32 protein-coding genes (2 of these 32 cut by a window edge) are annotated in these 57,671 nt (G+C 68.0%); 15 read left to right on the top strand and 17 right to left on the bottom strand.

What is annotated here, in order from left to right; genetic code table 11:
- The 5 genes from IE302_RS29250 to IE302_RS29270 all read right to left on the bottom strand — a co-directional run.
- A protein-coding gene (locus IE302_RS29250; RefSeq protein ID WP_191257644.1) for a 3-methyl-L-tyrosine peroxygenase-related protein crosses the window boundary here: on the bottom strand, positions 1-399 show its 5' portion. It extends 531 nt beyond the left edge of the window; only the first 399 of its 930 coding nucleotides appear in the window; it begins with the start codon at positions 397-399; its stop codon lies off the left edge, out of view.
- Between the two features lie 119 nt (positions 400-518).
- On the bottom strand, positions 519-1,982 hold the full coding sequence (locus IE302_RS29255; RefSeq protein ID WP_191257645.1) for a multicopper oxidase domain-containing protein: 1,464 nt from the start codon (positions 1,980-1,982) through the stop codon (positions 519-521).
- Positions 1,983-1,988: 6 nt separating this feature from the next.
- Positions 1,989-2,528 (bottom strand): hypothetical protein, encoded by a 540-nt coding sequence (locus IE302_RS29260; RefSeq protein WP_191257646.1) that lies wholly within the window; start codon positions 2,526-2,528, stop codon positions 1,989-1,991.
- Between the two features lie 18 nt (positions 2,529-2,546).
- Positions 2,547-3,473 (bottom strand): nuclear transport factor 2 family protein, encoded by a 927-nt coding sequence (locus tag IE302_RS29265; RefSeq protein WP_191257647.1) that lies wholly within the window; start codon positions 3,471-3,473, stop codon positions 2,547-2,549.
- 314 nt (positions 3,474-3,787) lie between these two features.
- Positions 3,788-4,477 (bottom strand): response regulator, encoded by a 690-nt coding sequence (locus tag IE302_RS29270; RefSeq protein ID WP_191257648.1) that lies wholly within the window; start codon positions 4,475-4,477, stop codon positions 3,788-3,790.
- 372 nt (positions 4,478-4,849) lie between these two features.
- On the opposite strand from IE302_RS29270, the gene IE302_RS29275 reads away from it, so the two are divergent.
- From IE302_RS29275 to IE302_RS29285, 3 genes are read left to right on the top strand one after another with little or no spacing between them, the layout of a single operon-like run.
- Positions 4,850-5,677 carry a helix-turn-helix domain-containing protein gene (locus IE302_RS29275; RefSeq protein ID WP_191257649.1) on the top strand — a complete coding sequence of 276 codons (828 nt, stop codon included), beginning with the start codon at positions 4,850-4,852 and terminating at the stop codon, positions 5,675-5,677.
- Positions 5,674-6,699, top strand: coding sequence for an alcohol dehydrogenase catalytic domain-containing protein (locus IE302_RS29280; protein WP_191257650.1), 1,026 nt, complete (start codon positions 5,674-5,676; stop codon positions 6,697-6,699). Before IE302_RS29275 ends, IE302_RS29280 begins: the two co-directional genes overlap by 4 nt.
- A 32-nt stretch (positions 6,700-6,731) precedes the next feature.
- Positions 6,732-7,622, top strand: a complete 891-nt coding sequence (locus IE302_RS29285; protein WP_191257651.1) for an SDR family NAD(P)-dependent oxidoreductase — start codon at positions 6,732-6,734, stop codon at positions 7,620-7,622.
- Here the strand turns inward: IE302_RS29285 and IE302_RS29290 are convergent.
- Positions 7,599-9,017, bottom strand: a complete 1,419-nt coding sequence (locus IE302_RS29290) for a helix-turn-helix transcriptional regulator (protein WP_191257652.1) — start codon at positions 9,015-9,017, stop codon at positions 7,599-7,601. The genes IE302_RS29285 and IE302_RS29290 overlap by 24 nt on opposite strands.
- 206 nt (positions 9,018-9,223) lie before the next feature.
- Positions 9,224-10,426, bottom strand: coding sequence for a glycoside hydrolase family 64 protein (locus IE302_RS29295; RefSeq protein ID WP_191257653.1), 1,203 nt, complete (start codon positions 10,424-10,426; stop codon positions 9,224-9,226).
- Between the two features lie 350 nt (positions 10,427-10,776).
- Here IE302_RS29295 and IE302_RS29300 point away from each other — a divergent pair, with 350 nt between their 5' ends.
- Positions 10,777-11,715, top strand: a complete 939-nt coding sequence (locus IE302_RS29300; protein WP_229908018.1) for an ABC transporter substrate-binding protein — start codon at positions 10,777-10,779, stop codon at positions 11,713-11,715.
- Between the two features lie 23 nt (positions 11,716-11,738).
- On the opposite strand, the gene IE302_RS29305 is transcribed toward IE302_RS29300, so the two are convergent.
- The 8 genes from IE302_RS29305 to IE302_RS29340 form a co-directional block, all read right to left on the bottom strand.
- Positions 11,739-13,121: an aldehyde dehydrogenase family protein gene (locus IE302_RS29305; protein ID WP_191257655.1), complete on the bottom strand. Its 1,383-nt coding sequence runs from the start codon at positions 13,119-13,121 to the stop codon at positions 11,739-11,741.
- The gene (locus tag IE302_RS29310) at positions 13,121-14,218 is read right to left on the bottom strand and encodes a phenylacetate--CoA ligase family protein (protein ID WP_191257656.1); all 1,098 of its coding nucleotides are present in this window, start codon (positions 14,216-14,218) and stop codon (positions 13,121-13,123) included. The genes IE302_RS29305 and IE302_RS29310 overlap by 1 nt, the downstream gene beginning before the upstream one ends.
- Before the next feature lie 26 nt (positions 14,219-14,244).
- Positions 14,245-15,444 carry a pyridoxal phosphate-dependent aminotransferase gene (locus IE302_RS29315; RefSeq protein WP_191257657.1) on the bottom strand — a complete coding sequence of 400 codons (1,200 nt, stop codon included), beginning with the start codon at positions 15,442-15,444 and terminating at the stop codon, positions 14,245-14,247.
- A 239-nt stretch (positions 15,445-15,683) separates the two neighbouring features.
- Positions 15,684-16,973: a nucleotide disphospho-sugar-binding domain-containing protein gene (locus IE302_RS29320; RefSeq protein ID WP_191257658.1), complete on the bottom strand. Its 1,290-nt coding sequence runs from the start codon at positions 16,971-16,973 to the stop codon at positions 15,684-15,686.
- Between the two features lie 98 nt (positions 16,974-17,071).
- Positions 17,072-18,280 carry an FAD-dependent monooxygenase gene (locus tag IE302_RS29325; RefSeq protein WP_191257800.1) on the bottom strand — a complete coding sequence of 403 codons (1,209 nt, stop codon included), beginning with the start codon at positions 18,278-18,280 and terminating at the stop codon, positions 17,072-17,074.
- A gap of 38 nt (positions 18,281-18,318) precedes the next feature.
- On the bottom strand, positions 18,319-19,260 hold the full coding sequence (locus tag IE302_RS29330; protein ID WP_191257659.1) for an LLM class F420-dependent oxidoreductase: 942 nt from the start codon (positions 19,258-19,260) through the stop codon (positions 18,319-18,321).
- Positions 19,257-26,306: a type I polyketide synthase gene (locus IE302_RS29335; RefSeq protein ID WP_229907986.1), complete on the bottom strand. Its 7,050-nt coding sequence runs from the start codon at positions 26,304-26,306 to the stop codon at positions 19,257-19,259. The genes IE302_RS29330 and IE302_RS29335 overlap by 4 nt, the downstream gene beginning before the upstream one ends.
- 72 nt (positions 26,307-26,378) lie before the next feature.
- Complete coding sequence (locus IE302_RS29340; RefSeq protein ID WP_191257660.1) at positions 26,379-27,965, bottom strand: DHA2 family efflux MFS transporter permease subunit; 1,587 nt, start codon at positions 27,963-27,965, stop codon at positions 26,379-26,381.
- Positions 27,966-28,297: 332 nt separating this feature from the next.
- Between IE302_RS29340 and gdhA the strand changes: the two genes are divergently transcribed.
- Positions 28,298-29,656 (top strand): NADP-specific glutamate dehydrogenase, encoded by a 1,359-nt coding sequence (gene gdhA, locus IE302_RS29345; RefSeq protein ID WP_191257661.1) that lies wholly within the window; start codon positions 28,298-28,300, stop codon positions 29,654-29,656.
- Between the two features lie 19 nt (positions 29,657-29,675).
- On the opposite strand, the gene mycP is transcribed toward gdhA, so the two are convergent.
- A complete protein-coding gene (gene mycP / locus IE302_RS29350; RefSeq protein ID WP_191257662.1) occupies positions 29,676-30,911 on the bottom strand; it encodes a type VII secretion-associated serine protease mycosin in 1,236 nt (411 codons plus the stop codon).
- 54 nt (positions 30,912-30,965) lie between these two features.
- On the bottom strand, positions 30,966-34,943 hold the full coding sequence (gene eccCa, locus IE302_RS29355) for a type VII secretion protein EccCa (protein WP_191257663.1): 3,978 nt from the start codon (positions 34,941-34,943) through the stop codon (positions 30,966-30,968).
- Between the two features lie 132 nt (positions 34,944-35,075).
- Between eccCa and eccD the strand changes: the two genes are divergently transcribed.
- The 10 genes from eccD to IE302_RS29405 all read left to right on the top strand — a co-directional run.
- Positions 35,076-36,470 carry a type VII secretion integral membrane protein EccD gene (gene eccD, locus IE302_RS29360; protein WP_191257664.1) on the top strand — a complete coding sequence of 465 codons (1,395 nt, stop codon included), beginning with the start codon at positions 35,076-35,078 and terminating at the stop codon, positions 36,468-36,470.
- On the top strand, positions 36,470-37,891 hold the full coding sequence (gene eccB / locus IE302_RS29365; protein WP_191257665.1) for a type VII secretion protein EccB: 1,422 nt from the start codon (positions 36,470-36,472) through the stop codon (positions 37,889-37,891). Before eccD ends, eccB begins: the two co-directional genes overlap by 1 nt.
- Positions 37,892-38,149: 258 nt before the next feature.
- On the top strand, positions 38,150-38,479 hold the full coding sequence (locus IE302_RS29370; RefSeq protein ID WP_191257666.1) for a hypothetical protein: 330 nt from the start codon (positions 38,150-38,152) through the stop codon (positions 38,477-38,479).
- Positions 38,480-38,524: 45 nt separating this feature from the next.
- Positions 38,525-38,818, top strand: coding sequence for a WXG100 family type VII secretion target (locus IE302_RS29375; protein ID WP_191257667.1), 294 nt, complete (start codon positions 38,525-38,527; stop codon positions 38,816-38,818).
- 86 nt (positions 38,819-38,904) lie between these two features.
- Positions 38,905-39,351, top strand: coding sequence for a hypothetical protein (locus tag IE302_RS29380; protein WP_191257668.1), 447 nt, complete (start codon positions 38,905-38,907; stop codon positions 39,349-39,351).
- An 89-nt stretch (positions 39,352-39,440) separates the two neighbouring features.
- Positions 39,441-42,011 (top strand): large repetitive protein, encoded by a 2,571-nt coding sequence (locus IE302_RS29385; RefSeq protein WP_229907989.1) that lies wholly within the window; start codon positions 39,441-39,443, stop codon positions 42,009-42,011.
- A gap of 3 nt (positions 42,012-42,014) precedes the next feature.
- Positions 42,015-43,643: a WXG100 family type VII secretion target gene (locus IE302_RS29390; protein ID WP_191257669.1), complete on the top strand. Its 1,629-nt coding sequence runs from the start codon at positions 42,015-42,017 to the stop codon at positions 43,641-43,643.
- A 1-nt stretch (position 43,644) separates the two neighbouring features.
- Complete coding sequence (locus IE302_RS29395; protein ID WP_191257670.1) at positions 43,645-44,112, top strand: YbaB/EbfC family nucleoid-associated protein; 468 nt, start codon at positions 43,645-43,647, stop codon at positions 44,110-44,112.
- A complete protein-coding gene (locus tag IE302_RS29400; protein WP_191257671.1) occupies positions 44,105-44,446 on the top strand; it encodes a WXG100 family type VII secretion target in 342 nt (113 codons plus the stop codon). Before IE302_RS29395 ends, IE302_RS29400 begins: the two co-directional genes overlap by 8 nt.
- A gap of 62 nt (positions 44,447-44,508) precedes the next feature.
- Positions 44,509-57,671 carry part of the coding region annotated (locus tag IE302_RS29405) for a protein-glutamine glutaminase family protein (RefSeq protein ID WP_229907990.1) on the top strand (this coding region is incomplete at its 3' end). The annotated region continues 11,036 nt past the right edge of the window, so 13,163 of the 24,199 annotated nt are shown.

Genomic DNA, 57,671 nt, shown 5'->3' on the forward strand with positions numbered 1-57,671 from the left:
GACCTTCGGGGTGCAGCTTCCCGCGTACAGCAGCAACGCCGAGTAGGTGTCGAAGAGTTCGGCGATGCGCCGGTCTTCCCGGGACCGGGCGATCTCTGTCGTCACCGCTCGGGACAGGCTTTCGTGGAGCAGCCGCCATGCGCAGAAGGACAGATGGTGCCCGAGCATCCAGCGTCCCCAGGCGGTGGCTTCCTCTTCGGCGACGGCCGGTGTCCCGGACCACGACCCCGCGATGGACGCGTCCTCTGTGTCGCTTCGGGAGATTTCCCCGCAGCCAGGGCAGTCGGCGAAGGAGGTTTCCGGCATCGGCAGGTGCAGCCAGGCCGGTTCGAGGCCAGTGCGAGCGGGCACGGGGGGCGCCGGAAACCGGAACGACAAGAAGGATGAGTTGTCGCTCATGTGATTTCCTTTCAGGGGGAGGGAATCTCCTGCCGCTTGCGCGCGCTCGTCGTGATCAAGATCTTCGGATCCAGAAGTCACCGGGGGCAAGCGGTTGTTCCGGGTCACGGAACCTGGTTTCACCGGACTACCTCGAACTGGCCCATCATCGAATGTGACGAGTGGTCCATGAAGTGGCAGTGGAAGGGATATCGCCCGGTATAGCCGTCGAAGGTGGCCTGAATACGTACCACGTCCCCGGGGTTCGTACGGACCGTGTCCTTCGGGTACGCGTCGTAGGACGGCTCCGGATGCCCGTTGCGGTCCAGGATCTGGAACTGCACCAGATGCAGATGCATCGCGTGCGGGATCCCCAGCGCGCCGTCACCGTTGACGATCTCCCAGATCTCGGTGGCACCGTGCTCGATCGTCGCATCGACCCGTTCGGGGTCGAAACCCCTGCCGTTGATGTGGAACTCATGGGTGTTCGGGTCCGCGCTGAGCACGAACCGGCGGTGCTTCGACGGGGTTCGTCGCGGTGGAGCCTCGATCGGCCAGTCGCGGATACCCAGCCCGCGCAGGAAACCCTCGGCGGACGACGCGCGCGCGACGATGCCCGATGGGCCGCCTCCGCCGACGCGGAACTGCATGATCGGTCGTTTCAGGTCGTCGGCGGCGATGGAGTTCTCAAGTACCACTTGGCTTCCCGGCCGGACGGAACGGAAATCGACCACCACCTCGGCGCGTTCGGAGGGCCACAGGTCGATTTCCCTCCGCATCGCCGGAACGGGGAGGAAACCGCCATCGGACGCGATCTGCAGGAACGAAGCTCCCTCGGTGAGGGTGAAGCGGAAAGGTTCGAGATTGGAACAGTTGACCAGCCTGAGCCGGTACACCCGCCGCTCGACGTCCAGATAGGGCTGTGGGCGCCCGTTCACCAGAATCGTCGGCCGGTTCAGGTAGTCGTCATACCGGTAGACGAGCCGCCCGTCACCGCCGAACTTCGCGTCTCTGATCAGCAACGGGATGTCGTACCGTCCACTCGGGAGCGGGAGACGGCGGCCGACCGGGTCGGAGAGCAGATACGCGCCCGCCAGTCCGCGGTAGACCTGTTCGCTTTCGGCGTGGTGTGTGTGGTCGTGGTACCAGAGGGTCGCGGCGGCCTGGTGGTTCGGGTACCGGTACACCCTGGAAGTGCCGGGCGCGATGGGATCGAGTGGATGGCCGTCGCTGGACGCGGGGACGTTCGCGCCGTGCAGGTGCACCGTCGCGGGCTTGCCCATCCTGTTGGTATGCCTGATGACGGTTTCCCGGCCGCGCGTGGCGCGGATGGTCGGACCGGGGAAGCTCCCGTTGTAGGTGAGGAGCCGGGTCCGCGTGCCCGGGAGGATCTCGTGCTCTGTCTCGGAGATCTCGACTTCATAGAAGTCCGTGGTCGAAGTCCGGTGTACGGGCATCAGGTCCGGGGGAAGAGACAAGGGCATCGAGAACGGAGCCGGCATCGGTGGGTCGTCGGACAGGGCGGACGCCAGCCGCCCGGCGGGGAAGAGCATGGCCGCGCCGGCGGCCGAACCGAGTTTGAGTACATCCCGGCGGTTGAGCATGGGGGATCACCTTCCCGAGTGCGACCGGGCCCGCAGGGCGGAAGCCGCGGCGAAGAGGAGAGCGAGCAAGAACGAGTACTGCGACACCGTGATCGCCGCGGCGAGGGTATTGCCGAAGGAGATCGCGTTGCCCACGGTCAGGCTCGCGATCGGCACGGTGGACACCGCGGCGAACACCGAGCAGGACGCGGCGAAGAGCACCGAGGTCGTCGTCCGGCCGGCCGGTACCCGGCGGCGGGCGAGCGCGGCGGAGGCCGCGACACCGCCGAAGGTCGCGTGCACGGCGAGCAGCGCGATCCCGGCGAGATTCGGGGCCTGTTCCCTGAGCACCGCTGGTGGCGGAGCGAGGGTGCCCAGGGCGCCACCGTGATGCCCCGCCCCGGACGGGTTCATGATGGCGGGCGGTTTCCCGGTGTCGAGGACCAGTGACCAGTCCCGGATCGACCAGGCGATCACCGCCGCGATGGCCACGGCGAGCAGGGCCAGCGACGACGTATGCCACCGGAATGAAGGTGTGGCAGGGCGGTTCACCGTGTTCGTGATCATGATCGAAGTCCTCCGCGCCTATCCGGCCGGAAGGGTTTCGAGGGCCACCCAGTGCTCCAACAGCCTCCCGTCGCGGACGCGGAACAAGTCGGCGGAGAGCACTTCGGGATCAGCGAACAGGTTCTTCAGGTGGGCGTACACCAGGACCAGGTCTCCCTCCGCGACGACGAATTTCACGTCGGCCCGGTAATCGGGCTGCGCTGCGTATACGGCGTCCATGAATTCGACGAGTGCCGCGGATCCGTTCGGAACGCCGGGGAAGTGCTGGTAGTAGGTGTTGTCGCCGATGTACCGGTCGATGCCCTGCCGTCGCAGTGCGGCGTCGGGCTCGTTGATCACCTCGGCGAAGAGGCCACCGGCGGCCAGCTTGCTGTCCGCGTCGGTGGACAACGGCAATGGGCGTGACACCTGTGGTGCGCTGAGGGTGGAGAACATGTCGTTGCCGATGGCCGACGCCGCGGGAACTTCCTGGCTCACTTCCCACTGCTCGGCGATGCGCCCGTCATCGAGGCGGAAGACGTTCATGACCGCGATTCCCGCGTCGCCTCGTTCGCGTACCAGGTTGCCGTGCACCACAACGAGGTTTCCTTCGGCGAAAAGACGTTTGATGTCATAGCGGAGCTCCGGGTGCTTCGCCCGAAGTGCGGCCTGATGACGGAGGAGGGCTTCACGGCCGTTCGCCAGACCGGGTTTGTGCTGGACGAGATCGACGTGCAGCGCTCGGCCCGCGGCGGTGAGGTCTCCGCGGTTCACCGCGTGAAAGAACCTCTTCACGAGGGTCTTGTTCGTGGTTTCCCTGGCCTGGACGGCAACCACGGTGGGGGAGTACTGCTCAGACGGCGCCGTGCCCCACGCCACAGGGTGTGTACTCACCAGGGTCGCCGCGACGACGCCGATGACGATCAGCAGTCGCCGCGAACGGCGCATCGCGATGGTGACGGACATGGTGAACCTCGCCTTCGAATCGGAACCGAGATGCGGCCGCTTCGTGTGTGCCGGGAGTCGAATGCCGTCCGGCGGGCCGGTCTCTCCTGTCACCGACGGCGACAGGATGGGCAAAGGCTAGGTGTCCTCAACGAATTCTCAAGACTTCTGTTCCAGGGGGCGGAAAACCTGGCCGAAAGTCGACCCTCGCCGCCGTGAAAGCTGCCTGGATGGTGATGGTGCCCGGGAGGGCGCAGATGTCACGATGAGGGTGCACGGGAATTCCGCCGGACGAGGGCAGGGTGATTCCCAATGCGGGAAAGGAACGGAACCGGTCAGGAGGCCACGGGCATGCGCACCGGGACGAGAACATCCCGGGCCACCGGCGCAGGGAAGGCCGCCGAGTCGTGGGCGATGATGGCGGCTTGGACGCGGTTGGCGCAGCCGAGTTTGGTGAGGATGTGGCTGACGTGTCCTTTGACCGCGCCTTCGCTGACAAAGAGAAGGCGGGCGATTTCGGCGTTGCCGAGTCCGTGGACGAGGTGAGCCAGCACTTCGCGTTCCCGTGCGGTGAGCCGGTCGATCTGCTCACGCGCGGCGCGTGTGCGGCCGCGATCGACCCGCAGGAAGCTGTCGATCACGCACCGGGTGATCGCGGGGGAAAGGAACGCGCTGCCTGAGGCGACCGCGGAAACCGCGTCGATCAGTTTCCGGCTGGAGAATTCTTTTTTCAGGAACCCGCTCGCACCGGAATCGAACGAACGATAGATATCGTCTTCGGTCGCCACGGAGGTCAGGATGACGACCTTCGTCGTGGGCAGTTCACGGTTGAGCCGACGGGTGGTCTCGATCCCGTCCCATTCGGTTGTCGGCATATCCGTGATGAGGACATCGGGGCGGTATCGCCGTGCCAGTTCCACCGCACGACGACCGCTTTCGGTATCGGCTACGACGTCGACGGTCCCGGACGCGCGCAGAATGCTGCAGATCCCCGCGCGGGCCAGTTCGTCGGCGTCCGCCACCACAACACTGATCATGGGACTCACTTTCCGAAGCGAGTGGTCGCTGGGTCGGGTGGACCACGTCGATGAGGTGAACCTGCCCGGACCATATGTTTCCGGTCGTGTGGGCGACCAGGGGCGTCAGGGCACAGACGTTCGCCGAATCTCCCCGAGATCGGCTTCTGGTCGGAAGGTATCCCCCTGGCCTCCGTGAGGTAGCCGAACGGCCAGGTCGGCCGGCGTTCGTTCTGGCGGATCGGCCATCGAATGCCGTGCCGGAATTGTGCAGAATTCCCTCAGGGCCGACGGAGGGGATCCAGGAGGAGCCGGTCCTGGGAAACCTGTTTCGCGACCAGGTTTCGATTCGGTGTTCCGGGCTTCGAAAGGTATGTGGTGATGACGAAGCAGGTGTCTGGTGGTCTGGGGAATGTGATACCGGCGGGGTTCGAGCGGAGGCGTGGGGAACAGTCGATTCCGGAGGCGCGCTGCGCCGCGAGCAAGGTTTTGGTGGTGCTCGGCATTCTCGATGCGAGCAGGAAGCCGCTCACGCTCACCGAAGTGAGCAGCCGCAGCGGATTCCCCAAACCCACCGTGCACCGGTTGTTGTCGGTGTTGCGCACCTATGAGCTATCGGCCCGTACCGAGGACAACAGGCACGTCGCCACCCGCAACGCCTCGATGTTCGGAGCGGGATCCGAGGGACTGGGCGCCGGGACCGATTCGGTTCTGGCGTTGCTGCGGGCCGAGTCGACGCCGTACCTGGTCGACCTTCACAACCTGACCGGCGCGACGGCGATGATCAGCGCTCTCGTCGACGGCGGGGTGCAGATGGTGAACCAGATCCATGGGCACCGGGGGGTGCGGGTGAGCGGCCCGCTCGCGGTGGTCGAAACCGCACTCGGCGCCCAGACCGATCGCTACCGTTCCAGCACGTCGATCGTCGTCGCGCGGGAACTGTTCGAGTTCCGGCGCTTCGGCGTCGCGCAGCGGGTCGATCACGCCGGCAGGCTCGCCAGTGTGGCCGCGCCGATCTACCACAACGGCGTTCCCTTCCCGGTGCCGATCGCCCTGTCGGTCAGCTTCCGGCCGGGCGAGTGCGCGCTCGAACGCGTTCCGGACCTGGTACGGCGCAGCGCCCATTCTTTCGCCTGCGCGGTTCGGCGCGCGCTGGCCATGTCCGCTGTCGCCGGGGCGCGCGGGAGTGAAAGCGAGGCCTCGCGATGAAAGCGGCGATCCTGCGTTCCCCCGGCTCACTGGCCGTGACAGAGGTGCCGGACCCCGGTATCGAGCATCCGTCCGACGCTGTCGTGCGGGTGGTGGCCGCGGGTATCTGCGGTACCGACCTGCGGGGCTATCAGGGCAGGCCCGGCCCGGTCGAAGGGCCGCGATGCGGGCACGAGTTCGTCGGTGTGGTCACCGAGACCGGGGCGGAGGTGCGCACTGTTCGGCCAGGGCAGCTGGTCGTGGCGCCGTTCATGTTCTCGGACGGGGACTGTGTCCGCTGTGTCCGCGGCAATCAGCCCTCTTGCGCGCGGGGCGGAATGTGGGGCATCGACGCGGGTGGAGGCCAGGCCGAAGCAGTCCGCGTTCCCTTCGCCGACGGCACGCTGATCCGGGTGCCGATGGACGAGCGGGACGAACGGATTCCGGCCGTGCTGGCGCTCGCGGATGTGATGGCCACCGGGCACCATGCCCTGCACGCGAGCGGCCGGGCCGCGCCCGCGACGGTCGCCGTGGTGGGCGACGGGGCGGTCGGGCTGTGCGCGGTCCTCGCAGCGCGGAGGGCCGGTGCCGAGCGGATCTTCCTGTTCGGGCACCACGAGCCGCGGCTGGCGGTCGGCCGGGGGTTCGGCGCCACGGACATTGTCAGCGCTCCTGCTACCGCGGGGCACGCCGAGGTTCTCGAGGCCACCGGCGGCGCCGGTGTCGATCTCGTGGTCGAAGCGGTCGGCGCGCAGAGCGCCATGGACACCGCGGTGGCGGTGTGCGCCGATGGAGGGGCGATAAGCCTGGTCGGTGGGCCATACAGCACCGTCGACGCGCTGGCCTGTCATTTGCGGAACGTGAGTTTCACCGGGGGAGTCGCGCCGGCTCGGTCCTATCTGCCGGAACTGCTGGACGACGTCGTGGCCGGGCGCCTCGACCCGAGTCCGGTCTTCGACCTCGGCGTCCGGCTCGACGGGATCGGCGACGGCTATCGCGCGATGGCCGACCGGCAGGCGATCAAGGTGCTGGTCACGGTGTGAGACAGCGGTGGCTGTCAGGAAGGAGTGAGTCGATGATCGGGTATGGAACGCATCGAAGTCCGTGCTCTGCTCCGGAGCCGAGGGAGGCGCTTGACGAGGGTGCACCGCGGCCACGGGTACTCATCACCGGCGGTGGTCGCGGCCTCGGCAAGGTCTGCGCCGAGCGACTGGCGGCCGACGGCGCATCGGTGTTCGTCACCGGCAGGGATGAACAGATGCTGATCGAGACGGTCAAGGGCATCCGGCATGACGGAGGGGTCGCGGAATTTCTCGGGGTCGACCTGACCGCCGCCCACTCCGCAGCCGATCTCGTGACCTCGGTTACCGAAGCCTTCGGTGGGATCGATGTGCTCGTCAACAACGCCGGCAATGCGGGCCCGCACGGACCGCTGTGGAGTGTCGACGAGCGCGAATGGTGGCGGACCCTGGAAGTCAACCTCCGCGGTGCCTGCACCCTCACCAGTGCCGTCCTTCCGGGAATGATCGCTCAGGGCGGTGGGCGGGTCATCACGATGGTGAGCCGCGCCGGAGTGACCCGCTGGCCCTTCGCCAGCGCCTACGCCGTCTCCAAAGCCGCCCTCGTCTCCATGACCGCCAACCTCGAAGGCGAGTTACGTGGAACCGGCGTCAAAGTGTTCGCCTTCGACCCGGGCAAACTCGAGATCGGTATGACCGGAACCCATTTCGAGCGTGGGCACACCGGTAATCCTTGGGAAGACCACATCCACGACTGGCTGAGGGAAACGCGTGACCGCGGAGGATTCACACCCGTCGACACCGCCGTCCGGGCTTTCACGAACATGGTGAGCGGTTCGTCCGACCACTTCGCCGGCCGGTATGTGACCACTGAGGATCTGGTTCCGGGCGAGGTCTCCACAGGTGCGTTCGGCGCTCCCGGCTCACCACACGGGGATCATGAGTGACTGGAGCTCGTTCCGGCCGGAGATCCTCAGTTTACGGTAGGCGTTGGAGAGATGGAACTCGACGGTGCTGGTGCCGAGCCGGAGGTATGCCGCGATGGACTTGTTGCTCAGTCCGGACAACGCGAGGTTCAGGACCTTGAGTTCCTGGCCGGTGGGCTTTTCGTCGAGCTCGCTCTCCGCCCAACGCCGGATCGCTTTGTCGATCCTCTTCGTCCAGACATCACTCTTCATCCGTGACGCTGCGTTCCGTGCCGCCCAGAGTGCCGTCTTGCCTTCTTCCCGGCGGCCACTCAGGCACCATTTCGTCCCCAGTTCGTACTGGGCCCGCATGAGAGCGCCGAGGCTTCCGTTGTGCGACAGATGTTCGACCGCTTCCTCGAGGAGTTTGTCGGCGCGCTCGTCTTCGGAGACCAGCGCGACGGCCCGGAGCGCGGCTCCGATCGTCTGGGGAGTGCCCCAGCGTCGTGCGTGGAAGAGTTCTTCGTTCGCGAGTGAGAGCGCGAGACTGCGTCGATCGGTTGTCGCGGCACAAAGCGCGCCCTGTGATCGCCAAGGGATCACCGCCGGATTGGTGACGCCCCAGGGCGCGAGCTGTCGGCCGCAAAGTGTGAAGTCGTCGTAAGCCAGTTGAAGACGTCCCGTCGCCGCGCGCAGGGCACCGCGGGCCGCGAGCACCTCGGCACGGTCGTTGACGCCGTCGAGAGTCTGGCCGAATCCGCGGGAGAGCAGAAGGTCTTCGGCGCGGTCGAGGTCGCCGAGATCCACCAGGGCAGTGATCGCCCAGGCGACGGCGACTTCGGTGAACTGGTCGAAAAGTCCGCGTTTCAGGGCGCTGTCGAGCAGTTGCCACGCGGTGAGCGGATCTCCGCCGAGCGCTGCGACCCGTGCGCGGAGAACGGTGAGCGCCGAGATGTGCGGGGGCAGACCGGACCAGCCTGAGCGCGCCACGGCCTTGTCGAGATGCCGTTGTGCCTCGTCGAGTTCGCCGGCGTAGGCCAGTGCGAGCACGCAGTACCAGAAGGCTCCCAGATCGCGCCAGCCGTAGTTCTCCATCGCCCGGCGCGCCAGCTCGATGGCGGTCTGCGGTTCCCGGCCTCGATTGACCAGCAGCATCGCGTATGTCGCGGATAGCCGTTCGGGCGGCACCGGGCCCCAGTTGCCGCGCATCCGTTTGCGTTCAGGCCGGGGGCTGCCCGCGACGTAGATCAGTCCACCCAGATCCGGCCCGGAGATCTCGGGGGAGCCGACCGTGAGAACGTCGCGCAGGGCGACCAGTACGGTCTCGTCGGCCTCACTCCAGCGTCCGAGGCGAGCGAGCCGTTCACGCTCCGCCCGCGCGGCTTTCAGATTGGCGAGGACCTTCTTGACTTCTTCGGATTCCTCGGGCTCCGTCATGTCACCCCCTTTCGATACCTGTTCGATGAAGCCAAAGTGGACGTTCACCGTAGCCGTATCGTGCGGCAGCTCGAAACCTTCTATCGGGGAGAAGGAGCAATATCACCCCTCGTGGTGAATCTCGAGCGAGAAACAGGAAATGACGCCGCGGGGGCTTGAGAGTCCCGACGGCTCCCAAGCCCCCACAGTCCGTGAGTGAACCGTGATCAGAAGGCGGTCAAGGTGATCCGGGCACTGCGCGGGTTGCCATCGTGGACGAGTGACTCGAAGTGCCCGACGTCGTCGAAGGCGAAGCCATAGGCCTTGCCGTCGACCATCTGGTCGTGCACGGCCTTCGAGTAGTGGTCGGTCACTCGCTGCTGGTAGAACCGGCGGCCGTCGTAGGTCGGCTGAGTGTGCAGGTATCCCAGCGTCGACCGGTGCAGCGCCGCGCACAGCGTCCGGGCGATCGGCCCGACGACCTGGTCGTTCGGTGCTCCCAGTCGCCCGTCGCAGTTGAAGACGTCGCGTGTGGACGGTTTACCGAACGACGCCACCGTCTTGCCCGAGGCGTCGGTGAAGCGAAGGACGCCGTCACCACCGGTGCGTCCGGTGAACTTCTTGCCGGGATCGGCCTCGAACGGGACCACGGTCAGCGGACGCGACTTGTAGGTGTTCCACGCGTTCGTGAGGTAGCCATCGAGGTAGTTCGGCTTGAGCAGCCCGGTCTCGAGACCCTTGCCAGGAGCCAGCACGCGCAGCTTGGTGCCGTCACGGCGTTTCTGGACGAGCTTCGAGAAGCCCGGCTGCTTCTGCAAGGCGTTGAAGATGTTCTCGCGGCCGTTCGGCTTGAGGCGACCGGCCTCCTTGTTCTCGCCGGCGCCGTTGGTCAGCCCGACGGTGTGCGGGACGCTGAACATGTCGACCTGCGAGCTGTTGATGAACAGTCCCGCGTTGTCGTAGGTGAACTCGCTCCAGTCGAACAGGATGTCGCGGTTCGGGTCGCTCCCGGCCCACGGCGCCGGCTGCACCAGGCCGCCCGGAGCGAGGGAGAACTTCAGCTTCTGGCCGAACGACAGGTAGACGCGGCCCGAGAGCATCTTCGGGATCTTCACCGTGGTCGAGCTCCCGTTGCCGGGCCCTTTGATCGCGACGTCCGGCGCCAGGCCGGGCGGGTTGGCCCCGGGCGGCCACGCGCTGAAGACACCGCTGGAGTTGACGTATCCCAGCTTTCCGGTGTTCAGATCGGTGCCGAGGACGTAGAGGTACAACGCGTCGGAACGGTGTGAAGTGTTGCTGATGGTCAGCGGCAGCAGGTTCGGTCCCGCGGCGGTCGCGCTCGACGCGGAAACCGCGACGACGCCGGTGGCCAGCGACAGAACGGCCGTCACCGCGGTCAGAACGCGCCGGATCTTCTGGCGGATGTGCAAGCTTTCTCCTCGATCGATCCCGCCGTGGTGCTCGCGATGGTGCGCGGCGGGTGCGTGCGAATGACACTGGAGATCTCGCCCCGCCTCGACACTGTGGCGGAGGGATGGCAGCGGAAGCTACGGAACGCTTGACCCGTTTGTCCAACTACGTCGTCCGTCACCCGGCAAGTGGGGAATTCCGGTGCGACTTTGTGCCTGAAGGTCACTGGTTTCGGATCAGGCCGGTCGGTCGTGCGTACGGTCCGGTTGATCTGTGGTCCAAGAGAGGAGCTGAGTTGTCTCTACACGCCGCTAGTGGTGCCAGGGCGCGTGGCGGGACACGAGCACTCAGAATCACGCTGTGCGCGCTCTTGCTGACGACGCTCGGGGGCTGTGGTCTTCTCGGTGCCACCGAAGCGTCTTCCTTCTCGGACGGCACTCTGGAGAAGCCGCGGATCAAGGTGGCCTTGTTGCCGGCCTCCGATCTCGTGCCGCTGCGCCTGGCGCAGGAGACCGGTCTCTTCCGCGCCGAGGGGCTCGAAGTCGAGGCGGTCGAGGCCGCCAGCGGGCAGGCATCGATGACCCAGATGATCGGTGGAGACGTCGACATCGCCTTCTCCTCGTACATGCCGTTCTTCATCGCCCAGAGCAAACACGTCGCGGACATCCGCGTGGTCGCCGACAGTTCCTCGGCCAGCCCGAAGAGCAACGCCGTGGTGACCGTGCCGGCTTCTCCGGTCAAGACGATCCAGGACCTCGCCGGGAAGCGGATCGCGATCACCGACATGAACACCGCGTCGCATCTGCTCACCATGTCGGTGATGGCGGATCACGGAGTGGACACCAGTGGCGTCCAGTGGGTGACGCTTCCCTTCCCGAACATCGCCAAAGCGCTCGCCAACGGCCAGGTCGACGCCGCGTTCCTGACCGAACCGTTCCTGACCCAGGCCGCCCTGGTCGCGGGCGCGGTCCCGGTCGTCGACATTTCGACAGGTGCCACTCAGGACTTCCCGCTGACCGGCTTCGCCGCCCTCGGCAGGTTCGTCACCGAGAACCCGAAGACACTGGCGGCTTTCCAGCGCGCACTGAGCAAGGCCGTGCGCGACTCGGCCGACCGGTCCAAAGTGGAACCATTACTGGTACGGCACGCCAAGATCGACCCGGAGACCGCAGCGCTCACGAACCTGCCGACCTATGGCGCCAGGGTGGACGCCCGGCGGCTGCAGCGTGTGCCGGATCTACTGCTGCGGACGGGCGTCCTGAAGACCGCACTCGAAGCGGGACCGATGCTGGCACCTCAGGCCGGCTGAGCGGTTCTTCGGGCGAGGTTCTGCTACTGGCGGCGCGCGACGGTTTTCGAGCTCATGAGGAACTCGCTGAGGAAACCGTCGTGGGGAAGACCTGGGCGGAACCAGTCGGTCCGCCAGCCTCCGATGTGGACGTTCCCGATCGCCGGGTTCTCGACGAGCGCGTCGATCAGGTCCTCCCGTTCGGTCAGCGCGGTCACGACCAGAGAGCCGTGCAGCGAGGCGAGTCCGCCGGAAGGATCCCAAGGAGCGAACCACGCACACGGGAAGGGCATTTCGATCCCGGTCTGCCGCGATCCCGGCCCGGCGACGACGTGCAGCGCCGGGCGCAGGACAGCGCCGCCGTCTTCCAGCGGCGTGGCCGCCCCTTCGAAACCGGGGACCGCGCTCGCGCCCTTGGCCTTGGTTCTGAGGTAGGCCTCAAGGCGGCGAGCACCTTCCTCGGTGGCGACGGGCAAGGAAGCCTCTTCGTGTTCCGGCGGCAGAGCACGCAGAACGCCGAGTCGCTCGGCGACAGCCTCCGCGAGTTCGGTGGGCCGCCGCTCGGCATAGACGGCCGTGGTGTTGCGACAGGTCAGTCCGGCGTCGTCTGCGATCGAAGCGACGATCGCGTCGAGGTGGTCCTCCCACTGCACGTCGTCGGTGATGACGATCTTGGCCCGGCCCGGACCCTGCACGAGGACCTTCGGATTTGCCGCGTACTTCCGCGTGACCTCGTCGCCGCCGTACACGAGCGCGAAGTCGGCGAGGTCGATCAGGCGGTCCACTTGGGAATGCTCGGTGGGCAGGAGGACCAGCTGATCTCGCCCGATTCCGGCTTCGTGCAACGCGGCGACCAGACGATGAGGTGTGAACGGTTCCTGAGTGGATGGCCGCAGGACGACGCGGTACCCGACGGCGAGCGCCTCCAGCCAGAGACCGTGCACCGCCGGATGATTACCGGCCGCGATGACCGCCAACACGTCTCCCCGGCGGCCCCAGACCGCCCGGCCGTGGCCGATGCCGGGGTCGCGCCAGTCACAGGCAGCGCTTCCCGGCCGTCCCGCCAACGAAGACGTCTCGATGGTGGCGAGGACACGGGTGAGCGCCTGGGCGGCATCCGTCACGACCCGCAGCGGAATCCCGGAACCCCGGCTCACCAGGTTCCGGTAGCCGACGGGGTCAAGGCCGTTGACGACTCCTTCGGAGAAGATCGCCGCCGCTCGTTTGATCGCGGCCAGCCGCTCGGCGGCGGGCATGCCGTCGGCGGTGCGTACGGCCGCCACGGTCCGGCTCACATAGCCTGACGGCACCACGCTGAGTTCCGCGATCGGCCGCCCGGTCACGTCGTTCAACACGAGCGGCCGCAAGGTCCGGTAGGGCCCGGACACCCCGATCGCCGACAGGGAAAAGAGGTCGGCTGTGGTCATCAGTACACACCCTCGATGACGTCCTCGTCGTCGAAGGAGTCCAGCGGCTCGACATCGGCCACCGAATCGCCGACCTGGCCAGGCGGGGCCTCGATCCGCAGCGCGGTGTCCCGTTCCAGATTGTTCGGGAGGAACATCGCCTTGCCGACGTGATTCACCAGCACCTGCCCTCGCTCGCCGTACGCCACCTTCTCTCCGGTTCGCGGGTCCAGCACGGAGAACGTCAGGTGGTGGGTACCGCTGTCGAACACACAGGGGTCGGTGGCGCGCAGGCCGGGCCGTTCCTTGGCCGAGCCCAGGAACGTGGTGCTGCCGTACGAACCGACGATGACCTTGCCCGGGAACAACTCGGTCCGGTGGAAATGACGGTTCTCGGCGTTCATGTGCGTGCCGCCCCACAGGATGGTGGAGACCTTGGCTCTGATCAGTTCGACCAGTGCGGGGCGGCCGGCGATCCGGTCGAGCATCGGCGGTGACGCCAGCAACGTCCGGATGTCCTGGGTTTCCAGGACGTGGGCCGCCTGGTCGACCAGGTGGTCGGCGTAGGCGGCTGCGCCGGCCACATCCCCGGCGGCGATCAGCTTCTTCACCCAGCGCGGGTCCATGTCGATGGAGAACTTGTGCCCGCCCATCTCGGCGGCTTCACGCTCGGTGAGACCGCCGATCATGTGCGGGCCAGTGGGCAGCAGGGCCAGCCAGTTCCCGCCGGGGACGACCCCGTGCCGCAGGAAGGCGGTCTTGCCGATCGCCACTTCCCGATCGAGCCAATCACGGGTGAAGATGATGCGTTTGGCCGCGCCGGTCGTCCCTCCGCTTTCGTAGACACCCGCGATGTCCGGATCCGGGCCGTATCCGCGCGGGATGAGATCCTCGATCGGAACGGACCGCAGGTCACCGGAAAAGTCGGGAAACAGGCGCAGATCCTCGAACGACTTCACGTCGGCGAGCGGATCGAAGTCCAGTAGCTGAGCCCTCTCGAACCAGAACCGCGAAGCCGTCTCCGGGCTGAAATGCCACTGCATGGCGGCCCGGATGAACTCGTCCGGGGCCGGCACGGAGTCCAGCGGGTAGTTCAGAATCTCGGCAGCGTCGATCACGAAGACCGTCCTCTCCAAGGGCAGGGTCAGCCGACGAGTTCTTCCACCGCACGGCGGATCCGGTGCAGGCCCTCTTCCAGTTGCTCGTCGGGAAGCGCGTAGGTGATGCGCACGTGTCCTTCACCGCGGTCACCGAAGGCCGTGCCGGCCACCACGGCCACCGAATGGCGATCCATCAGATGGTCGGTGAACTCCTGCGCGGTGAGCCCGGTGCCACGGATGTCGGGGAAGACGTAGAACGAGCCGTCGGGTACGGGGCAGTTGATCGCCGGCAGGGCGTTCAGTGCGGCGACGACCTTGTCGCGTTTGGCCCGCAGTTCGGCCAGGATCCCCGCACGGTGATCCTGCGGACCGGTGAGCGCCGCGTGTGCGGCCAGTTGCACGAACGCGGGAACGTTGGTGACCGAGTTCTGCTGGAAGACGTCGAGTGCGGTGATCAGCCGCTCGTCGGCGACGCACCAGCCGATCCGGAATCCGGTCATGATGTAGGTCTTGCTGAAGGTGTCGATCACGATCGACTCGTTGGCCATCCCGTCCACCGCGGCGATCGTCTGGTGCGAGGCGGGCCCGTAGACCATGTGACTGAAGATCTCGTCCGAGATCACCTTGATGTCGTTCTCCAAGCAGAGGTCCGCGAGCTTGTCCAGGCCCTCGACCACCATGCCGTTGGGCCGTTGTGGACTGTTGATGATGAGCAGCTTCGTTCGGTCGTTGACGATCTCCCGCAGCCCGTCGAGGTCGAACTGGAAACCCGGTTCGATGAGCGGCGCGTGGCGGACCCGGCCGCCGGCGTAGGTGATCCAGAACTCGTCCGGCGGGTAGCCGGGATTCGGGAAGATCACTTCGTCGTCGCGGCCGACCAGGCTCAGCAGACTCTGGGTGAGCGCGTGTTTGGCGCCCATGGTGACCAGGACCTCGGATCGTTTCGTGGGACGTCCGCGCCGGGTCATCTCCTCGGCGATCGCGTCCCGTAACTCAGGCAGGCCCGGCCCCGGCACGTACCGGACATGGCCATCGTGCAGTGCCTTCTCGCAAGCCTCGAGGATGTGCGGCGCCGGGTTGAACTCGTCACCCTGGAAGTCGCCCTTCTCCAGGTGGATGATCTTCTGCCCCGTGTCGCGCTCCAACTGTTCGGCCCGCCGCATCGAAGCCCACTGCTTCGGCAGCACGAAATGGGAGGTACGGCTCGACAGCGCGGGGAAGGAATCGCGGATCGACAACGACATCGCTCGGTCACTCCACTCTTGAATAGGTGAAAAGCGAATCGGCGATGCCGGACCGTGTCGAAAGGAGCCCGTTCTGCCGAGTCATCTGCTGGGAAATTACTACCAAGCGTCCCGGTCGGTCACAATGTCGTGATGTCTAGTCAGTGCTTTCGGCAAAGCTATCTGCCCTTTCGGCCCACCTGGCTCTTTGAGGCTGCTACCAGCGACAACGGTGCTGAAAGCGGTCTGTGTTGTCGCGTCTAGTGCAAGCTTCGCTCGATCGAGAGGACAACGCTTCCCAGCGTGTCGTATGCGGCGTATTCGGCCTTCAGGCGGAGGGCGTTGTCTCGGAAATATCGGTCGCCGAGCACTTTTTTCACGGCTTTTTCCAGTGTCGACGAAGTAGGCGTGCCGGTGTGCAGATTGATTCCTGCGCCTGCCCAGTCGACCCGGGCCGCCACGTCGGGTTTGTCTTCCGTTTCCCCGCCCAATACGAGCGGGACGCCGTGCGCGAGCGCGGCGTGCACGCCACCGAGGCCGCCATTGCTCACCATGACGTCGGCGTGGGGAAGCACCGCGTGATAGGGCAGATACGGCGCCACCCGAGCGTTGCGAGGCACGACGAGGGAGCCGGGGACCGGTCTGCCGCCCAACGTCGCCACGACCAGGGCATCGGAGTCCGCGAGCGCTTCCAGGGTGGGTGAGACGAGTTCGCCGAAATCGCTGTTGTTGACGGTGCCCTGCGTCACGAACACCACCCGGCTTGCCTGTTCGACGTCGCCCCACCAGTCAGGAGGGGTGAAGGCCCGATCGGCGACCGGCGGGCGCCCGGCGAAGGAGATGTGTGCCGGCAGCCCGCGCCGCGGGTATTCGAGACCGGGTACACCCAGCAGAAGTGTGGTGTCGGCCAGGAGCGAGTGGGCGTCCCAGTAATAGGGCGCTTTCTTTTTCGCGCCGGTCACGGCCAGACAAGTCTCCAGGTGCCGTTGCACAGGAGCGAACCGGCGCTGGACCTCGCTGTTGAGCTCGTGGTTGCGCGCTCTCCCGGCGACGGAGTCGTCGGGAGGCAGTGTGACGGTGTAGGGGGCGGTGTCGTCACCGCTCAAGGTCAGCACCGAGACGCCGAGGCAGACCACCCCGGCGGGTCGCAGCCCCTCGGCGCCCAGCAGGACCGGCCAGAGGCCGTGGAAGAACCCTTCGTGCAGGACGACGGTTTCGGCGGGGTCCCCCTCGGCTAGGACCTCCTGCATCGCGGTGTGCTGCTGTGGGATCGGCGGGATCCACAGGTAGCGCGCTCCGCGATCACGCCGGTGAAGACTCGGATCGGGGTCGGTGAACTCGGGAAAGGTCTCCGGTATCCGGGTCCCGTCGAAGTCCGCGGTTCCTTTGAGCGGACGGAATCGGGCGCCGGTCGCTTCGACCTGACCGCGCAGGGCGGATCCGGTCAGGAACGTGAGGTCGTAACCCCGTTCGACCAGTCCCCGGCTGATCGGCAGGAGTGGAAGCAGATGTCCCAGCAGGGGGATCGAAGCCATGATCAGTCTCGTCACGTCCCTGACGATGACGCCCTGCCACAAGGGATCCCTACCTGACGAGTCTTCCGGACATCAGGTCTGCACTGTTCTCCCTGGCAACAGTGCAGAAGCCTTCATCGCGTCACCGCCGTGCCTTCGGTTTTCGTCGCGGCACCGACGATGTCGGCGTTCTTGTATTTCGCGATCTCGTCGAGCCGCACCAGCCGCGCGGCGAGCCGCCTGCCGAGGCGGTAGCGGCGCAACCAGGGCAGAGCCCGGCGGAACATCAACTGCATCCGGTTGTCCACCACGAAAATCCGGCGATCGGCGGACGCGCCGTCGAGGTAGTGCTCGACGTAGGGCCGCAAAGCCTGCTCCCACGCGGAAAGCGCGGCTCCGACGTCGTCAGGATGCCGTTCGAGCATCGTGCCGAGCAGTTCGGCCCCGGTGAGGCCGGTCGAGACACCCATCCCGGCGTAAAGGGTGACACACCAGGCGGCGTCTCCGACGAGGACCACCCGTCCTCGGTGCCAGGTGTCCATCCTGACCTGCTCGGCCGAGTCGAACAGCAACTCGTCGGTGGTTTCCAGCCCGTCGAGGACGTCGCCGAGCGTGGTGCCCAACGGGCGGTTCGCGAACACCGAGCGAAGCCGTTCGACGGGAGACTCGCGGAATTCCGCGGCGACGTCCTCCGTGCGATAGGTCAGCAGGATCGTCGGGTCGTGGTCGCGGTAGGCGAAGACCCACATCGACCGGTCCGGTTCCAGCAGCGTCACCGCCTGTCCGGGCCGGAGTCCGGCTGGGGTGCCGCGGAACTGGTAGGCGGCGATCATGTATCCGAGGTGACGCAGGTACTGCCCGGACGGGCCGAAGGCCAGTCGCCGGACCGTCGAGTGCAGGCCGTCCGCCCCCACCACAAGTTCGAACCGTTCGGTGGTCGACGTTCCCGCCCCGGTGTCCAGCAGGGTGACGTCGACCCCGTCTGTGTCCTGCTCGATCAGGGTGGGCACCACGGAGAAGCGGAGCTCGACGTCGTCCGGCAAGATCGAGAACGCGGCGTCCTCGATGTCTCCCCGAAGCATCGTCCACGGCTTGCCTGGCAGTTCGGAGAACGACATGCCAGGCCGTCCGGTGCCGTCGCGCTCGATGTCGAGCTTCGGGACGGTGGTGCTCCTGTCGTGCACGGCGTCGAGCAGGCCCAGACGTGCCGCAGCCGCCTTGCCCGCTCCGAAGAGGACGATGAAGTACCCACCGGTGCGGCGCGCCGGCGCACGTTCGACGAGCACCGGACGCCAGCCCGCCCGGCGCAGTCGGGTCGCCGTGGCGAGTCCGCTCACACCCATCCCGACCACAAGGACCCGCCCGCGTTCGGCGCCCACGGCTAGACGACGAACGATCGGGCGAAGTCCGCGACCTGCCGTGTGCTGGTCGGATCCTCGAAGTAGAGGATCAACTCCTGTACCCCGGCTTCCTCGAAGGCGGCGATGCGCCGCTTGACCGTGTCCAGCGTGCCGACCAGCCCGTAGGAGCCCAGGTCACCCGGGAAGACGAAGTTCGACGCGGCCGGGATCAGCGCCCTGGCTTCCGCGGCGCTGTCCCGGATGATGCAGGGCGTCGTGACCGTGCGTTTGATCGTTTCGTAGTCACGGCCGACGTCCTGACAGTGGGCTCGCAGTACGTCGAACTTGTGTTTCGCGACTTCGGGGGAGTCCATGATGTTGCAGGCGTCGCCGTACTGGGCCACGAGACGCAACGTCATCTTCTCGCCGCCTCCGGCGACCATCAGCGGGATATGCGGCCGCTGAACCCCTTTCGGCTCGTTGACCGCGTCCTGGATCCCGTAATACCGGCCCTCGAAAGTCGCGTGCTCCTCGGTCCAGAGAGCCAGGATCACCTGGATCGCCTCTTCGAGTTTGCGCAGACGGCCGGCGGCGGTGCCGTACTCGTAGCCGTACTGCCGGTGGTCGGTCTCCAGCCAACCCGCGCCGATCCCGAAATCCAGCCTGCCTCCGGAGATGACGTCCAGTGTGGACGCCATCTTCGCCTGCAAGGCCGGGTTCCGGTAACTGTTCGCGGTGACCAGCTGACCGACCCTGATCCCGGTCGTCTCTCGTGCGAGCGCGGTGATCAAGGTCCAGGCTTCGAAGACCATGTCGGTCGACGGCTGGACCGTGGTGAGGTGATCGGGTACGAGCAAGGCGGCATAGCCGGCGTCGTCGGCCAGTTCGGCGATCTCCATCAGCCGGGCGTACACCGCGATCGGATCGCTGAACCCGGCGAACTCACGGGCGAAACCGGTGGGCAGAAAGATGCTGAACCTCATCGCGTTTCCCCATCCTGGAGGAATTCGGTGATCCGCGCCCACAGACCGGCCCAGGCCGGGTCTTCATGATCGATGTCATGTCCGAGTCCGGGCACGGCGATCAGATCAACGGACAGTCCTTCCAACTCTCCCCACCCGGCCAGTTCCTCGGACTCCTCGAACGGGGTGACCGGGTCGGCGTCTCCGTGAATCAGCAGCAACGGCGCGGCGACGTCGCCGAGCGCACTCAACGGCCGCCGTTCCGGGGCGGCGAAGTACTTCTCGATCGAGACCGGATCACTCTCCGCACGCGGCGGGAGCAGCGACCCCGGACGTTCCTGGTTCGCCTTGACGAACCCGACGGGATCGTAGAACCCCATCAGCAACACGCCGTGCCGCCACAGATCGGGCCCGCGTTCCAGCGCGAGCAGTGCGGAATACGCCCCGCGGCTGGTGCCGAGGATGTCGATCCGTGACTCGTCGATCTCGGGCAGGCCGGCGAGGTACCGGGTCGCCTCGATCACGTCGTCGATGTCCTTGCCGCCGATCTCGGCCAGCGCGCGGAAATCCGGTCCGTGGCCCGGTGCGCCGCGCTGGTCGACGAAGAGGACCGCGAATCCCGCGGCGTTCAGCGGTGCGTGGGCACTGGTGTGCCGGTAGTCGCCTTCGGCGGTGAGGACGCCGCCGTCACCCGGGAGGCACACCACCACGGCCGGATGCGGGCCCGGCCCGTCGGGCAGACTGAGGTGGCCGTACACCACCTTCCCGTCGGCAGACGGGATCTCGTGGACGGTCAGGCGCTCGGTCGCCGGGATCTCGGCCTTCGCCCGGTCGAGTTGGTCGCCCAACAGGTCGGTGAGCACGGCGACGCTAAGATTCCGCTGCAGCCTCGCCGACGGGATCGCGACGCCGAGATGCTTCTGCAGCAGCACGCGGAGTTCGACGGCGGTGAGCGAGTCGACGTCCACGGCCTGCTGGTCGCCGAGCTGTTCCGCGCTCAGACCGGTCGTGCGCTCCAGCAACGGGGTGACGAGCGCCGGCAGTAACGCGGCGCGCTCGTCCGGGCTCGCCTCGCGAAGCCGCTTCGCCGGCGATTCCTGCCCGGCGAGTTCGGCGTCACCGTCCGCGGCGCCGTCCGGCACCACGGCACGGAACTTCGGCAGCGCCGCCAGCTGCCGATTGGCACGGGACCACCGCGGCCAGTCGATGTCGGCGACCGAGACCTCGGTCGGCCGGGTGTGGAGCAGCACCCCGAGTTCGGCGACCAGCCGCGAGGGCGCCATCCCAACGTGTCCGTTGCGCCGCAGGACGTTCCCGACGTGGCCTTCACGGCTGACCGCGACACCTACGTCGTCGATCATCCCCCAGCCGACGCTGATCGCCGGCAAGGCCTGCGCGCGCCGATAGCGGGCCAGCCCGTTGAGGTACTCGTTCGCCGTCGCGTAGGCGCCGGCGCCCAAGGCTCCGATCTGCGCGGCGACCGAAGAGAACAACACGAGGAAGTCGAGGTCGTCGCCGAGGGTTTCCTCATGCAGGTTCCAGGCACCGTCCGCCTTGGGCCGGGTGGCCTTGACGAGCCGGTGGCCGTCGGTGTCCGCGAGCACCACGTCATCGAAGTCCGCGGCGCCGTGCACGATGCCGCGGATGGGCGGGAGGTAGTCCCGGACCCGGGCGAGGAAGGAACGTACCTGCTCCCGGTCCCCGACGTCGACCTTGTGCACCCGCACCTTGACCCCGCGCGCGACCAGGTCGGCAACGTCCTGGGCCGCGGCGGAGGAAGTGATCCCGTTGCGTCCCGCGAGCACGAGGTACCGGGCTCCGTGGTCGGCGAGCCAGCGCGCCACCGTGCGGCCGAGGCCACCGAGACCACCGGTGATCACATAGGTGGCGTCGTCCCGGATCGGCCGGTCGGGCAGCGTCGCCGCCGGCACCCGGACCGGTTCGCCCGCCATCCGGATCACGACCTTGCCGTGGTGTTCGGGCCGCGCCATCCGCCGGAACGCCTCATCCACCTCACCGGCCGGGAATTCCGTGCACGGCAGGGGAACGATGGCGCTCTTGTCGTAGAGCTCGACGACGGCGCGCATGCACTCTTGGACGTAGTCCGGCCGTAGAGCCATCATCTGGTCGTAGTCGAAAGAATGGAACGACAATGCCCGCCGGGTCGAGGCCAGCCGGACGGCGTGGTCGGCGACGTCCCCGGGTTTGCCCAGTTCGACGAACCGCCCGAAGGTGGCGAGCGTCCGGAGGTTGGGCTCGATCATGTCGGCGGGCAGGGAATTGACGATGACGTCGGCCCCGGCACCGTCTGTCCAGTCGAGGATGTCGTCGGCGAAGGATGTGGACCTCGAATCGGTGACCTTCGCGAAGCCTTCGCGCCGCAGTATCTCCCTCCGCTGCTCGCTCCCTGCCGTGACGAAGACCTCCGCGCCCAGCCAGCGCGCGATCCGCGCCGCGGCCAGGCCGACACCACCGGCAGCGGAGTGGATCAGCACACGTTCGCCGCGCCGGACTCCGGCGAGCCGGACCAGGGACAGGTACGCCGTGACCGCGGGGAGCAGAGAAGCGGCCTCTGCGTGTGACAGTGTCACTGGCTTCTTCGCCACGCGGATCGCGTCCAGGGTCACATGCGACACGAACAGGTCCCGGCTGTGGACGAACACCTCGTCCCCGGTCCGCAGGCTGGTCACCCCCTCGCCGACGTCCACGACCGTGCCCGAGCACTCCAGGCCGAGGGTCTTCCGGGAGTGGCTGCCTTCCACGGCGCGTGGGGAAAGCAGCCCGGTCCGCTTGAGCACGTCCTTGAAGTTCAGGCCGACGTGCGAAACCTCCACTTCGACCTCGCCGGGGCCGGGAGGACGGCGGGTGGCCGCGACGAAGCCGACGTCGTCTCCAGGTCCTTCCAGCGCTCGCAGACGCACCGGTATGCGGTCGGTACGAACGAGGACGTGGTCGAGTTCGGAAGCCTCTTCGGGCGGCTCCAGCCGGCGAACGAACCGGCCGGCGGGCCGGATCGCGACCTCGTCGAGCCCATCGTGCGTGAGTTCGGTGAACAGCGCGTCGAGCAGCCCGTCGTTCGCGCCGGGCCGCAGATCGGCCGAGGCGACGTCGACGAGCCGGCAGCGCAGTTCCGGTCGCTCGGCGGAGACGACCCGTCCGAACCCCCACAGCGACGCGGCGGACGGCGCGCTCGTGGGGTCGTCGCCGGAGACACTCTGGGCGCCGGAGGTGACCAGGGTCAGTTGCCCGGCCTCGGGGGCGAGTTCCTGGACTAGCCGCAGGGGCGGTGCGACCGGACCACACGCCGGCGATTCGTCGCCCTCGCCGTCTTCGACGTAGACGACGCCCCGGCAGGGACGGTCACTCTCCACTTCGGACACGACCTGTTCGAGCCAGCCGCCGTCTGAGAGATCCGTGCGCACCACGTCGCCCTCGCGTTCGGCCAGCCCCCGGGCGATCTCGTCGGCCAGAGCCGAGGCGCCCACGACGACCCAGCGACCCGCCGCGTTCGCGTCGTGCTCCAGCGGTTCCCGATGCCAGGCATGTCGGTAGAAGAGTTTCGGGGGACTGCTCTTGGCTTCGGCCAGTCGTTCGGCACGCAGACCTTCCACCTCGGCGACGACTTCGCCGTCGTCGGTCACCAGGGTCAGATCGCATTCGATCGTCCCCGCCGTCTCGGTGGCCCGGCCGCGGGCGTGGATCCACAGCGAAGAGCCAGGCGACCGGAAGAAACGGAGCGCGCCGATGCGGGCCGGGACGTAGGTGCCGGGTTCGACCTCACCACCGAGCAGGTGCGCGCCGATGATGGCCGCCTGCAGCGCGCCGTCGAGCAGCGCCGGATGCAACCGGTGCCCTTCCTGATCGACCGGGTCGAGCAGCAGCTCCCCGAAGACCTCGCGGGTCTGCCGGCGCCACCACATCTTCCGCACGACGCGGAACGCCGGGCCGTACTCCAGCCCGGTACCGGACAACCGCGCGTAGACGTCGTCGTGGCCTAGTTCCGGAAGGCCTTCGGTGAGCTCGGCGATGCTCGCGGTGCGCGGCTCCACGGCGCGCGCCTTGGCCAGATGGCCGTGCCGGAGTTCGGCGTGCGACGTCCAGAGGTCGTCGTCGGGCTGGGCACGGCTGTGCAGGGTGAGCAGCCGTCGCGCCGGGTCCCGGCCGACGCGCAGCGTGGTCACCGACGCGGGCGGCAGTTCGAGAGGCCGGTGGAAGACGACGTCTTCGAGCAGGCATGGTTCCTCGTCCGGGAACGCGGCCAGCGCGGCCTCGAGATAGCCGGAGCCGGGGAAGACCACGGAGCCGCCGACCTTGTGGTCGACGAGGTACGGGAATGCCGCCGACGACAGCTCCACCTCCCGGATCGGCCTGGTCCCGGCGACGGCGTGTCCGCTCAGCAGCAGCCCGCCGGACCCCAGCCGCCGCTGCCGGGACGAGGCCGACTCGATCCAGTGGCGTTCGCGGTGCCATGGGTAGCGAGGCAGCTCCAGCTGCTCTCGGAGCCCGGGGTGGACCCGTTCCCACGCGGGTTCGGCACCGGCCTCGTACAGCGAGCCCAGGGTCTCCACGAGCTGCTCCCACTGTGGCCGGTCGCGCCGCAGCGAAGCCAGCCGGATGACGTCGCCGGTGCGCTCGGCGAGCGCTTCGTCGATCGCCGAGGCCAGCACCGGATGCGGGCCCACTTCCAGGACCGCCCCGATGCCGCGGGTGAGCATCTTGCGGAAGGCGTCGGCGAAGCGCACCGGCTGCCGGACGTTGCGCCACCAGTGGTCCGCGTCGAATTCGTGGCCCTCGACCTGATCACCCGTCACTGTCGAGAACAGCGGCACCTTCGCCGGTCGCGGGCGGATGTCCGCCAGCGCGGCCAGCAGCGGCTCGCGGATCTCGTCCATCTGATGGCTGTGGTAGGCCACTTCGACGCGCAGCGGCTTGACCGGCGCTCCCAGCGCGGTAAGCGTTTCGCTCACCTTCGCCACGGCTTCGCGGTCGCCGGCGATGGTCGTCGCGTGCGTGCTGTTGACCGCGGCCACGGTCGCCCCGCCCACCAGATGCGGGGTCACCTCGTCCACCGGCAGGCCGACGGCCGCCATCACGCCGCGGCCCGCGAGCCGTGCTTGCAGGTTCGCGCGGTGGAAGCTCACCGTGAGCGCCTCTTCGAGGGAATACACGCCCGCCGCGTAAGCCGCCGCGACCTCGCCCACACTGTGCCCTGTGATCACAGAGGGCTCGATTCCCCAGTCACGCCAGAGCGCGGTGAGTCCCGCCTGGACCACGAAGTTGGCCACCTGCGCGTACACCGTCGACGTCAGGCGCGATTCCGCCTCCTCGCGGGACAGCTCCTCGCGCATCGAGAGGCCGAACCGGGCAAGCACCTCGTCACAGGCGTCGACGACTTCGGCGAAGCGTGGTTCCTCCGCCAGGAGTTCGCGGCCCATGCCCCACCATTGGGGGCCCATCCCGGTGTAGACGAACGCGATGGCGGGCCGGCTCGTCCGGTCCGGCGTCAGTTCGGCGCTCCGGAGCTTGTCCACCGCCTCGCCCCGGTTGCGCGCGACGACGGATGTCCTCATCGGATGGTGCTCGCGCAGCCGTGAGGCGGCTCGCGCGATCCTCCGCAGCGCCGGGCCGTCCTCCTGCTCCAGTAATTCGGCGTAGGACTCCACGAGCGACCGCAGCGCCTCCGGGCTCCGTGCCGAAAGCGGAAGCAGGACCTGCCGTCCGTCGTCGAGCTCGGTGTCCTTTGCGGACTCCCTTGGCCACTGTTCGAGAATGGCGTGCGCGTTGGTCCCGCCGAAGCCGAACGAGTTGACCCCTGCGCGTCGCGGGGTGTCCCGGTCCGGGAACGGGATCGCCTCCGTCGGCACCCGGATCGGCAGTTCGTCGAACGGGATCTTCGGGTTCGGCTTCTCGAAGTGCAGGTTCCGCGGGATGATCCCGCGCTGCAGGCACAACGTCGCCTTGATCATCCCGGCCACTCCGGCGGCGGCCTCGGTATGGCCGAAGTTCGATTTCACCGAGCCCATCCAATGCGGCCCGGCCGAATCACCGAGTACTTCGCCGATGGCGATCGCCTCGACCGGATCCCCGGCGGCCGTGCCGGTGCCGTGCGCCTCGAAGTAGCCGACCGACGCGGGTTCGACCCCGCCGACCTGACAGGCCCGTTCGATCAGGGTGCGCTGGGAATCCACCCGCGGCACGGTGATCCCAGGGGTGCGTCCGTCCTGGTTCACCGCGGTTCCCCGCACGACCGCGTGGATCCGGTCGCCGTCGCGCACCGCCGCGGACAGCGGTTTCAGGAGTAGTACGCCCGCGCCTTCCCCGCGAGCGTAGCCGTTGGCCCGGTGGTCGAACGACTTGCACCGGGCGTCGGGGGAGAGGAACTGCCCCTTGGACATGAGGATCGAGGTCGCCGGGTTCACCATGACGTTCACCCCGCCGGCGATCGCCAGTTCGCAGTCACCGAGCGCCAGTGCGTTGCACGCCTGATGCACCGCCACCAGGGACGAGGAACAGGCGGTGTCGACGGTGAACGCCGGACCGCGCCAGTCGAAGGCGTAGGACAGCCGGGCCGCCAGCATGGTCATGCTCACGCCGGTCGGTGTGGCGGCGCTGACCAGGTGCCGATTCGCCTCGGCCAGCTGCAAGGTCGCCGCGTCGAAGGTGAAGCCGCCGATGTAGACCCCGACGGTGGCGCCGGTGGTCGAACCCGGTGGGATACCGGCGTCCTCGAAGGATTCCCAAGTGACTTCGAGTAGCAGGCGTTGCTGGGGATCCAGGGCCGCGGCTTCCCGCGGTGGCATCCCGAAGAACCCGGCGTCGAACGAGTCGACCGGCGTGTCGAGGAAACCACCTTCCTTGACGAACATGCGTCCCGGTGTCGCCCGATCGGCGTCGAAGTACTCCGAGATACGCCAGCGATCCTCCGGGATCCCGGTGATCGCGTCGGTCCCGGATTCGAGCAGTGCCCAGAATCCTTCGGGATCCTTCACATCGCCTGGGAACCGGCAACCGATACCGATGATCGCGATCGGTTCGGTGGCTTCGGACATGATCGGGCTGGGCGCCATACGCTGACTTCCTTAGAGGTCACTGAACCGGTGGGGAGTGAGGAAAGTCGTGCTGGTGAAAGCGATGCCGGGTTAGCGGGAAGCCGGGACCACCGGCACCGTGCGGCGCACCGTCACAGCCGCGACCATGCCCAGCAGCAGAACCGCCGCAGGCAACAGCAAGGTCTGTCTCGCGGCGTCGGTGAGTCCGAAGTGGATCGATTGAGAGAACAGTTCCGTAGCGCGCGCGGTGAGTTCTGACGGCAAGCCCGGTACCACCGGGGCGCCCTCGCCCGAAACGAACTCGCCGGCGGACGCGGCCGCCTTCGTCGCGGTTTGGATGAACGACTGCCGGTACTGTCCCGGCAGTCCTTCCGCCGCGGCATTCGCCTCGGTGGTGAGAGAAGCGGTGATCCGCGCCTGCATGAGGACGCCGACCGCGGCGCTGCCGAGCACGCCACCGACCTGACGACCCGTGTTGAAGATGCCCGACGCCGCGCCCATCAGCTGTGGTTCCACCGAGCCCATGGCCAGGTTGCTGACCGGTGCGAGGATCAGGCCGAAACCCATGCCGCACACCAACAGCGCGGGTAGCAACGCCCACGGGGAAGTACCCGGGGTCATCTGCAGAGCGAGGACGGCGAGTCCGGATGCGAGAGCGCCGAGTCCGGCGAGGACCAGGTACCTGCCGCTGACCCGGTCCGAGAGGCGGCCGACGAACGGGCCCATGAGCCCGGTCAGGAGGGCCATCGGCGCCGTGAGCACCCCGGTCATGGACGGTGTCAGGCCCAGCACCGACTGGAAGTAGATCACCAGCGGGAGGATCATTCCCGTCATCGAGAATCCGACGGTGGCCCATACGATGGTGCCCGCCGAGAAGTTCCGTGCCCGGAAGACCCGCAGGGGTACCAGTGGTTCCTTCCGGTTGACGCGCTGCCAGAACACGAAAGCCCCGAGCAGTACCACGCCGAGTCCGATGATCTCGGACACCGAGATCGAGCCGAGCACGGCGCCCCAGTCGTACTTTTGCCCATTTTGGACGCCGAAGACGATGAAGAACAGGCCCGTGCCGGAGAGCAGGATGCCGGCGAAGTCGAATGAACGGGCGCGCTCCGGCCGCCAGTCCGGCACGAACCGCAAGGTGAGCAGGAAGGTGACCACACCGATCGGGACGTTGACGAAGAAGATCCACGACCAGCCGAGGTACTGCACCAGCACACCGCCGAGCAGTGGTCCGGCGATGGTACCCAGCCCGGCGACGGCTGCCCACAGTCCCATGGCGGCGCCGCGCCGGGCGGCAGGGAACAGGAAGCCCACGAAGGCGAGGGTCTGCGGGGTCATCAGGGCCGCACCGAAGCCCTGGACCGCGCGTGCGGCGATGAGTGTGTCGATGCTGCCGGACATGCCGCACCACAGCGATGCGAGAGTGAATATGGTCAGCCCGGCGAGGAACACCCGGCGAGGGCCGAAGCGATCACCGAGTCTGCTGGTGAACAGCATGAGGGTCGCGTAGGCGAGCAGATAGACACTGATCACCCAGACGATCGCGTTGAGGCTCGCGGACAGACCGCGGACCATCGACGGGACCGCGATCGGGACGATCGTGGTGTCCATTATGATCGTGAAAAAGCCCAGGCACAGCGCGGAAAGCGCTGCCCATGGCTTGACAATATTCGTCATCACTGTTCGTGTCCTAAGGTGAGGTTGACACGGGTCGATAGGCGCGAAACTCCTCAGAGTGAGTGCGTAACTGCCGTTGGTGAGATGGTCGCGGTCAAGTACCGCGATGTCGATTCCTTGCGGACTGGATTCGTAAATTCTTCTAGCGAATTTGCCTCATCGGGCACAGTGTTTTCCGGAGCACGAACGAGATAGTTCAGATGGAGCAGGGGACTCTGGGGCAGAATGGCGGCAACGCCGGGCAGAATCGTGATCAGGAAAGACGGGCGGAGTGACGCGTCCGGCATGGTGATCGTCCGGCCTCATGCCGGCATTTCCGCGGGAGGATAGCGATGGCCGTCGCCGACCATGTGGACCTACCGAAATTCATCGAGGGTGTCCGGAAGCGGAACCCCGGCCAGGACGAGTTCACCCAGGCCGTCCAGGAAGTGGCTGAGGACGTCTTCTCCTTCATCCAGGACAAAGAGATCTACCACGAGTACCAGATCCTGCGAAGAATGGCCGAGCCCGACCGGGTGGTCAGCTTCCGAGTCTGCTGGGAAGACGACGAAGGGAACATCCGGGTCCAACGCGGCTGGCGCGTGCAGAACAACAATGCCATCGGCCCGTACAAGGGCGGTATCCGGTTCCATCCTTCGGTCACCGAAAGCACACTTAAGTTCCTCGCGTTCGAACAGACCTTCAAGAACGCCTTGACCGGCCTGCCGATGGGCGGCGCGAAAGGCGGGGCGAACTTCAACCCCAGGGGCAAGAGCGACCACGAGGTCATGCGCTTCTGCCAGAGTTTTATGACCGAGCTCTACCGTCATGTCGGCGCCGACGTCGACGTGCCCGCCGGAGACATCGGTGTCGGAGCGCGCGAGATCGGGTACATGTTCGGCCAGCACAAACGGATCACGAACAGTTTCACCGGAGTGCTCACCGGCAAGGGGATCGAGTACGGCGGCTCCCTCATCCGGACCGAGGCCACCGGCTACGGAACCGCGTACTTCCTCGCCGAGATGCTGAAGACCCGGGGATGGGATTTCGAAGGGCGCACCGTCGTCGTCTCCGGCGCGGGCAATGTCGCCGTCCACGCCGCGGAGAAGATCACCCAGCTCGGCGGTACCGTCGTCACGCTCTCGGACAGTGAGGGATTCGTCCACGACCCGAAGGGTTTCGACGCGGACAAACTCGCCTGGGTCAAGGCGCTCAGGAACCAGCGCCGGGGCCGGATCTCCGAGTATGCCAAGGAGTTCCCGGAAGCGGAGTTCTTCCCCGGCCGCCCACCGTGGGCCGTGACGTGTGACATCGCCGTGCCGTGCGCCACGCAGAACGAGCTCACCGAGGAGGACGCGCGCGTCCTTCTCGGAAACGGCTGCGTCGCGGTAGCCGAAGGCGCCAACATGCCCTGCACGCTCGAAGCGGCCCATCTGTTCAAGTCCGCGGAAATCCTCTACGCCCCGGGAAAGGCCGCGAACGCCGGCGGGGTCGCCGTGTCCGGGCTGGAAATCAGCCAGAACATGGCCAGGATGTCCTGGAAACAGCACGAGGTCGAGCAGTTGCTCGTCGACATCATGACCGACATCCACCAGCGCTGCGTCGAACACGGTGGCCGGGCGGGGACGGGCCATGTTGACTACGTCCGCGGTGCCAACGTCGCTGGATTCAAGAAGGTCGCGGACGCGATGCTCGCCTTCGGGGTCGTCTGACCCTCCCGCAATTAGAGGACTACTTGCGGGGGTCAGGCGGGAATTCCACCACCCTGGCGGGTTTCCAGCCACGCGTCCGCCCGGACCGCACGAGCCGGGAACCCAGGAACGCCAGGAAGACGAGGATCGGCACACTGACCGCCGCGCCGACGGCGAGAAGCGGGCCGGCGCCGCCGGGCTGCGCGGATGGCGGCAAGGGAGCGAGTTCGGCTGTGACAACGGGTAAGCCGGTGCCGCTCTCCTCCGGTAGCACCGTGGTGACCGCCGCCGTCACGTTGACCGTGCCCCAGCCGAAACCCGGGTCCGGTACCTTCGCGGCCGGGCGATCGGCGGTCACTTCGAGCCGGTGCTTGACCTGCTCTGCGGACAGTTCCGGATGGTACGAGCGCACCAGGGCAGCGACACCGGCGACGAACGGCGCCGCGTAACTGGTGCCGCTGCCGAGCCAGTGCCCGGCACCGCGGGGTCCGACGCTCGTGACCCCGACACCGGGCGCGACGAGGGAAAGGAACTTCCCGGTCTGGGAGAAGTCCGCCTTCTTCCCGGACTCGTCGATCGCCCCGACCGCGATCACGGACGGGTAGGCCGCCGGATAGGTGACCGGGTCCCCTTGCTGGGCACTGTTCGCGGCCGAAGCCACGACCACGACGTCGCTTGAAGCGGCGTAGCGGACAGCTTCTTCAAGGCCATCGTCGGGCACCGAGGTGCTGGCCGAAATGTTGACCACCTTGGCCCCGCCGTCGACGGCGGCACGGATGCCATTGGCCATCTCGGTCGCGGTCAGGCTCGGCGGGGAGCCGTCCTGGCTCGCGACGGCGCATCGGATCGGCAGGATCGTCGCCTCCGGTGCGACGCCGGAGAAGCCCGTGCCCCGGCGGGAACCGGCACCGATGATCCCGGCGACGAAGGTGCCGTGCCCGAAACAGTCGTCGTCCGCGGGCTTGCGCTCCGGGGTCGTGACGTCGACCCCGCGTTTCACCCGGCCACCCGCGAGCTGCGGGGTGCCCGCGTCGACGCCCGTGTCGACCACGCCGACGGTGATCCCTGCGCCTTTCGTCAGCGACCAGACCCGGTCCGGCGCCAAGCGTTGCTGAGCCCACGGCGTCCCGGACTCGGTGCTGGTCGGCGCCGGAAGACAGCCCTTCTGGTTACTCGGAAGGGGTGCGGCGCTCTGCTGGGCTGAGGCCGGTGTCACCGGAGTCAGTGCCCACACCAGTCCCGCGACGAGCAGGCTCGCCGAAAACGTTTTCGTCATCAAAGCCTCAGCCTCCTCCTGGCTCAGTGCACCAACCGGGACTCAAGGAAGTCTCTACGGCTCTTCCGTCTCGGTCAGCGGTGTCTGCACTAGCCGGACCGACCTGCGACGGTTGATGAACTGCGCGCGGCCGGCGGGCAGCACCCGGGGTTTGAGGTTCCCGAGGAATGCTCCCTCGGTCTTGGGACAGGACAGCAGCAGCGCCGGCGTGCCGAGCTCCCACATGCGGCGGATGGCCGAGTTGCCCATCGACCGGCTTGCACCCGCGGTGCTGCGAGCCAGGATCACGTGGATCCCGACGTCGGACGCTTGGGCGAGGACCGGCATCAGCGCCTGCAACGGGCCCGCGCTGCCCGCCGACTCGGACAGCTCGAAGTCGTCGATGATGATGTAGAGCCGTCCGCCCTGCCACCAGTCACGCAGCGGCAGCCTGCTGGGGCTGATTTCCGGCCCGGGAATGCGCTTTTCGATCACCGAGGCCGCACCCGCGATCGACTTCGTCAGTGCCTCCGCCCCGACCGCGTACTCGAGCTGGTACTCGGCTGGGATCGAATCCCGCAGTTCGCGCCGGAAGTCGCCGAACATGACGCGGGCTTCGTCCGGGCTGTGGTGCGCCACCACCGACCGGGCGATGTGCCGCAACAGGTTCGTCTTCCCGGTTTCGGCGTCTCCGTAGATCAGCAGGTGCGGGCTGGCGTCGAAGTCGTGCCATTCGGGTTCCAGGTGCACGTCCTCGAGACCGAGCGCCATCCGCATCTCGGCGGACGGTGTGGGGGCGTGCGGCCCTGGCAGATCCTTCACGAGCAGCGTCTGCGGCAGGAGCCGGACCTGTGGCGCGCGAGGTGCTCCCGGCGGCGCCAGAGACTCCGCGAGTTCGACTGTGGCGTCGGCGAGGTCGTCCGTGCGGGACTCGCCGTCGATCCGCGGCAGCGCGGCGAGGAAGTGCAGCCGGTCCGGTGTGATGCCCCGGCCGGGGATGGCGGGCACGGTGGCGGCGAACCGGCTGTTGATCTCCGAATCGACCGGGTCGCCGAGTTTGAGCTCGAAGCGGGTACCGATGACGTCCCGCAGCCAGGGCCGCATTTCCGACCACCGGTTGGACGCGACCACGAGGTGGATGCCGAAGCTGAGGCCCCGCGCGGCGAGTTCGGTGAACTTCTCCTCCAGGTCCTCGAAATCCTGGCGGATGGTGTACCAGCCGTCGATGACCAGGAAGACGTCACCGTAGGGATCGATGTCGCGGTACTGGCCCTTCGCGCGGGCGCGCCGGTAGCTGGCCATCGAATCGATGTTGTGCTCGGCGAAGATGGCCTCGCGCTTGGCCATCAGGTTCGTCACTTCGAGCACGGTGCGGGTGACCCGGTCCCGGTCGAGCCGGTTGGCGATGCTCCCGATGTGCGGCATCGCCGCGAGCGCGGACAGCGTCCCGCCGAAGTCGAGGCAATAGAACTGGACCTGCTCCGCGGTGTGGGTGACGGCGAGCGCGCAGATCAGCGTCCGCAGGATGGTGCTCTTGCCGCTCTGCGGTCCGCCGACCACCGCGGCGTTGCCCTTGCTGCCGGAGAGATCGGCGAGCAGCAGCTCACGCCGTTGCTGCGCGGGCAGGTCGATCAGTCCCACCGGGACGATCAGGTCCGCGGTGTCCAGTTCGCCGACCGGGCGCGGACCGTACCGCGGGTGGTCCACCAGTGGCGGCAGAAGCTGATCCAGCGTGGCGGAGACCTTCAGCGGCGGCAGCCACACCTGGTGCGCCCGGGGCCCGATTCCGCGCAGCCTGCCGATCAACACGTCGATGACTGTTTCGGTGCCTTCGTCGGACTGGTCGTCCTCTTCGAGCGGTTCGGGCGGGGCGGTGACGGGGGAGTCGACGAACCGCGTGCTGAACGGGACGATGTGCTGCTCGACCGCGAGACCCTTCTGCCGTCGTTTCGCCCGGTAGGGCGCGGACGAATAGGCGCCCTTGAACCGCACCAGCGACGTCGTGTCCGGCCGGAGATAGCCGTTTCCTGGGCTGTTGGGGAGTTCGTAGGCGTCGGGTACGCCGATGACGTTCCGGCTTTCCATGGCGGAGAAGGTGCGCAGGCCGATGCGGTAGGAGAGGTGGGTTTCGACCTTGTGGATGCGTCCTTCGTCGAGTCGCTGGGAGGCGAGCAGGAGGTGGACGCCGAGGCTTCGGCCGAGGCGTCCGATCATGGCGAACACGTCGATGAACTCGGGTTTGCTGGAAAGCATTTCGGAGAACTCGTCGACGACGATGAACAGCGCGGGCATCGGTTCCAGCGGGACACCCTGCGCCCGCGCGGCCTCGTAGTCCCGGCGGGACGCGTAGTTGCCCGCCGCTCGCAGATGTTCCTGACGGCGGTTCATTTCGCCGGTGAGGGCGTCCTGCATGCGGTCCACGAGTTCGAGTTCCCCGGCGAGGTTGGTGATGACCGCCGAGGTGTGCGGCAGCTGGTCGAAGCCCAGGAACGCCGCACCGCCCTTGAAGTCCACCAGGACGAAGTTCAGGTCGTCGGAGGAGTGCGTGGTCGCCAGGGCGAGCACCAGGGTGCGGAGAAGCTCACTCTTGCCCGAGCCGGTCGCGCCGACGCACAGCCCGTGCGGGCCCATACCGTCCTCGGCCGCTTCCTTGATGTCCAGTTCCAGCGGTGATCCGGCCCCCGCGATGCCGATCGGCACTCGCAGCCGGCGTTTGCCGGTCATCCGCTCGCGCCGGTATCGCACCGGATCGAAGGTCGCCACGTCGCCGATGCCGAGCAGGTTCGCGAGATCGTAGTCGGCGGCCATCGGCTCTTCGTCCTCGCTGGCCTCGCCGACCCGGAACCGCGCCATCGTCCGCGCCAGGGCGTTCGCCGCGATCTCACTGAGATCGTCGGGACGGCACAGGGCGGCGGTCTCCTGCTTGCCCACCCTGTCGAAGGAAACGGTCCGGGCCTCGTCGGCGTCGACCTCCAGGAACAGGGCTCCGGCACGCTGTTGCCAGGGCAGGGAACCGGAGACGTCGACGATGACGGCGTTGCGATAGCCCTCGTCGGCCATCCGGTGGTCGGCGGGCACGCTCACCCCGTCGAGGACGAGGACGACGAAGGGCTCGGAAGCAGTGATCGGGGTGTCGGCCTCGAACCGCGGCCTGCCGGTGAAGGAGGGACCGCCGAGCAGCAGTTCGGCCTGGTTGATGTCGTGGGCCGCGAGCCGCCGGGCGCCCGCCGCGTCCCGGCTGTCGGCGTCTTGGTTGTGCGGAAGCCATTTGAGCCAGTCCCAGCGCTCCAGCCGCCGTTCGTCGGCGCAGACCGCGATGCGGACGTCGCCGGGCGCGTGCGCCGTCGCCAGCTGGGCGAGGATCGCCCGGACCAGGCCGAGTACCGCGTCGTCGTCCCCGCTGAACTGAATCTGGCCGAAACCGCGCAGGTACACCGCGATCGGCGAATCGGGCAGGGTGTTGTAGGCGCGCATGAAGCGGCGCAGGGCGTGGGCCGTCAGCGGCTCCAGGTCCTCGATCGGCTGGCTTTCCGGCTGCACCAGCTTGTGCGCCGAACGCTGCTTGCCCAGCCCCAGCCGGATCTCACCGAAGTCGTCGTGCGCCGGCCGGCGTTCCCAGAGCCGGTAGCCGAGTGCCATGGACCACAGCGAGTGGGGATCCGGGTGGATCCAGCGGGCCGCTTTCCGCTGCGCCACCAGGGAACCGCGTACCTTCTTGCGCAACTGGCCGAGATAGCGGATGTAGTCGCGCCGGTGACCGTTCAGTTTCTGTTTGTGAGTGACGGAGTTCCTCAGCATCTGGGTGATGAGCATGCCGATGGCCGACACGACCATCAGGCCGCCGCCGACATAGGCGAACGCCCCGGCGCCGGGCCGGACGAACATCATCACCATCGCCAGCGAGCCGAGCCCCATGGGGGCGTACATCAGCACCGAACTGATCCCGCCGCCTGTGTTCTCCGGCACACCGGGTGGTGGCTGCAGTTCGATTTCGGTGTCCGGGACCGGCGGTTTGGGCCGTCGGGCCCGCCGGGCGAATAGCGTTGTACTCACGTGCTCTCCCTTGGTGAGCCGACTTCCCCTTTTTCTGGCCGGTGGTCCCGGAGCGGGCCGCGGCGACTGTTCGCGGCATTACCGTCGGGACCGGTCTCGTGGCTGGACCGGCTAGGGAAGGGCCTTGGGCTGATGGAAGAGCAAACACAGCATCGCACAACAAGCTCGGCGAGGCTACGGTTCGTTTTGGGTGATCAGGTGCGGGATCTCGCACTCCCGGCGGAGGTTCCGCTGGTGGATCTGCTGCCCGCGGTCCTCATCCAGTTCGGCGCCGAGATGATCGAGCAAGGTGCGGAACACGAAGGGTGGGTACTACAACGGGTCGGCGAGGCGGCGCTGGACGAAGACCGCACGCTGACGCAATTGAACGTCTTCGACGGCGAGACCCTCCATCTGCGGCCTCGCGCGGACCAGCTCGCCGCGATCGACTACGACGATCTGGTCGACGGCGTCGGTGAGCAGGTCCGAGAGCATCCGGGCGCGGTCACCCCCGCGCGCGTGCGCTGGTTGTTCCACACCAGCGCCATGGTCACACTCCTTCTCAGCCTGTGGCTGGTGTTCGCCGAATCCGCCTTGGTGGGACAGGTTCTGCTTTCAGCGGGACTGACGCTGGTGCTGCTGGTGGCGGGCGCTCTCGTCGCGCGCGGGGCGGCGAAGCCGGAATCGGCGGTGATCCCGGTGGCGGCCGCCGTCGGGCATGCGGCGCTTACCGGGCTCCTGCTGGTGGAGATGGTCGATCCGGCGGCGAACTCCATGGTGAAGATCACCGGGGCCGCAGCGGGTGCCCTGCTGGCCCTCATGGCCGGGCTCATCGCGGTCGCGGACGCGGCGCTGCTCTTCGTCGGCGCGATCCTGTTCGCCGCGGTCTTCCTGATCACCGGGCTGATCGGTTCGGTGACCCCGGCCACCTTCGCCCAGACGACAGCGGTCGGCTTGGTGCTGTCGCTGATCCTGGGACTCTTCATACCCACCGCGGCTTTTCGGCTCTCCGGACTGACCCTGCCGATGTTGCCGACCGGTGCCGAAGAACTGCACGAGGACATCGATTCGGTGCCGCACAAGGTGGTGGTGGATCGCGGCGCGGCGACGTTCGGCTATTCGACGGCGTTGTACACCGGGCTCGGGCTGGCGCAGGCGATCCTGCTGCCGTTGCTGATCGTCGACGGTGACGTCTGGCACATGACGCTTTCCCTGCTGATGACACTGCTCCTGCTGCTGCGTTCCCGGCATCCGAACGGGATGATCCAGCGGTGCGCGGTGCTGCTGCCCGCGGGAGCCGCGCTCATGGTGAACGTCGTCGCCTGGGGTGAGGCGATGCCGCCCGCCACCCGTTTCCTCTTGGTGATCCCGCTGATCATGATCGCCGGACTGTTCCTGCTGGGCGGGGAACACTTGCCCGGTAAACGATTCCGGCCGTATTGGGGTCGCGCGGTGGAGATCTTCGAGCTGATCACCGCGATCGCCATCCTGCCGATCCTGTTCCAGGTCCTGCACGTCTACACCTTCATGCGGAACCTGGCCGGCTGATGAAATCACGCAAAGATCAGGTCCAGGCCTACTTCTTCGTGGTGGGCAGGCTGGCCGCCGCGGTCACCCACGGGAAACCCGACATCCTGGAAGCGCCGAGCAAACGAATGACGACCGGGACAGTGCTCGGCTTCGTGCTCGCCGCGGTCATCACGGGAATCTTCGGCATCTACGGCATGTTCGTGCCCCCCACGGGGAACACCGCCTGGCGGCAGGAGGGCGCGATCGTGATGGACAAGGTGAGCGGTGCTCGCTACGTCTATCTCGGCGGGCAACTACGCCCGGTGCCCAACTATTCCTCGGCCCGGCTGGTGTCCGGCACCGGCGAAGTGACCTCTGTCGCGCCCGGCGCGCTGGCGGGTACCACCGTCGGGCAGCCGATCGGTATCCCCGACGCGCCCGATTCCCTGCCGGCGGCCGACAAACTGAACCCCGGACCGTGGTCGGTGTGCCTGCGGCCCGCCGACATCCCGGTCCGCGGACAGCCGGCGGAGGTCACCCTGCTGCTGGGCGGTCCCGGTGGCGAGGTGCTCGGCGACGACAAAGGACTGCTGGTGTCCGTTCCGGGTGGGAAGACCTACCTCGTCGCGGGCGGGAAGCGGTTCTGGGTACCGGGCCGTTCAGCCATCGCCGCACTGGGCTACAGCGCGATCCGGCCCCTCGACGTCACCTCGAACTGGCTGAACACTATCCCGCAGGGCGCCGATCTGAACGCGCCGGCCGTACCGGGAACCGGGGAGACAGGGCCGGTGCTCGAAGGACGGCAGAGCCTGATCGGCCAGGTTTACCAGGTGCGCAACACCGCGCTGGGTACCGAGCAGATCTACGTGGTCCGCCGGGACGGCCTCGCCGCGATCAGCAGGACCGTCGCCGCGCTGCTGCTGGCCGCGCCGACCACGCGGCAGGCCTATCCCGATCTTCCGGTCGAGCCCATTCAGGTGGGACCGGCGGCGCTCACCGGCGTGCCGATCACGGCGGCCTCCGGTCTGCCGAACGACCTGCCGCCGGTGCCGCCGGAAATCGTCACGCCCCCGGTCGGCACCCAGTCCTGTGTACGCCACACCTCCGGCGGCGCGGGAGATCCGAATGTGGTGACCGAGTTGCTGCCCGGCGACCGGGTCACCCAGGTCTCCGCCCCGCTCGGCAAACATCAGGCGGGCAAGACCGCCGACCGGATCTCCATTCCGGCGGGCGGGGGTCTCCTCGCGCGGAACCGGTCGGCGTCCGGTACCGGCGGCGTCATCTACCTCGTCACCGAGGTCGGGAAGAAGTACGCCCTCGCCGACGAGGGCACGATCACCGCGCTCGGGTACACCGAAGGCACCGCCGTCACCGTCGACGGGCAACTGCTCAACCTGCTGCCGACGGGGCCGGTGCTCAGCGTGGGCGCCGCCAGGGAGACCCAGGCCGTACAGCAGTGAGCGGTTGTGAAAGGAGCTTCGAGTCTCGCATTCTCAAGGGATTCTCAAGGGCTCCTTGACGAAATTGCGATTGTGCGAGAAAGGGGTTTCAGGTGGCACTGAAGTGGATTTCGTGAGCCGACTTCCTATCATTGTCCGACCAGGGCGGAAAACGGCCGAACAGGTGACTCCTGGCATTTAATCTTTGATTGTGGTCGTGCCGACTACGAAACGTAGGGCTCGTCAACGTCGTAGCAGCGAACGCAGGAGGAATTGAGAATGTCGAACACCCAGCTCAATAGCAACGACATCAACGCGCAGGCCAGGGCGCACGATGAGACCGCCGACAACATCAGCGGCCAGCTCGACCAGTTGCGGTCGCAGATCGAGATGACCCTCGCCGCCAGCAACAGCGCGGCGACCAAAGCGCTCAGCACCACCTGCACCAACTGGGTGGAGTCGATGCGCAAGTCGACGATCGAGCACCTGCGGACGATGGCGCAGAACATGCGTGCGGAGGCGGGCCACGGCGAGGCGACCGACGCCGACAACATGCAGCGCATCCTCAGCATCCCGATGGAGACCGGCAACTTCCTGGGCGCTTCCTGATCTTCAGGACCCCACCACAACCTTTTCACCTCAAGGAGACTTCACATGGCTGACGGAACGATCACTTACGACTACCCGGCGCTCGAAGAGTGTGTTTCGGCGATGCAGCAGCGCGCCAACGCCATCCAGAACGAGACCGACGACCTCGCCGCCGGTGCGCAGCGCCTCATCGACGCCGGCTGGTCGGGTGCGACGGCGGACGCCTACAAGAAGCTCGCGGACGACCTCCGGAACGACCTGGTCGCCAACCGCGAGAACCTGGAGAACCTCAAGCGTGCGCTCAGCGACGGTGCGGGCGGCATGCAGTACACCGACAAGAACGGCGCGAAGGCCTTCTGATCGTCACGGTGTGCCGGGTGTACCGCCCGGCACACCGTTTTCCTTGAACACTGCGTCAGTCGCAGCCGAAAGCGCGGGGAGTGGCCATGTCCACCAAATTCGACGGCGACGCCATCAGGGCGTCGGCCGGCAACATCGGCAAGATCATGGACGACATGAGTGCGTTCGAAGCGTTGAAGCCGCAATGGCCGAACGCGGGAAAGTTCAAACTCGCCGTCTGGCTCGAGCGGGTCGTCGACGACCGCCGGAACGGTATCGTCGCGCACGCGGAGCATCTCAAGATCGCCTTCGCGGAGATCGAGGAAAAGCTCAACGCCATCGCGAACGATTTCGAGAACGCGGACGGTGAGAACGCCGAAAAGATCAAGAACAGCCTCGCCGAACTCGAAGGCCTGATCATCGGTGAAGTCAACGACTTCGACACCGACACCGAGAACGAGCAGCACAACCACACCACGGATCCCGGTGCTGCCAACGATGCGCACGACGGTGACGGGTACAACGACAACATGAACGACGAGGTCACCACCTGACCTCGGCCTCCAACAGGAACAGGTCGGTCCGCGGGCTCACCGCGGCTGTCGGCCTCGGTATTGGCTGCCATCTCGGTTAAGGATTATTCATGTCCGATTCTCAAGGTACGCCGCCGCTGGTCGGTCAGTATGCGGCGCCTTCGCCTTCGCTGGATCCGTCGTACTTCTCCTCGGTGGAGGCGATCGACAGCGCCGTCAACGACATCGTGTTCAACTCGGATGGCTCCCAAGCGAGCTTGTCGCGGTCCACGTCCGCTGAGGCGTGGTACACGCTCGAAGGGAACGTGAACGTGGCGACGGAGGCGCTCGCGGCCATCAACGACAGGTTCGCGAAAGAGATCAAAGCGCTGAGGGACGCCCTGGAGGGCGACACCGGCGACGGTTTCACCAAGTACGCGACGGCGATCCTCAACACGAGCGAGGACGTCTACAAGACACTGGCCGAGAAGCAGTTCGGTCGCGCGATGGGCAACATCGGCCACGCCTCGCAGATCTTCGCCGACGGCTACTGGCGTATCCACGAAGCCGCTGACGAGACCAGGCAGAACCTGCTCAACTCGCTGACCACCAACGCGGAGAACCAGGTCGGCCAGGCCGAATCGGTCGCACAGGTCTCGCAAATCCAGGCGCAGTACGACCTGGACGTCAAGGCGATGTACGAGAAGATGGACATCGCGCTGCTGAAGGATCTGCAGAACGCGCTGGGCGCGCTGGGCACGCAGTACAACGACCGCGGGGCCGAACTGGTCCCGCTCTACATCTCCGACGGCAACACCGCCACCGCCGCCCCACTCGCGCAGCCCAACGAGCCCAAGCGGGTCATGCGGTCCGTGGGTCCACAGCAGACCGGGAGCGCCGGGCAGAACCAGGCCCAGCCCAACTTGCCCGCCGAGCAATACAAACCCGACACCGTCGTCTCGGGCGAGGGCGCACAGCCGAATCTGCCCGCCGAGCAGTACAAGCCTGACACCGTCGTCCCGGGTGAAGGCGCGCAGCCGAATCTGCCCGCCAGCCAGTACGGGCCCACCACCGCGATCCCGACCGAGGGGACCCAGCCGAACCTGCCCAAGGAGAAATACGAGCCCGACACCGTGGCTCAGCCGAACCTCCCCAAGGAGAAGTTCGAGCCCGGTAGTCTCGACTCGGCCGGAGGCGCCACGCAGTCGACCCAGTCGCCCGGGCCCACGAACCCGGGCGTGAGTCCGGAGGCGCAGCAGGCGCTGTCGGACGCGAAGAACGCCGCGGGCGCGGCGATCGACGGCCTGACGGATCCTGACGGCGCGTCGGGTGGCGGCGAGTCGTCCGGGGGAGCCGGCGGTCCGCTCGGCGCCGGACTCAATCCTGCTTTGGCTGACGCGAAGAACGCCGCGGGCAAGGCCATCGACGGCCTCTCCTCGGGAGCGGACGACCCGGAGCGCTCGAAGGCCCTGAAGGATGCCAAGCAGGCAGCCGACGACGCGATCGACGGCCTGACCGACCCCTCCGCCGCGCCGGGGCAGCTCACCGGAGGCCCCGAACAGGCGAAACTGGAAGAGGCCAAGCAATCGGCCGCCAAGGCGATCGACGACTTGGCCAAGCCCGGAGATTCCCAGGCCAGGCAAGAGGGTCTGGACTCGGCCAAACAAGCCGCCATGGACGCGATCGACGGTCTCGGAACGCAGGACCCGACGGCACCGGGTGCCGGTGATCCCACTGGGGCGGACCAGAACCCGAACCGTGAAGTGCTGATGGACGCGAAGAACGCGGCCGAGAAGGCGATCGACAGTCTCCTCAAGGACTGCGACGACCCCGAACGCAAGGAAGCGCTTCAGGACGCAAAGGTCGCGGTGAGCGACGCGATCTCCAAGACGGCCGCTCCCGAACACTTCCAGCGTGTCGAGGACGCGCGGAACGCGGCGGACAACGCGATCGACGGACTGCGCGGCGCCGGGGACGACGCGGGCAGGCAGCAGGCCCTGGACGAGGCGCGGGCCACTGCGGACAAGGCCATCGGCCAGATCAACGACGCCGCCGGGCTCGACGGCCCCCAGCACGATCAGGCGCTGAACCAGGCGAAGGAGTCGGCGGACAAGGCACTCGACGCGCTCTCCCAGCCCGGTGACTCGCCTGCCGAGCGGCAGGCGCTGGCCGATGCGAAGGAGGCCGTGCACAAGGCCATCGGCGAGATCGGTGGTGGCGGCGAAGACGACGCCATGCGCCAATTCCTGGAGCCCGGCAAGGGAAGTTTCGAGCCACCTCGCGGCGGGATCGGCGGCGGAGCGGGTGGTGGGCCTGCCGGGACCGGCGACATCGGCCTGACGTCGGCGGACCCATCCGCCGGTGGCGCCGGTGCCGGAGGTGCCTCGGGTGGCGGTGCGGGAGCGGGTGGTGGTGCCGCCGGTGGGCAGAGCCCCGCCAGGTTCGACACCCAGCCGTTGCAGTCCGCTCCGGCCGCGGCGAGCGCTCAGAGCGGTCCCGGCATGAGCCCGGGCGCTGCTCCCGGCGGAGCCGGCGCGCAAGGAGGCATGCCGATGTCCCCGATGGGCATGGGCGGTATGGGCGGCGGCGGTCAGCAGGACAACAAGGAACGGGAGCCGCAGATCTGGATGCAGGCCGAAGAGGGTGCCTGGGGCGACGGGGATGACGCCGCCTCGCAGAACCAGGTGCTGGGCAGGACCTGATCCGTGGAAGCCCCCGAACCCGATCCGGTTGACGACCCGGAACTTCAGCTCCTCACCGCCGATCAGCTCGCGCAGCTGATCAACGAAGTGAGCCCGAATGTCTTCTACGAGCGTGCGGCCGCGTTCGACACCGCGATGGCGAGGCTGGAACAGGTCCAGGACGACCTGCGGCGTCAAACCCGGAACCTGTGGGAAGCCTGGACCGGCCGGGGCGCGGATTCGTTCGAGGAACTGGTGCAGCGGGTGACCGGTGCCACCGGCTCGGTCGTGCAGGCCATGGCCACCCCGGGCTACGGAGAGGCCCTGCGCCGGACGGGCGACGCCCTGGCCCACGCGCAGCAGCGGATCCGTGACTTGCAGACGCAGAACCGCAGTGGCGACGTAGACGCCACCCGACAGGTTCTGCACGACCTCGGCACGGCCTATCGCGACATCGGCGTCGGCGTCGTGCCGCTTCCCGAAGCCGTCACCGAGCAGAAGCAGGCGGCCGCCTCCGGAGCTGCCGGGGGCGGGGGCGCGCGGCAGACCGTGCAGAACCTTCCGGCAGTCATCGTGCACCCGCAGACCGCCGGCCGGCCCGCCGGACACGAACCCGGTATGGCCGCGCCGGCGGCGCTGGCTCTCGCACCGATGGCGGCGTCCGCCTTTGCGTCCGGTACCGGGTCCGTGGGGCGGGGCTCGTCGGCCGCCACTCCGGTTTCGGCTTCGCGGACGGATGAGGACGCCGTCGTCCCCGCGGTGCTGGGACGGGGTGACGCGGCGGTCCCGATGGCGATGGTCCTTCCGGCGGCCGCCGGGCTTCACACGGTCGGCGCGTCCGTGCTGGGCCGTACGGCGAAGCCCGCCGCGTCCCGGCCCGCCGGAGCGAAGCAAGAACATGGCTTCGCCAAACGCGAGCGGGATCGCGAGAATGCGCGCGAGGAGCGGCCGGAGAAGGTGGTCTCTACGTCGGCGGGTCCGGAGCTTCGCGAAGCGTCGGCGCCCCAGAAGGCGAGCGCAGCGGCACAACCGGCCACCACGGCGGCGCCCGCACCTGTGGCGCCCGCGACGTCCGCAGCACCAGCGACGTCCACGACGCCCCAGGTTGCGACCGCGCACGCGACCGCCACGCAACCCCTGCCTCCGCTCCAGAACGCCCCCGACCCCGGTCGCGGACCGGTCGGTTCGTCGGCCCTGCCCGGCGGAGCCCTGTCCGCGGATATTCTGGCAGCGCCGGGCAAAGGTCCCCTGGAAGCAGCCTTGCCTGCTTCGCCCGCCTTCCGTCCGGTGCCGGGAGAAGCTGCCGGGACGACGCTGCCCGACACACCGCTGCTCGCGCCCCATTCCGCGAGTACGGGCAGAGCAGGCGATGCCGCGTTCATCGGTGGTTATGGAGGCCACATTTCCCGGGGCGCGCAGGGGCACGAAGATTCAACGAACGATCACCATCCGGCCGGTTTGCTGGGAGCGGACTCCCAAGTTTGGAATGCTTCCAGTGAGGGCGCGTTGGTACTCGGGCGCCCTGTGGCGCCGCCTCCGTCCGTCGATGAAAGCGACCGCGATCCCTTGCCGGGCAAGGAAGTCGGCGGCGCTGACCCTGCCGCGTCTTCATTGCCCGTGTTAGGTCGTCCCGATTCGCGTAAGGAGAACTGAGATGTCCACAGAGAACCGGTTCGATCCCGACGCCGGTATCGAGGAGGCCATGGCCGCGCTGGAACGGGAACGCGAGAAGCTCGGCAAGCTCAGCGAACACTGGCGTGACGGGCGGACGACGGTCCGGGCGAAGGACCAGTCCCTGTCGATGACGTTCGACGGACGAGGCGAACTCGTCGAGATGTCGTTCAACGAAGCCAAATACCGCAAGCTCGCGCCGGCGCAGCTGGCCAGCGTCGTCGTCGAGACACTGCAGCGTGGACGCGCCGAGAGCGCTGCCAAGATGTCCGAGCTCATGGGCACCGGCAGCGCGACCGGCCTGAACTTCCAGGACCTCGCCGCGGGCAAGGCGGATCCGCTGGAACTGCTGGACACCTTGATCTCGCCGATGCTCGACCAGGTGGGCGGCATGGAGGAGATCTCGTCAGGCAGGTCCAAGAACCGTGACGGGGGCGACTCCCATGGCTGAGCAGTTCCGGATCGACCCTGACGGCGTGCGGCAGGCGACGGCCGGTCTGGCCTCGGTCACCAGCGATCTGATGGCCGCGCTGGGCGCGCTCAACGGAACCCTCGACCAGTACGAAGGGTGCTGGGGTGACGACGAGATCGGCAAGAAGTTCGCAGGCGGCTACAAGGGCGACTCGGAAGGGGCCCGGCAGACGCTCGGGCAACTGACGGAGGGTCTGGGCGAGACGGTCACCGGCGTCAACAAGACCGTCGACGAGTTCGTGGGCCTGGACGAGGACAACGCCAAGGCCTTCGACCAGCAACTGGGTGAAGAGATGCGAAAAGCCGGCGGTTGAGAAAGCCGTTGCTGTGCCAAGAATGAGTCCGTGGTGGTGATCGTCGGGTAAGGAGGTGGCAAGTGGCAGAGGGTGGTTCCGTCGAGTTGCCCAAGTCCTTGCAGACGTTCTTCAAGGTCACGCTCGGCATGGAATGGCCCGAGGCCAACGTCGGCAACATGCGGGCCATGTCGCAGGCGTGGGCCGACTTCGCCGAAAAACTCGAAGAGTTCATCGGTGACGCGGGCGACGTTTCGAACGCCCTCGACCGCGCGATCGACGGCGACTACGCGGAATCCATGCGGGAATGGTTCGCCGGCAAGCTTCTGCCGTCGGCCGACCAGCTCAGGGAAGCCGCGGCCGCCTTCGCGAAGATGATCAAGGCGACCGCGGCGGACGTCGAGAAGTCGCAGATCCTCATGATCACGATGGCGCTGCTTGCGTTGGCGACCGTGATCGAGTTGATCGCCTCACTGATCTTCGCCTGGATGGTCCCGGCGGTCACCGCCGCGACCCAGTTGTCCCTGCGCCTGATCCTGCGGATGCTGCTGAACCGCATCACCTCGATCACCGCCGCCCAGGCGGCGAAGGCGGCGGGCAGGCTCACCATGGACATGGCGGCCTTCGCCGCCATGGGCGCCGGCCTGATGGTGGCCATTGACTCGATCGCCCAAGGCGTTCAGATGGCCTACGGCGTCCGGGACGACTTCGACTCCGAATCGCTCGGGAAGTCCGCGATCGGCGGCGCGATCGGCGGTGCGGCGGCCGGTCTGACGCACAGCATCGCCCGGTTCGTCGTGAGCGGCGCCAAGGCCGCGGCCACCGTGGCGAGCAAGGAGATTCCTGGCTGGATGGTCGCGCTCGGACAGGCGGGTTACTCGACCGGACAGGTCGCGGCGGTCGCCTGGAGCAACCCGATCGTCAACATCGCCGTCGATCAGCCCGACGCGTTCTGGGGCGGCATCCTCGGCGCGCTGGGCGCCTTCGGCGGCGTCGGCAAGCCGAGCGATACCGGCGGATCCACGAACACCAAGCTCGACGACATCGACCTGACCTTCCCCGGCGAAGTCGAGGCGCCGCCGGCTTACGAAGTCGGGCCCGACGGTTCGTTCTCGGCGTTTCCGGACGAGAAACCGCCGGTATATTCGGAAAAGCCGTCCGCCGGTGAGATCACTGGGGACAGCACGGCTCCGCTGCGGGAGAAGCCGTCGGCCGCCGCGCCCGACACCAGCGGTGGTCAGCCACTGGTGATCCCGCGCCAGCCCGGTGAGGTGCTTCCCGGTGTCATGGATTCCGGCACCGTGCAGCAGATCCCGGTCGTTTCCAGCGGTGGGACGTCGCTCGGGCAGTTGTTCACCGAGAGCCCGCAACAAGGTCTGGGAAGCGGCGAGGGCCGGCCGGTAACCGAAGGCGCTCCGGTCACCGGCGACGCTCCCGCTGTCGGCTTCACCCCGGTGGCAGGCGGGATTTCGGGTGGTACCGGGAGTTCTGGGACCGGCACCACTCCGGCCTCGTCCGGGTCCGGTGGGACCGCGACGACACCGGCCGTGGGCACCGCTCCGGCCACCAGCGGCGCCCCCGTCACGGGCACCGCCCCGGCCACCAGTGGCGGTTCCACCGCTCCGGTCACAAGCGGCACCCCGACCGGCTCGACCACTCCGGCCGGCCCTGCCGTCGGTGCCACGCCTGGTACCGGGACTTCGAGCGGTGCTCCGGGCGCGGGAACCACCCCCGCGACGAGCGCTGCGCCGTCCACCGGTACGGGGACATCCAGCCCTTCCGCGGGAACCGCACCTGCCACGAGCGGTGCTCCGGGCACGGGGACCACGCCGACGACGAGTGGCGCGCCCTCCACTGGAACCACACCCACCAGCGGCCCGACCGTGCCCGCCACGAGCGGGACCCCGATCACTCCGACGACCGGTACCGCTTCCGCGTCGGGCGCGACACCTGCCACCGGCGCCACTCCAGCAACCGGCACCACGCCTGTCACGGGTCCCTCGACCTCCAGCGGCACACCGCTCGCCTCGACGTCGCCGTCGACCGGTGGCGCCCCGGGTTCCTCGACCTCGAACACCGCTCCGGTCACGGGCGCCGGCGCCGCTTCGCCTTCGAACGCCGTGCCGTCGTCCAGCAGCGGTCCGTCGACGGGTGGAGCACCCGCCGCTTCTTCGCAGACACAGCAGTTCTTGCGCGGCGAGACGCCGAAGGCGCTTCCCGAAACCGACGCGACGCGGACCCCGTCGACAACGGCGGGATCGTCGGCCACACCGCCGACTCCGCCGGGCACACCGCCCGCCACACCGTCGGGCACCACAAACACCACACCGTCGTCCCCGGCCACCCCGTCGAGCACGCCGACCCCGTCGGCGACGACCACACCGCCCGCGCCCCCGACTTCTCCGCTGACTCCGTCGACGGCCACGCCGACCACTCCGGTGGCCACGCCCGCCTCGTCGACGACTGCGCCGGGGACTCCATCGACCCCAGCCACCCCGCAGGGCACCACACCGTCGTCCGCGACCCCGGCGACTCCGCCCACGTCCCCTGCCTCCGGCACACCGTCGAGCCCGTCCCCGGCCACCCCGGCGAACCCCTCCACGCCGAATGCGCAGCTGACTCCCGCGCCGTCGGCAGACTCCGGCACCAAGCCCCCGGCGCAGACCAGCTCGCAACCGCGGACCGACGCGGGTCCGCGACCGGCGGATGCCGAACCGCCGAAGCCGAACGTGCCGCCGGACCGGCCGAACACCGCGTCCGCCGGAACACGGTCCGGGGGAGACCGGGCCCCGGGCCAGCTGGAGCCACAGCATCCCGCGGCGGCGGATGGACGTGGGCCGGACAAGGTCACCGGCGGTCCCGCGCGGCCGCAGCGTTCCACGAACACGACGGACGCCACCGACGCCCAGGCGGCCGCGCTGGCCGCTCAGTTCGGCCTGAGCAGGCCGGACGACACCGCCGTCCCGAACCGCAGTGACGCTGCGGAGTCCCGACCCGATCTCGTTCCCACAGTGGAATGGAACGCCGTCCGTGACCAGGTGGCGCCGACCCGGCATCGAGCAGAGCGGCTGGAGCCGGACGAGGCGGGCGGTGAAGGACTGATCCTCCAGACCCGCTTCGACGTGCGTCGTGGCGAAGTCGGCCAAGGGCGCTGGGTGCGCGAGGTCTCGATCCCGGTCGACCTGATGTCCTCGTCGGGCGCCGTCGACGCCGGTGCCCGTCGTGAGTGGGCTCAGGACCTGCAGCGAACGCTGGACGAGCGGGTCAACGGCCGTCACCGGTTCCCCAACGGCGATCAGCTGCACGTCGTGCTCGATGCCCGGACGCCCAACGGCGTGCCGCGGCCGGGATGGGAGACCGATTCGGCGCGGCGGGTGCCCGTCGAGGTCGTGGACAACGCGGACCGGTCCGGGCAGCTGACCTGGCGCCTCGGCGACACCCGCGACGCGGTAGCGCAGATGTTGCGGTTCACCGGCACCACCGTGGCGCCAGGAAACCTGCGTCTGTCCACATCGGACATAGTGGGAATCGACGAGACCATCCGCCTCACCCCGGGCGAGACGACCGCGGCGGCTCCGGACTCCGCGGCGGCGCAGCCCTCCGTCGTCACCGACGGCCCCGCGACGGTGCCGGACGGGCAAACCGCCGGCCCAGGCAGGATCGTGTGGTCGCAACGGTTCGAGACCGCGGGCACGTCGTGGACCCGCGGTGAGGACGGCTGGTACCTCGCGGATGCCGCCGGTTCCCTGGACCGCGGCCGGGGCACGGACCCGGTCGTGCTGCCGAAAGGCACCAGGGCCGTGTTCGGCCCGGACGGCGAGATGCGGCACGTGGTCCTGCCGGACGGCATCAGCTACGAACGTGATCTGCGTGGCGAATGGTCGCCGCCGCGCACCGAGGGCGGGGATGTGCGAGCCCGCAAGACCGACGAGACGACGACGCTGCGGGCGGCCGACGGGTCGACGCTGGTCGAGCTGAAGGCCGAGAACGAACTCATCTACGACCGCAATGGCGGCGAGCACGTCGTGGCGTACCGGCAGATGAAGGACAACGACGGCAAGCGGTTGCCGCAGCCGCGTGTCTTCGTGCCGGACGAGGCCGGTGGCTGGCGCGAGCAGGTGACCGACACCCTTACCTACGAGGCCTGGCTGGCCGGTGCGAACAAGGCGCACGAAGCGGCTCGGACACTGTCCGACATCGCGGCCCGCTCCGCCGACGGTGTGCCCGAACAGGAGCGGCTGACGAACATCACGATCGACCAGCTCCGGGAGCTGTACCACGCCGGTTCCGAGGCGGACACGTTCGCAGCGGTGTTCGAGCTGATTCGTCGCGAACAGGGGATCTCCCTGCGCTGGACGCAGGTTTCGGCCGTGCACGCCTTCGGTGCCGGGCGGGTGGTGAACATGGCCGCGGGCGAGGGGAAGTCGTGGCTGTTCTTCGCCCACGCGGCGGTGCATGCCGCGAAGCCGGGCGTGGACGGCGTCCAGGTCACCACCACCCGCGGGAACCTCGCAGACCGCGAGATGGACCACTACACGAGCCTGCTGGGTCAGCTCGGCGTCGACGTGCACCGGCTCGACTCCGACTCTCCGCCGTCCGCGCCGGTGGACGGCAAGCCGACCGTCTACCTGGGCACCGCCGAGGACGTCGGGTTCACCTACCTCAAGCACAGCACGCTGCCCGGGCAGAACCGGCCTTCGGATCCGGTGGTGCTCAAGGTCAGCATCGACGAGATCGACGAGGCGCTGGTCTACTCGAACTCTCAGTACATCCTGAGCGACGGCGTGCAGAACGAGGCGCCGCCCGAGGTCATCACGCAGATCCAGTGGGCCCACGACGTCCTGCAGGACAGCCTGCGCAGCGGCTGGCTCACCGAGGCCGACTTCGGCCGCGCCGAGGGGCAGGCCGGTGGTGCGGCGCGGCTGACCCCGGAAGGCCGGGAGAAGCTGGAAATCCTGCTGGGCGAGCCGCTTTCGGACGCCGACGTGAACCGCGTGAACATGGCCGGGGCCGCGCGCTGGGAGTACCGCGAGAACGTCCATTACGTCCAGCACCAGGGCAAGATCTACATCATCGACCAGACGACGCACAACGTGCTGTTCAATCCGGAGACCTCCTCGGAGAGCCGGTGGAACGGCGGGCTGGCGCAGGCCGTCGAGCTCAAGCACGGTCTGCAGATCCGCAACGACTCCGCCAGCAGCAAGAGCGTCACCGCGCACGAACTGCTCGGCAAGAGTGAGTACGCGCAGAAGACCGGCGCGTCCGGCACGGCGAAGGGCCACGGCGAGCAGTTCGCTGAGAAGGGTATGTCCCCGATCGTCGAAGACATGCCGCGGTACTACGAGTCGAGGCTGAAGAAGTTCGACGACGTGGTGTCGCAGGACGAGGCGGCGAAGCTGGACAAGATGGCCCAGGACGTCCGCACCATGCAGTCTTCGGAAGGTACCCAGCAGCCGCAGCTGATCCTCGCGCACCGCAACGACCTGGTGCGCGAATTGTCCGGCAGGCTCTCGAATCTCGGTGTCGAGCACGAGGCGATCGACGCGAAGTGGTTCCTGGAGCAGGGAATCAACAGTGACGCGGCGTTCAAGGACATCATCGACCGGGCGGGCGCCCCCGGCAAGGTGCTCGTCATCAACATGCAGGGCGCGCGCGGGGTCGACATCTCCACCACCGACGAGGCCAAGGCCCGCGGCGACCTGCAGGTGCGGATTACCGCCCACTCGGAGCTGTCCGCGGACATCGACGTGCAGGCGGAGAACCGGGCGGGGCGCAGCGGTGGCGGCGGTGGCGTCGTCTACTACTCCTCGCCCGCCGACGAGATCTACGCGCTTTCGCACAACCCCGACGTCCAGCTGGCCGTCATCAAGTACACCGACGCCGTCACCACCGGCGACGCCAACGCGCTCTCTTCGGCCGAAAGCGATCTGCGCGAACTCGTTCCGCGGCTGCAGCCCAACTCTGAGCATCCGACCGTCGACACCACCACGGCTCAGCCCAACGCGCCGCCGTCCGGCACCGGCTCCGGTACGACGACTCCCACCCTCGAGCCCGCGACGAGGCCGCCCGACGAACGACGTGCGGACGAAGCCCGCCCGACGCTGCACCTGACCTACCACGAGGGCCTTGCCAACGCGCTCAACGCGGCCGAGCAGGACTTCGACGACCAGCTCGCGCACTGGCGGACCACCAATCCCGGCTCCTTCCTGTCCGAGCGGGAGGTCGAGCGGATCCGGGAGGAGTTCCGGGCCGCCCGCGAGGCCGACTTCGACCAGCGGCTCGGCGGTTTGCGCACGGAAGCTTTGCCCGGCAGGGAAATCCGTGACGGCTGGAACTCGTGGCTGGCGCAGCTGCACGCCACGACCGACACTCTCGATGGCCGGTTCGCGACTGCGGCGCGGCCGTCGCTGGACTTGACTTATCCGGAAGCTCTCGCGGATGCGAGGGAAGCGGCTGGGCGTGATTTCGTCGGTCAGCTCGTGCGGTGGCGAGAAACCAATCCCGATGCCGTTCTGCCGGAGCAGCAGCTGGAGCGGATCCGGGACGAGTTCCAGTCCGCCCGCGAGGCGGAGTTCGAGCATCTCTTCGGTGAGCTGCGCACGGAAGCCTTGCCCGGCAGGGAAATCCGTGACGGTTGGCAGTCGTGGACCGAGGGACTCCGCGCCGCGGGCGAAACGCTCGGCGGCGAGTTCTCCGGAGCGAGCCAGGAGACCGGCCCCGGCCGGGACCTCGCCGGCGATGGCGTCGTGCTGGCCGAAGACGGTTCGGTCGCCGATGCCGCAGGGCTGAGCACCGGCCGGTTGCTACCGGAAGTGGAACGGGGTCTGCCCTCCGGCGTGCTGGGCCGCTGGCAGAAGGCCCGTGCGGTGCTGGGCTCCTCGAAGCTGCCCGCACGGATGGTGGACGGCCTGGCCACCAGGGCGGGCCAGCTGCTGTCCGATGTCTATCAGACCCAGACCTTCATCGCCCCGGTCAGTCCGGCCCAGCGCGACCTGATCGCCCGCGACCGCGTCCTGCGCACGATCGTCGCCGGCCAGCGGATCCAGGACCACCAGGCGGGTGTCCGGATCCCCGAAGCCGAGCGGCGCGTGGTGAGCCTGGGACGCGGGCTCGCCGAGCTCACCGAGTCACCGCGAACCCGTGGCGCGCGTGGAGCCCGAGGCGATGACACGACGCAAAACCAGGGGACACCCGCCCGGAGCGTCGAGGTTCCTCCGGCGGCGACGGCGTACGCCCAGCGCCTGCACACGCTCCTGACCGGGCCAGGACCGGTGGACTTCCGGGCGATGCTGGACACCCTGCGCTTGGCCGGTGCCGACCGGGATGGCTCCGGATTCCCGGCCGACTTCAGGCGGCAGACCGGAACGGATCTGGTGTCGGCCGTGCACGGCGCCGGTGTCGCCGGCCGGTTGACCGACGAGCAGGTCTACCGCCTGCTCGAACGCATCGGCGCGGTCCCGGAGACCGAATTGCTGATGGACGCGGACGTCCCGCCCGCGCCAAGGGTCTGGGTCGACGCCCCCGAACGCCCCGAAGACCAGGAACAGGTCCGGGAATTCGCGGCGGCGCTGCTGGACCTGGTCGACTCCGGCCTCGAAGACGACGCGCTGGCGTTGCTGGAACGCGTGGACCGCGACCTGCGGGTGTTGTGGGCGGTGCGCGACGCGTACTGGCGGCTGATCGGCGAAGACGGTGCAGAGGGCCGTGACCTGCTCCTCGACCTGACCGACGCGTTGCCGGAGGAACGCGACTACCTCGGCCACCTTTGGGCAGAACCCACGCCGGAGGTGGCGGCCTGGCACGAAAACGCCACTCCCGAGCCGGTCGAGTGGGAGACGGCGCTGGAGTGGATGCGCGAGCTGCGGTCGATGACCCTCGACCTGCAGATGGCCTCGATTCCCGTGCCGCACGAATACAGCGAGAACGGGTGCCAGCTCCGAGGGCACCTGGCCGCTTTGAAGCTGCTGAGCCTGGGCACTTTCCCGCGCAAGATCTACGTTTCCGCCTCTGGCAGTGGCCTGAAGGTGACCGTCGACCGGTTCGGGCAGCCCGAAGACATCGCCTGGGTCTATCACACCGCGCCGCTGGCCTATGTCCGCGGACCGGCGGGCGCCGAGTGGATGGTCGTCGACAGCAGCCTGGCAGACCGCCCGCTCTACCGGTCCGAATGGCTGGCCATGATGGGCGTCGACTCGGCGCTGTCCCCGCTCGAAGGTCCGGTCGGCCAGGTCGTCGACGTCATGCGGACGCTGGGTGAGCAGCCTGAGTTGTGGGGCGACGACGACTATCTGCTCGCCCCTCAAGTAGTCATCACCGATTCCCAGGCGCTGCCCTGGGTTATGCGGAAGAACAGCCTTGACCAACTGGGCACGTTGCAGGACGCGGACGAGGCGGTCCGGGGCCAGGCGGTGACCGAGCTGGTGACGTATTCGGACAGGTTCGCCGCACGCACCTTCGCCGACCAGATCGAAAGCCAGGTCGTCGGGCACTGGTTCGGCAAGCTGGAAGCAGGCGAGGAGCCGGTCGAAGACGAGGTCTACCAGCTGGTCTGGTCTTCGCTGGCAGACAACGTCTACCGGTTCGGGCTGCTCGACGACAGTCCGTCGCTGGCGACGGCACTACACGCGCTGCTGCCGAACCGGTATCCGGAGTTGCTGGCCGCGACGGCGATGCCGGACTTCGACGACCTCATGATGATCGACGGCCCGGAGCAGTCTCCGGCCGTGGAGCCGCGGGTGGGAGAAGAAGCCATCACCCCGCCGGAGTTCCCGGCCGATCGGGCGGGCGCGCTGGAATGGGTGGCAAGCGAAAGCAGCCGCGCCTTCGCGGGCTTCGCGGATATGCCGCTCGGGAACGTCCTGGGGCAGCTGGAGAACGCCGCGTCGATCATCGCCTTGTATCACCGGGCGCCGGAGGCCGCGACCGAGAGCGATCCGACCGGTCCGGCACTGGCCGAGTCGGAGACCAACTTCGGCGTCCAGAACGTGATCGCCGACTTCCTTCTGCGGGGCGGAGACCTGCCCGGGGCGTTCGCGCTGGCGCGCGGCCTGGCGGTGGCGCTGGGCACGTTGACCCCGGGCCGGTCGGACGTGGCCTTGCCGCAAGTGCCGGCCGGGCGTGCGGAAGCGGCCACGTGGGTGCGGGAGACGGCCGAGGAGGGCCGGGCCTGGGTCGGGAAGAAGCCCGCGGCGGCGGTCGAGGCGGAGCTGGAGCGGGCGACCGGTCTGGTGTCGCGCTATCACCGCGTTCCACTGTGGATCGAGGAGCCCGCCCCAGAGCAGCGCGAGGCGGTGCGGCTCAACAACGATGTAAAGGACCTGATCGCGGCTCTGCTGGTGCGCGGGCTGCACGAGGGTGACGCGCACGCGCTGGCCGTGGACTTGGCGGCGAAGCTCGGCATCCTGCGGACGTCCGCCGACCCGGTGTTGCCCGGTGGCGCGGACGAGGGTCCGCCCGCTCCCGTGGGGGAAAGCTCGCACACCGATGCCGCTGCACGCCTGGACGCTGTCGACTATCTGCTGACCTGGCGGCCGTCCGTTTGGAACGATGCGCAGACGTGGCGGGCCGAGCTGGACCGGCTGCGTGATCAGCTGCCGTCCACCTTCGACGTGCCGCCGCCGGGGCAGAGACTGACGGGCAACGCGGCCGCTCTGCGGAAGTCCTGGGCCCTGGGGATGCGAGGTGTCGTCGACCCGCGCACCGACATGGAAGTCACGGCCGGTGCGGTCGCGAAGATGACCGACCCGACGCTGTCGATGGATACGCCGCGAAGGTGGTGGCGGGAGGCTCGGGCCGCCGAGGCAGGCGAAAGCGGTGCCGCGGCGACGGGCGCCGAGCGCGCGATCGGCTCCCCCGAAACGTTGTGGGAGTTCAAGACCGCCAAGCCACGGTCGGGCAAACTGCAGGTGGACAACCTGCGGGGGCTGTTCGAGGACGTGGGACCGGCGATTGTCGCGCGGCACAGAGAACGGGGCGCGAGCGGGCTTCTGCGCGAAGACCTCCGGTTGGTCGCCCAGTCCGGTCTGGCGCACCGCAGTGCTTTCCTGTCTTCTCTGGCGAGGCTGACCAAGGCACACGATTGGCTGATGCAGGTCGTCGGTGGCGGACAGGCGGAACTCCCGAGCGAGGACCTCAAGATCACCCGCATGCTGGTCGATGATCGGCAGGACTGGCGTATGGCGCTGGTCAGGTTCCCGGATTCCGGTGAGCAGTCGCAGGCGTACTACCGGAACGCGTCTTCGGCCGACGTGACGTTCTCTTCGCTGACGGAAGCGATGCCGGTCGTCGACGAGGATCGGGTCCGGTTGATGGCCGCGGGTGCGGTACGGCGCGCGGCGGCCGAGGGGGCCGAGCCGCTCAAGATCACCTTCTCGCTCGGGCCGTTGCTTTCCGACACCGACGTCAGGCGGACGGAGCGCCAGGCGTACTTCACCCGGCTGGTCGCCGAAGGCGCGGGGCGAGGCCGTGTGCCGAGTGTGGAGGTTCACTACACCGGACCTTCGAGTCTGAAGGGGGATGCCCCGGTCCAGGTCTCGGTCGGGAACGCGGCTCGTGACCTGCCCGCCCCCTGGACCATCTCGGTCAAGAGCGCGCGGCACGGTGTCTCCGAAGTCGACCGACGCCTGCTGGCGGCCTGGACCGATCAGGTCGCGCCCGTCGCCCTGCGCCGTCATGGAAACAACGAGCGGCCGCTGGACATCCGGCTCGCTCACGGCACCCAGGTGACGGCGGAGTTCCCTGACGACACGGTGATCTCCGTGGTGCGGGAACAGCTCACGAGGTCGCTGACGGCGGACCAGGGGCAGGGGCTCCCGGCCGATCTCGACTACTCGTTTCCGCTGGGGCGGCAGCGGTTCCGCAAGGCCGACGTGGAGCGCGGCGCGACGCTCGGGTACTCGCTGACCGTGCACCCGGAACCGCGTCCCGGGTGGCGGCTGCGGGACTACCGGGCTGCCCGGAACCTGACCGGTATGGAGTTCGTTCCGGGTGCCGTGCGGCTGGTCGAAGCCTCCGAGTGGGACCTTCGGCAGGTGATCACCGGGGCCGTCGAGCGGGCGGCCGGCACTTCGGACCAGGTCGTCGCGGTCGATCCGATCACGATTGTGATCGACCGGAGGACCATTGAGAAACGGTCGCTGACCGAAGAGCGGAAGCAGTATCTGCAGGGGCTCGCGGAAGACCTCGCGGAGGCCGCTTCGCGGCGGTTCGAGGCCGAGGGAACGCGGATCGAGCCACCGGTGGTGACGGTCCGTGAGGGTGAGCTCAAGACGAGTCCGACCGTCGCCCACGCCTTCCTCCCGGCTGCGACGGAATCGCCGACGGCTTCTCTCGCGGCCGAGGACTCCGAAACCACGACACCGGTGGCCGCACACGGTGAATCGCCTGAGGCACGAGCCGGATCGCCGGTCGTGAAGGTCGAAGAGACGGCCGGAGAAACGCCATCGACCGAGGATGTGGTGCCGGATGCCGTCCGTTCCTACATGGACGAGTTCGAGTTCTCCCTGGGCGCGATGGACACCGAGTTCGGACAGACCTTCGAGGGGCAGCAGGGCTTTTCGTTCGAAGGTCTGCCCAGCTGGTCCGATGACGAGGAGTTCCTGGAGAACCTGGACACCGTCGGGACGGCCTGGGAGGCGTTCGACCTCGACGACGAGGCCGTCCTGCGCGAAATCTCGCCGGCCCGTGCGGACGAGGCCGAGCGGGCGAGGCGACGGAGCCGGAGGCTGTCGCGGCCGGCGGAGCCGGACAGCCCGGAGTCCGAGACTCTCGTCCCGCCGGTGTTCCCCGCTGACCGCGCGAGTGCGCGGGAATGGCTGATCACCGAGGGCGAGCGGCTCCTCGAACGGTTCGAGACGATGGGCCGGGGGAACGTCCAAAGCCATATTGACACCGCACAGCACTTGGTCGACCTGCATCACCGGGTTCCGCACGCTGAGAACCTGGATCACCTGACCGACCCGGAACTGGTCGATCTGCAGACGAACGTCCATGTGAAGAACCTGGTCGCCGATTTCCTGTCCCGAGGTGGGGATCAGGTTTCGGCGCTCGGTTTGTCACGCCGTCTCGCTCTGACCCTGGACACGCTGACGCCAGGACGGTCCGATGTGGACTTGCCGTCCGTTCCGGTGTCGCGTGACGAGGCTGTGGCGTGGGTTCGGGACGAGGCGGAGCAGGCCCGTGCTTCGTTCGGAAAGAAGTCCGCGGAGGTCGTCGAAGCTGGGCTGGAGCGGGCGACGGCGTTGGTGTCGCGGTATCACCGGGTTCCGGTGTGGATCGGGGAGCCTGCTCCGGGGCAGCAAGAGGCGGTGCGGCTCAACGATGACGTCAAGGACGTAGTGACGGCGTTCCTGCTGCGCGGTCTGCATGAGGGTGACGCGCACGCGTTGGCGATGGAGCTGGCGGCGAAGCTCGGAACCCAGCGGACCTCGTCGGCGGCTTTGCCCGGTGGTACGCCCGGGAAAGCGCAAGCGGCCGCTGGGGAGAGCTCGCGCAGTGGCGAGAACGCCGCGCTCGAAAGGCTTCGTACTTGGCGCCCTACCGTCTGGGATGGTTCGGAAACCTGGCGGGACGAACTGGAGCGGGTCCGCGAGCAGCTGCCTGCGGGTTACAAGGTTCCGGAGCCCGGAAAGAAACCCGTGGGCGACCTGGTCGCGGTGTGGAAGTCCTGGGCCGTGGGCATGGAAGGGGTCGTGGACCCGGGCACGGGCAAGGCCGTCCGGTCGACCGAGGTGGCGAGGCTGAGCGGCACCGGCATGACACGCGATATCGCGGGCCGGTGGTGGCGAGAAGGCAAGCAAGCGGTCGGGGAGGACACACCTCCGACCGTGAAGCTCTGGGAGACGAGAATCGTCCTCGGTAAGTCCGGATCGGCGCAGCGACTCGACTTCCAGGAGCTGCGCGGGAGCGTGGGCGCGGAGATCCTCGCGCGGGAGGCGGAGCGGAACTCGGGTGGTCTTCTTCGTCAGGACCTGCGTCTCGTCCTTCACCTGAACGCGCCGAATCCGCAGCAGATCACTGAAGCCAGGAGGTACCTGGCCGAGGCACACCGGCTGGTGAGCGGGATCCTCGGCGAGGTCAAGGTCACGCCGGTGGTCGCCACCAGGAGCAGCGGTCAGCAGCGGGTGGAGCTGCTGCGGTACCCGGACGCCGACGAAGTGTCGCTGGCGCATCACCGTGGTCTGCGTTCGGTGGATGTGTCCCTTTCGCCGCCGATGAACGCGATTCCGGTGGTGGACGAAGACCGGAT

The organism is Amycolatopsis oliviviridis (assembly GCF_014654365.1).
Taxonomy (GTDB): domain Bacteria; phylum Actinomycetota; class Actinomycetes; order Mycobacteriales; family Pseudonocardiaceae; genus Amycolatopsis; species Amycolatopsis oliviviridis.

Coding starts and splice junctions, on each gene's coding strand:
- IE302_RS29255 (WP_191257645.1), bottom strand. CDS start 1,982: ATGCTCAACCGCCGGGATGTACTCAAACTCGGTTCGGCCGCCGGCGCG.
- IE302_RS29260 (WP_191257646.1), bottom strand. CDS start 2,528: ATGATCACGAACACGGTGAACCGCCCTGCCACACCTTCATTCCGGTGG.
- IE302_RS29265 (WP_191257647.1), bottom strand. CDS start 3,473: ATGTCCGTCACCATCGCGATGCGCCGTTCGCGGCGACTGCTGATCGTC.
- IE302_RS29275 (WP_191257649.1), top strand. CDS start 4,850: ATGACGAAGCAGGTGTCTGGTGGTCTGGGGAATGTGATACCGGCGGGG.
- IE302_RS29280 (WP_191257650.1), top strand. CDS start 5,674: ATGAAAGCGGCGATCCTGCGTTCCCCCGGCTCACTGGCCGTGACAGAG.
- IE302_RS29285 (WP_191257651.1), top strand. CDS start 6,732: ATGATCGGGTATGGAACGCATCGAAGTCCGTGCTCTGCTCCGGAGCCG.
- IE302_RS29290 (WP_191257652.1), bottom strand. CDS start 9,017: ATGACGGAGCCCGAGGAATCCGAAGAAGTCAAGAAGGTCCTCGCCAAT.
- IE302_RS29305 (WP_191257655.1), bottom strand. CDS start 13,121: ATGACCACAGCCGACCTCTTTTCCCTGTCGGCGATCGGGGTGTCCGGG.
- IE302_RS29315 (WP_191257657.1), bottom strand. CDS start 15,444: ATGTCGTTGTCGATCCGCGATTCCTTCCCCGCGCTGTCGAGCCGTACC.
- IE302_RS29325 (WP_191257800.1), bottom strand. CDS start 18,280: ATGGGTGTGAGCGGACTCGCCACGGCGACCCGACTGCGCCGGGCGGGC.
- IE302_RS29330 (WP_191257659.1), bottom strand. CDS start 19,260: ATGAGGTTCAGCATCTTTCTGCCCACCGGTTTCGCCCGTGAGTTCGCC.
- IE302_RS29335 (WP_229907986.1), bottom strand. CDS start 26,306: ATGGCGCCCAGCCCGATCATGTCCGAAGCCACCGAACCGATCGCGATC.
- IE302_RS29340 (WP_191257660.1), bottom strand. CDS start 27,965: ATGACGAATATTGTCAAGCCATGGGCAGCGCTTTCCGCGCTGTGCCTG.
- gdhA (WP_191257661.1), top strand. CDS start 28,298: ATGGCCGTCGCCGACCATGTGGACCTACCGAAATTCATCGAGGGTGTC.
- mycP (WP_191257662.1), bottom strand. CDS start 30,911: ATGACGAAAACGTTTTCGGCGAGCCTGCTCGTCGCGGGACTGGTGTGG.
- eccD (WP_191257664.1), top strand. CDS start 35,076: ATGGAAGAGCAAACACAGCATCGCACAACAAGCTCGGCGAGGCTACGG.
- eccB (WP_191257665.1), top strand. CDS start 36,470: ATGAAATCACGCAAAGATCAGGTCCAGGCCTACTTCTTCGTGGTGGGC.
- IE302_RS29370 (WP_191257666.1), top strand. CDS start 38,150: ATGTCGAACACCCAGCTCAATAGCAACGACATCAACGCGCAGGCCAGG.
- IE302_RS29375 (WP_191257667.1), top strand. CDS start 38,525: ATGGCTGACGGAACGATCACTTACGACTACCCGGCGCTCGAAGAGTGT.
- IE302_RS29380 (WP_191257668.1), top strand. CDS start 38,905: ATGTCCACCAAATTCGACGGCGACGCCATCAGGGCGTCGGCCGGCAAC.
- IE302_RS29385 (WP_229907989.1), top strand. CDS start 39,441: ATGTCCGATTCTCAAGGTACGCCGCCGCTGGTCGGTCAGTATGCGGCG.
- IE302_RS29395 (WP_191257670.1), top strand. CDS start 43,645: ATGTCCACAGAGAACCGGTTCGATCCCGACGCCGGTATCGAGGAGGCC.
- IE302_RS29400 (WP_191257671.1), top strand. CDS start 44,105: ATGGCTGAGCAGTTCCGGATCGACCCTGACGGCGTGCGGCAGGCGACG.